This is a genomic window from Geobacillus zalihae, from assembly GCF_030414215.1.
In the GTDB taxonomy this organism is placed as follows: domain Bacteria; phylum Bacillota; class Bacilli; order Bacillales; family Anoxybacillaceae; genus Geobacillus; species Geobacillus zalihae.
In genome coordinates this window covers 520,001-577,353 of sequence record NZ_CP129217.1, presented here as the reverse complement: position 1 = coordinate 577,353, position 57,353 = coordinate 520,001, and the positions used below count along the sequence as shown (strand labels likewise).

Genomic DNA, 57,353 nt, shown 5'->3' with positions numbered 1-57,353 from the left:
GGGCGCTTTCATATGGAAACGGGGAGCGAATCAGGCGCCTCCCGCCTGCTCGGCAAGCGGTTGGCTCAATGAGACAAGCACTTTGCGAATACGGCGATTGTCGACTTGGCGGACGGTGAACGTCAGCGATCCATATTGCAACGTTTCGCCGACGGCTGGAATGCGCTCAAACATCTCAAAAATCCAGCCACCCAACGTATGCGATTCACTCTTTGGCACGTCGATGTTCATCACTTCGCAAAATTCATCCAGCGGCAGTTCGGCGCTGAACTCGAAGCTGTGCTCGTCGATTTGACGCACCGTTTTCACCGCCTCATCATGCTCATCCCATATTTCGCCGACAATTTGCTCGAGAATATCTTCGAGCGTAATCAAGCCAGCGGTGCCGCCAAACTCGTCGACGACGATCGCCATATGCACTTTGCTTTTTTGCAGCTCCGGCAGGAGATCGGACACTTTCATGGACTCGACAACGAACAACGGCTGGCGCAACAAATCGCGGATGCGCACCTCCCGCTTTTGCACAAGCTCGCTGAAAAAGTCGCTTTCCGACAAAATGCCGATCACGTTGTCAATATCCCCTTCATAAACCGGGATGCGGGAATATTTCTCTTCCAAAAACACGTCGCGAATCTCTTCAATCGGCTGGTTCACTTCCACCGCCACCATATCAGCGCGCGGCGTGAAAATTTCTCCGACCAAAATTTCATCAAAATCGAGCGAACGTTGGATCAATTCTTTTTCTTTGTTGTCAATGACCCCTTCCTCTTCACTCAGCTCAACCATCACTTTAATATCTTCCTCCGTCACAGCCGGCACAGCCACCCCATTGGCGAACCTCTTGGCGATTCGATCTTTTAAGGCTTGGAGCGACGCCGTAACCGGCGTCATCAACTTCATCAGCGCATAGGCAAGACTGGCGTATCGGATGGCGAGCTGCTCCGCATGCTCTTTCGCCATCGATTTTGGCAAAATTTCACCGAAGACGACAAATAATACGGTCATCACCGCCAGCGTGGCAAACAAGCCCATCTGTTCCCCAAGCAACGAAACGGCGATGTCCGTAAACAGCACGACCGTCACGACGTTGGTGAAGCGGTTGGCCACAGCAAGCGCCAACAACACGCGGTCAAGCTGACCGATCACCGCTTGGAGGCGCTTATTGTGCAGATGCTCTTCCGCATAATGCCGCAACCGTGCCTTGCTTGCCAGGGAAAACGCGGCTTCTGCTGAAGCGAACAGCACATTGGCAAGCAGGGAGAGGAAAAACCACCCGAATAACCTTAACGGCCACTCTTCCAACGAATCTTCACACTCCTATGGATGGTGACGATGTTATTCATATCCATTTTTCCGCCGAATCATGCTTATGGAAACAACGTTGGCTGCACGGAGCGCGCGGCCGGCGGAAGCCGGCGTTGCCCTCCTTACTTTAAATATAACAAATTTTTCGCCAACTGACTACAGCTGGCGGTTTTTCTTCCACCATAAATCCAGTTTCTTGAATGAAAACATGGCTGTCTTAAAAGACCGTGCTCTCCTAAGCAGGGAGCAATAGATCGTTTTGATCGTGTTGAATTTATACAGCAAATAACAAATAAGAAAAGGTGTCCCGATCCTTTTGGGACACCTTCACATCATGACTCAAACCAACAAGAACCAATGAAATACACAAGAACAAGCAATGAGGCAATGTTGAACGTCACCGACCACTCGTCCATTCCTTCTCCCTCCCTTTCCATCCCCGCTTTCATCATACCATATAGATGGCGAAAAAAAGGGGAGAGGAAGGACATGGATTTGACAGTTTGATGACATTGCCATATTAAGACGAAAGCGGCCGCCAATGCATGGGGTCTCGCTTTAGCCTAAATAGCGATAATAAATGGCTTTGGCTTCCTGCACATCTTTCGTGCCGTGCACAAGCGCACGGCCGTCGCGAAAGACAACCAATCGCTTGTCACCGAGCGAAACGGAGACAAGATACGGGTTCGCTTCCGCTTGAAGCCCTTGGCGGCGAAACAGCTCCGCCAATTCATTCAAGTCGTACTGGCGCAAAGCAGGCGGACGGATTTGCACGGAATCGCGCCCGCACAAGACGGCAGTCTTCGTCCGTTGTTCATAGGAAAGAAACGGATAAGATGGATAACGTCCGCACGTCGGGCAACTGTCCTTTTTCACCCCATCAATCCGAATGGCGGCATATTCGTTCGTCCAAAGGTCAAACGAAACGAGCTTGCCGCGGAGCGCCGACCAGTCCTCCACTAAAATTTTTAACACCTCAGCCATCTGATAGCTGACAACCATTTGCACCGCTGGGCTGATAATGCCGGCCGTATCGCACGTCAATCCCCCTTGCGGCACCGTTTCAAGCAAGCAATACAAACAAGGCGTGCGGTTCGGAATGAAGGCGCAGCTTAAACCGTAACTGCCGACACAAGCGCCATAAATCCACGGAATGTTGTACTTGTAGGCAACGTCATTGATGACAAGGCGCGTATCAAAATTGTCTGTCGCATCGATCCATAAGTCAGGACGTTGCTTGAGGGCGATCGTTTCCAATTCTTCCGGGCCGGCGTCGCCGACAATGGCCTCGATCTCAACCTCGCTGTTGATTTGTTCAAGGCGCCGTTTGGCGGCGATCGCCTTTGGCAGCCGCTCCTTCGCATCCGCTTCGCTGTAAAGCTGCTGGCGCTGCAAGTTGCTCCATTCGACGTAATCGCGGTCAATGATCGTCAATTTGCCGATGCCGGCGCGAACGAGCGCTTCGGCGTTGCCTGTGCCGAGCGCTCCGGCGCCGACTAACACGACATGCTTTCCCCGTATTTTCTTTTGCCCTTCCACGCCAATCGGTGCAAACAATTGCTGCCGGGAATACCGTTCGTTCAAACAACACTCATTCCTTCCGTTGGGCTGCTCGCTGACGCGTACCGTTTTTTCGGGATGCGTCCGGCTTCATAGCCGAGCCGGCCCGCTTCCACCGCCAGCTTCATCGCTTTCGCCATTTTCACTGGATCGGCCGCGCCGGAAACAGCGGTGTTCAAGAGCACCCCATCCGCGCCAAGCTCCATCGCCAGCGCCGCGTCCGCCGGTCCACCGATGCCAGCGTCCACAATGACCGGCACGTTCGCCTGCTCAATGATAAAGCTCAAATTGAGCGGATTGATGATGCCTTGTCCGGACCCGATCGGCGAGGCGCCTGGCATGATCGCATGGCAGCCAAGCTCCTCTAGCCGCTTCGCCAGCACGACATCATCGGATGTGTACGGCAACACAATAAACCCTTCCTCAAGCAGCATTTCCGCCGCTTTCAACGTCTCGATCGGGTCTGGGAGGAGCGTTTTGTCGCAGCCGATCACTTCTACTTTTATCATATCACACAATCCGGATGCCTTGGCGAGCCGGGCGATGCGCACCGCTTCTTCGGCCGTTTTCGCCCCGGCGGTGTTCGGCAAAAGCTTATATTTGCTTAAATCGAGCTGCTCTAAAAAGTTCGGCTGCTCCGGAGAAAAGATGTTCATCCGCCGGACGGCGAACGTTAAAATTTCCGCCCCTGATGCTTCCACCGCTTCTTTTTGCACGTCCAAGCTCGGATATTTGCCCGTGCCGAGCAACAGCCGCGAAGAGAATTCATATGGGCCAATTTTCAACATCTCAACCGCCTCCTACAAAATGAACGATTTCCACGCGATCGCCATCACATAGCGCCTTCGTCTCATACTCATGTTTTTGGATGATGCGGACATTGACTTCGACGATGCAAAGCTTGTTCTCAAGCCGGAAATGGGCAAGCAAATCGCCCACCGTTTTCACCTCGTCGGGCACGGCGACTGCCTCCCCGTTAATCACTAACGTCATTCCACCCCCACCTTTCCGATATGGCGTGTCAACGAAAATGGCGCAAGGTCAAACGCCGTCTCTTTCCGCTCCACTAAGTCGGCGACAAGCAGACCGGTCAACGGGCTGAGCAAAATGCCGTTCCGGTAATGGCCGGCAGCGACGAATAAGCCGCGCCGCTCCGGATGCTCGCCTAGATAAGGCAAGCCGTCTTCGGTCTGCGGCCGAATGCCGCTCCATGCCCCCACCCATTCCGCCTGTTCAATGTCCGGAACAAGACTGGCGGCGCGGTGAAGCAAGTTCATCACCCCACCGGCCGATACGCGCCGATCGAACGTGCCGGGCGTGGTCGTCGCTCCGATGAGCAGCCGGTTTCCTGATTTCGGAACGATGTAGCAGCCGTTTTTCGCAAATACAGTCGTTTTTAACAACGGAACCGGAGTGCGCACCATGACGCATTCCCCTTTGACCGGATAAACGGAAAGCGAAAGCCCGACCCGCGCGCCGAGCCGCGCCGCCCAAGCGCCGGAAGCGATGACGACCGCCTCGGCGGCAAACGTCCCGCCTGTTGTGTCTACCACATGCCCACTGCTGTCGGAACGGATGTCGAACACTTCCGTATACTCGTACAGACAAGCGCCGGCGGAGGCGGCGGCATAGGCGAGAGCGGCGGCCAAATCCGGAGCGCTCACTTGCCCATCGCCAGGGATGTACATCGCGCCGGCAAGCGCTTCCGCCGCAAGACGCGGCTCCATTTCAAGCTCCTCCCCTTTCGTGAGCCACTGCACCGGTTCGCCTATGCCCCGCCAAAATGTATAATGGCGATAGAGATCGTCTGCTTCCTCTTCCGTTGTCGCTAGTTTGATCAATCCTTTTTCGACAAGGCCGATATCGATGCCGGTCCTCTCCCTCAGCTCTTCAGCCAAGGCCGGCATGAGAGCTCGGCTTTGCAAGGCAAGCGGCACAAGCGGGCTTGACGTCGAAAACTCGGATTGCGCCCCAAGCATGCCGGCTGCCGCGCTTGACGCCCCGCTTCCCATCGTTCCTTTTTCAAAAATGGCGACGCGATGCCGCCGCTTGGCGAGCTCAAAACCGATGGCCGCCCCAATCACTCCGCCGCCGACGATGGCGACGTCATACCAATGCGTCATCCCCTATCCCCTCCCTTTCACGATGTCTGCCAGCCGTTTGGCCTCAGCAACGGGGTCAGCAGCGAAAAAAACAGCCGACAATACTGCCACCCCGGCTGCGCCCGCTTCCAGCACCCGACGGGCGTTGCCGGCGTGAATGCCGCCGATGGCGATGACTGGAATGGACACGGCGGCCACGATTTCCGCAAGCGAGTCCAGACCGCGCGGCGGCAAACCGGGCTTGCTGTCCGTCGGAAAAATATGGCCATACAAACAAAAGTGAGCGCCATCCTGTTCGGCTTGTTTCGCCTCCTCCGACCCGTGCACCGAGCAACCAACCGTCAAGTCCGGAAACGAGCGGCGGACGGCGCGGACCGGCAGGCTGTGATAAGCAAGCTGCACACCTTTGACACCGTAGACAGCGGCGACATCAACCCGGTCATTGACGATGATTTTTTGCAGCGGCACCCCGACGCGAAGCAGTGCCGCGACAAACGCCGCCACTTCACGCGCCGTCTTCCCTTTTTCGCGAATATGAATCAGGTCGGCATACGGATGGGTGTGCGCACAAATCGCGGCGAATTCGTCAACCGTCTGACGCCCGGTGGAAACGAAATGGAGAACCCCCATCGCCATCCCTTTCTTTCTACCGTACATCGCTTATAGAAATATACGGATAATGAACACCGACATAGTAGGCGGCGAACATCAAAGCGGCAAACAAGGCGACAAGCCAAATATCATATTTGCCGAACCCGATTTCATAATAAAACGTGCGCCGCCCGCTGCCGGAAAATTGTTTCGCTTCCATCGCCACGGCGATGCGCTGGGCGCGGCGGATGCTTTGCGACAACAGCGGAATGGCGTAGCGCTTCATTTTGCTGAGGACGCCCTTATTCGGCACGCCGCGCACTGTTAACGCATAGCGGATCGCCTGAAACTCTTCAAGCATAATCGGCAATAGGCGAACGGCCGCCAAAAAACTGTACGCATACTTTGGCTTCAGTCTCAACTGCTGCATGAGCGAATAAAACAACGGAACCGGCCGGGTCGTCAGCGAAAAAATCAAGCCGAGAAGCCCAAGCGCCAAAGCGCGAAACCCGATGTGCACCCCGCGCCAAAAACTTTCCGCTGTAACATGGATGAGCCCCCAGCGAAACCATGTCGTCGTTCCCTCGCCAAACATCATCATCGATGAAGCCGTCGAAACAAACACGAGGAAAAACGGCAAAAACAGCCAAAACAACACATTCGCCGGATAGCCGGTGCCAAAGCAAAACAAAACGAAGAGAGCGAGCGAAACGTTAATCAGCACGTTCGGGTTATGAATGAACAACACCGCAAAAAAGAGCATGACGAGCACAATGAGCTTCAAACTCGGGTTCGCTTCATAAAGCCATGTTTCACGGCGCTGAATGTCCCAGTTCATCGCCATGTTCCTCCTTCGGCCAATACAGGCTCCACAGCAGCAAGGCGCTCATCGCGAACAAGCGCTCCATCTTCAACGACCCACCGTCTCGTCGCAAAACGACGGACAATTTGCTCGTCGTGGGTGACCATGATGATCGCCGCCCCTTGCTCACGGTATGATTCAAGCATCGCCAGCAACGCGAACGTGTTTTTCGCATCCTGCCCAAATGTCGGCTCATCAAGCAAAAAGAGGCGTTGGCCGGCGACGATCGAAGCAGCCACGCTCAGCCGCCGTTTTTGCCCGACTGACAGCTGGTACGGGTGCTGGTCTTGCTGCTCAACAAGGTCAAATTCACGCAACAGGCGGGTGATGGTTTCCTCGATTTCCGCTTCCGGCCGCCCTTCAAGCCGAAGCGAGTAGGCGAGCTCTTCGCGGACGGAATGGGCGACAAATTGCCACTCCGGATTTTGGAAAACAAACGCAATATGGCGGTAGAGCGGGTGTTGCCGCTTGATGTCGGCGCCTAGCAGCATATACTCTCCGTCCGTGCGGATGAGTTGCATAAGCGCGTGCAGCAACGTGCTTTTACCGGCGCCGTTTTTTCCGGTGACGGCAATCCATTCGCCGGCGTGCACCGTTGCTTTAGGAACATAGATTTTCGCCTCCCGGCCGCGGAACCCGCGAAAACGGTCGAGGCGAAGAAGCTCCTCGCCTTGATGGCGAGTTCGCTGCCTTGCCGTCCGGTCATAGTCGTCCCAGACGCCTGGATACCAGATCCCTTCAGCGGCAATGACGTCTTTATAGTCGGAAAACACCGCCTTCGCCTCGCCGTCGGCGATGATGCGCCCATCGCGGCCGAACAAGACAATGCGATCCACAAAGTCGAGCACATGGTCAATTTTATGCTCGACGATGATGACCGTTTTGCCGCGGCCCACCTTCTTCACCGTTTGCCATACCGCCTTCGTCCCTTCTTCATCAAGCAGCGCCGTCGGCTCATCCAAAAACAAGACATCCGGCTCAAGCGCCAGCACCGAAGCGAGCGCCAACCGCTGTTTCATCCCGCCGGAAAGCGTATGAATATCAGTATGCGGAGCGATCTCCAAACCGACTTGGTTCAGCAGCGCACGGATGCGGACGGGCATCTCGTGGCGCGGCACGCTTCGATTTTCGAGGGCAAAAGCGATTTCCTCGTCCGCATACGGCATGCAAAATTGCGCATCAGGATCTTGGAAAACATAGCCCCACCGTTCCGGCCGCTTAAGGCGCTCCGCTTTCATCGGCACATCGATCGAGTGGGGAATGATGCCAGCCATCACTTGCAATAATGTCGACTTGCCGCATCCCGACGGACCAAGGAGGAGCACTTTCTCCCCCTCGGCAATCGAAAGCGACAAGTCGCGAAACAGCAGCCCGTCGCTCCCGGGAAATTTCAGGCGCAGCCGATCAATCGCAATTGCTTGTTTCATCGCCATTCGCCGCCTTACCGGTTCAATGCATCGTAATCGTCTTTCGAGGCCGGCCGCCACATTTGCGTCACTCCGGTTTTTTCGAGCGCTTTCGCCAATGAAACAGCAAGCACGCCGGAGATGAGGATGGCGCCGATAAAACGCGCCAGCAAAAAGAGCGCCATATTCCATGGGGCGAGCGCCTCAATATAGCCTTTGTAAAAGTCCATGATGAGCGAGCCAATCGTCGCCCCGACCGCGCCGAGCGATACAACGAACACATCAAAGCGCCGATAGCGGAAGGCGGCAAAGACGAGCTCGGCAAACAGCCCTTGAACGACCCCGTAAATGAGCACTTCAAGCCCCCATTGCGATCCCATGATCAGCTCGCCGGACGAAGCCGCAATCTCCGCGAGCAACGCCACCCCTGGCTTGCGAATGAGCAAATAAGCGAGCGAGGAGGCGATAAACCACATGCCGTAAATGAGTTGATCGAGATGAAACCCTACTGCTCCCACCGCGCTATATAGCGGGGCCCATAATTTGTAAATAATGCCAAACACAATCGCAATGACGATCGTCGTTAAAATATCCGCCAATTTTAACCCTTTTGTCTTCACTTCCATCCTGTTCTCCTCCTTGTCTTGCGTCAACGGCTCGCCGCCAATTCAGCCGACGGCCACTGCTCAAGCCGATACGCCATCTCCCAAAACTCGTACTCATATTCGCTGCTGATGAGGAAATGCCGCTTCATCCGATGGCGATCCTCTTCGGTGACCTCGTCAGCGATGTCGTCAAGCCGCGCGATTTGCTCTTCCACAAGCGAGCGGAACCAGTCCGAACTGTAGGTGCCGATCCATTTTTCATAAATCGGATCATTCGGGCGGCACATTTTCAAGCGCTCGCCAATTTCGTAATACAGCCAGTAGCACGGCAAAATGGCGGCGATAACATCACCGAGATGCCCTTCGTACGCCGCGCGGTACATGTGCGACGTATAGGCGTACGCCGTCGGCGCCGGAATGAACGCCGCCCTTTCCTCTTCCGTAATGCCCAAGAGCTCGGCGAACGTTTCATGCAGCGACAGCTCGGCTTCGCACGTGCTTTGTGCATGGTGCGCCAACCGGGCTGTCGTCGCCAAATCCGGCGATTTCGCCGCCCCGATCGCCTGCACGCGGGCAAAATGGCGCAAATAATAGGCATCTTGCATCACGTAATAGCGAAACTTCTCGCGCGCAAGCGTCCCTTGGCCAAGCTCCTGAACAAACGGATGGCGGAAACTCGCCTGCCAGATCGGATCGGCCGCTTGACGCAATTGTTTGGCAAATGACATTCGTTTTCCCCCTTTTTGGCAAAATAAAAACGCCGCTTCCTTTGCCGATTGGCGTAAAGAAAGCGGCGTGGGCATGCGACGTTGGCAAGGCAAAGCCTAGCCTTGCTGTGCTGCTCCTCCACTTCCCTACGCTGGCATTACCCAGATCAGGTGCTAAGGGTCTCAAAGGCACACTTTGATCTCAGCCTTTCTAAAGGCCCCCCTAGTGGATGATGGTGCAATTTTCAGTTTTCTTTACACTTAATCATACCATGGCACGAACGATTGTCAATCTTTTTTTCTCCGACGTTGCGCTATGCGTTGCAATCCGCTATGATGGAAACGCAGCAATTGACGACGGAATGGGAGTGGAAACGATGGCGAAGGTCATCCTGAAAAGAGAACGGAAAAAACGGCTTGAGCAAGGGCATCCATGGATTTTTCGAAGTGAAGTCGACCGCATCGAAGGCGATGCGACGCCGGGCGACTTCGTTGACGTTTACAATCATCAAGGTTATTGGCTGGCGAAAGGATATATCAACCCCGCTTCGCAAATCATCGTCCGCGTCTTGACGCAAAACCGAAACGATGAACTCGATGAGCGCTTTTTCATCGACCGCATCCGTCAGGCGTGGGCGTACCGTGAACGGATGATTCCCGGCGTTCGCTCCTGCCGCGCCGTCTATGGCGAAGCCGACTTTTTGCCCGGATTGATCGTCGACAAATATGAAGATGTGCTTGTTGTGCAAATTTTGGCGCTCGGCATGGAAAGGCGGAAAGACTGGATTTTGCGCGGCTTGCTTGACGTGTTTGCCCCAAGGGCCATTTATTTGCGCAACGATGTGTCCGTCCGCGAGCTTGAAGGCCTCAAACAAGAAAAAGGCTTTTGGTACGGAGAAGCGGAAACGGAAATCGAAATCGAGGAAAACGGCGTGAAATACATCGTCGATATTGAAAACGGACAAAAAACCGGCTTTTTCTTCGACCAACGGCAAAACCGCGCCGCTCTTCGTCCGCTCATCGGCCCGGAGACGACCGTGCTCGACTGCTTCACCCATACCGGCTCGTTTATGCTAAACGCTTGTCTGTATGGGGCAAAACATGCTACTGCCGTCGATATTTCTGAACATGCCATCGAAACGGCGAAACGGAACGCCGCGTTAAACGGATTCACGAACGTTGAATTTGTCGTCGCCAACGCTTTCGACTATTTGCGCGAGTCGGTGCGCGCCGGCAAACAGTGGGATGTTGTCATCATCGACCCGCCGGCGTTCGCGAAATCGGCCCATGCCGTCCCGAAGGCGCTGCGCGGCTATAAAGACATTAACTTAAACGGATTGAAGCTTGTCAAAGACGGCGGCTTTTTCGTCACATCAAGCTGCTCGTACCACGTCCGCCCGCACCTATTTCAAGAGATGATCGCTGATGCCGCATTTGACGCGAAAAAAGTGCTGCGCCAAGTATATTGGAACGGCGCCGGCTACGACCACCCGAAACTCCTTGCCGCGGAAGAAGGCGACTACTTAAAATTCGCCATTTACGAAGTGCATTCCCGGCGGTGACGAGCCGCTCTCAAAGGCCGTTTCGATGCGCCGCTGGGCAGAAAAAACGCCTAGGGGTTATCCCTAAGCGTTTTTTCGTTCCCTGGGGCGAAGCGATTGTTCTTTATGCAAGACCGACAGATAGACAAGCATCGAAAGGAGCACCGAACCGCTAGCAGCTAAATAAATGCTCGGATAGCCGAACCAATGGCTGATTTGGCCAAACACCATCGCCCCGACGCCGACCCCTAAATCAAAAAACGAGAAAAATGTCGCGTTCGCCATTCCCTTGCGGTGGGCAGGCGCCCGCTCGACGGACCACGCCTGCAGCCCCGGTTGCACCATGCCAAAGCCGAAACCGTACAGCACCGCCGCCAAAAGCAACGCCCATTCTCCCGGCAGCCAAGCGAGAAGAAGCATCGCCAGCAAAATAAGCCCCGCACCAGGGAGAAAGACGGCTCGATGCCCTTTTCGGTCATACAACTGGCCAGCGAACGTTCGCGTCACCATCAAGGCCAGCGCGTAAAGCAAAAAGTACAGCTGCAGGCCGCCGATCTGTTTTTGCGCCGTATATAGAGGCAAGAATGAGGCGATGCCGCCGAACGTCACCGTCAAGAAAAACAACAGCAACGACGGGGTCAAAGCGCTTTTTTCATACAAATCCCATCTGTTCGCCCCTTTGCCATGCACGGCTTCCGCTTTTTTATACGTGATCGCGGCGGCAAACAGCACCGAAGCGACTCCAAGCGCCGCACAAATGGCAAACAGATGGCTAAACGGAATCATAGCGGCAAGCACAAGTCCAAGCGACGGACCAAACGCCAAGGCGATATTCCCCGACAGCCCGTAATAGCCCATTCCTTCCCCGCGGCGGCTCGCTGGAATGATGTCCGTCGCCACCGTTCCGGAAGCGGTTGTCGAAAACCCCCAGCCAATTCCTTGGACGACCCGCATCAAAAAGAGAAGGAAAATGCTTGAGATCAAGCTGTAGGAACCGACAGAAATGACAAAAATGAGAAGCCCCAATAAAAACACAAACCGGCGCCCTTTCGTCTCAAGCGCATGGCCGGCGAACGGACGGACGATGAGCGCCGAAAACGTAAACACACCGACGACAACGCCAATCAGCTGATCGTTGCCGCCCAAATGCTCGACAAACAGCGGAAGGGTCGGCAGCGTCATTTGAAACCCAAGAAACACAAAAAAATTGGCCAAACAAATCAAAACAAAATCTTTCGTCCATATTTTTTCTTTTTGTTCTGCCATAAGCGGCTGCTGCTCCGCTCCCATACCGATCCCCCTTGCGAACGATGTATTTCGTGTCCCTTAATATTTGTTAGTATAACATAATCCTATGCCGCCGTTTAAGCAAAATGTGATTTCACCGTTCTCCCGGCAAGATGACGACAAAAAAGCCCCGCCCAGCCGGCGGTTCCCGGGTGTTGTTTGCGCAGCACCATCCTTCTATGATGCGTCAACTACCCCCACTTCGCGAACGCTTGAAGTGAGGGCTTGCAACTCCCCAGAAGTGCAAACGGACTTCGTCCTCCTTCCTTGACTTGGGGTTGCATCAGGGGCAGGTTGACAACTGCCCAACCACGCAGGTCATGCCTGCATCGTTACCGATTCTCTCGGTGTGTCTGTTGGCAGTACTTGGCTTCCACACACAACAGACGGACCTACGATCGATGTTTGACGGTTGCAACGTTTCCTGCAACCAACTCCATACATCGAGCAGCCGTTATGGGAGTGCCTTTATTGAACGGTTTTCTCCACGCCTTTATTCGATCATACACAAAAGAAAGGGGGAACGCGCATTCCTCTCCCACTTACTCCCTTTGGTCGTTGAAGTGGGAGTCTCCTGCGCGAAATAGGATGAAGAAAAAAGCCGCCGAACAATCGGCAGCCTTTACCATCCTTTTCGTTTGCGCAACGACACAATTTGTGCGGTATGATGTTTCCCATGCCATGCATACAACGCGGTCAATACATACAGCGGCATCTCCCCCGCTGCCCCTTCCGGCCGAATGGTTCGGTGAAAATCCACCTCCGTCATCGATTCAAGCAACACCGTCCAGCGCGCATGCAGCCCGTCAAGCAGTAAAAGCGACGATTCAATCGACAATGTACGGGCATCAGCTGTTTTCGCCCATTCACTTTCCGCAAACGGCTTCACCGTTGGGCCGTCTTCCGTCACTCCCCATTTCGTGCGCAAAAACGCATTCATGCTTGCATCAGCCAAATGATGGACGACTTGGGCCACCGTCCAGCCGCCGTCGCGATACGGCGTGTTCAGCTGCTCATCGTTCAAGCCGGAAACAGCGGTTCTTAAGTCGTTCGGCAGTCCGCGGATGGCAGCAATCCACTTTTGCACCTCCTCAGCCTCAAAACGCTCCGGCTCTTGAAACGTTCCGATCGGGTAGCGAATCGGATCGACCGTCGCCATGTTGATCATCTCCCTTCCGTATTCATTCATTCCACACAGAAAGGCAAATTCCTTCTTATTCTTTCCAGATGTATACGCGCGCCTCGTACGGCTTCAGCTTAAAACGCGTCGCATTTTTATGCGGACGGACCGGGTAGTTCGAGAGCGCCAAATCGCTTGACTGAAGGCGGAAGCCGTCATAGCGGTAAAGTGAAGGACGATCAGATACGTTGACCATGATAAGCGCCCGATCGCGGCCAAGCGTTCTTGTGTACGCGTAAATGGATGGGTGGTTTTCCAAAAGCAGATCGTACGTTCCGTAAACAAACAGCTCGTTCGCTTTCCGAAGCTGAATCATTTGTCGATAAAACGACCATACCGAGTTCGGGTCGCGCCGCTCGGCCTCGACATTGATCGTACGATAGTTTTCGTTCACCTTGATCCATGGCGTACCTGTCGTGAATCCAGCGTTTGGGGCACCAGACCATTGCATCGGGGTGCGCGAGTTGTCGCGCCCGGTTTGCCAAATGATCTTCATCACTTCCTCATGCGTCCGGCCGTTCGCCCGTTCGAGTTCATACAGACGCAAGGCAGCGACATCGCGGTAGTCGCGAATGTCGGAAAATTGCACGTTCGTCATCCCGATCTCTTGCCCTTGGTAAATGAACGGCGTCCCTTGCATGAAAAAGTAGAGCGCGCCAAGCGCCTTCGCGCTCTCCGCCCAATACTCGCCGTCATTTCCCCATGTCGACACTGATCGAGGCAAGTCGTGGTTTTCCAAAAAGAGCGCGTTCCACCCACGGTTTTCCAATCCTTTTTGCCATTTCGTCAACGTCCGCTTCAGCCGGCGGACATCGATCGAACCATCGGCTTTCCTTTTCCAAAGCCCTAAATGCTCAAACTGAAAAATCATATGAAACACGCCGTTTTCTTCCCCGACCCATTGTTCGGCCTCATCAACCGTTACTCCGTTCGCCTCGCCGACCGTCATAATGTCATATCGTGCAAACGTTTGCTCTTTCAACTCTCGCAAATACTCCATAATCCCTGGCTGGTTCATGTGCGCAGCAAATGACGGCACGTACTTCAGCCCCTTCGGATTTGGCAAATCGGGAAGACCCGGCTTTTTCTTAATGTGGGAAATCGCGTCGATGCGAAAGCCGTCGATGCCTTTATCCAGCCACCAGTTGATCATGTCATACAGCGCTTCGCGCACCTCTCTGTTTTCCCAGTTCAAATCGGGCTGTTTCACATCGAAAAGATGTAAATAGTACTGCCCCGTCCGCTCGTCATACTGCCATGCCGAGCCGCCGAAAATGCTTTCCCAGTTGTTCGGTTCGCGCCCGTCTTTGCCGTCGCGCCAAATGTACCAGTCGCGCTTCGGATTGTCTCGCGATGACCGCGATTCGATAAACCACGGATGCTCATCACTCGTATGATTGATGACCAAATCCAAAATGACTTTCAACCCGCGCCGATGGGCTTGGGCAAGCAATTCATCGAAGTCATCCATCGTTCCAAACTCATCCATAATGGCATAATAATCGCTGATGTCATATCCGTTATCGGCGTTCGGCGACCGGTAAATCGGACAAATCCAAATGATGTCGACTCCAAGCTCCACCAAATAATCCAGCTTTTCGATGATGCCGCGAAGATCGCCGATGCCGTCGCCGTTGGCATCCATAAAGCTGCGAGGATAAATTTGATACGCAACGCCTTCTTTCCACCATGTTTTTTTCAAGGCTGCCTCCTCCTTGTGCACACGTTTTCACTATTAACTGTACACGATATTGGTGCGATAAACAACTTTTCTTTTTCTCAAAAAAACAGCCGGTTGACGGGGCTGCACGCTCCTGCCAACCGGCTGGGGTTGATCAACTCGTTGCGCGGCTCGCTTCATAAATTTTTAAATTGTGATATACTGCCTCAAGCATCGGGGCATGGATGCCATGCCGTTTCGCCAATGCCAGCAAATACCCTTGCAAATGGTCGGCTTCGATGAGCTGTCCTTTTTCCATATCGCGCTGCATGGACGATTTCATCGTTGGGGCGATCTGTTCGAGCTGGGTGCGTTGCCGCTCGGCCATTTCATCGGTCAACGGCGCCCCATGCGCTTGGATGATCGTTTTGATTTCGCGAAACAGCCGGTCGATGATGACGCTCCCGTACTCGCCGGAGCGAATCGGCCCGATCGGGGCGCGGAACAGCGTCGTCACGCCCGACATCGTCGCGATAAACAAATATTTGTTCCACATATCAGCCGCAATTTGTTCGCTTAGGCGAAAACGGGCATTGGCGCCGGCAAACAGCGATTCGAGCGCCTTCACCCGTTCAGTCCGTCCTGCGGGCCATTCGCCGAAACGCATCTCATGCGCCGGGCTCGTTTGGATGATCTCCCCTCTCTCGTTTAACGTCGTTTCGATAAAGCAAAGCCCGCCTAAGACATTCTCGCGGCCGAACGCCTTCCATAACGCCTCCATATGGGCCATGCCATTTAACAACGGCAAAATCATCGTCGCCTCTCCAACATACGGTTTCGCGTCGGCGATGGCGCCGTCTAAATGGTACGCTTTGTTTGAGAACACGACAAGATCAAATGGCTCGGCCGATTCACCGGCAACAAGCAATCTCGGCGCCAATACCGCATCGCCATGGATGCTGTGGATGACAAGCCCGTATTTCTCCAGTTCCTGTTTTCTGCGCTCGCGGACAAGAAACGTTACGTCCACCCCTTTTTCAAGAAGACGGCCGCCGAAATACCCGCCGACCGCTCCCGCTCCGACAAACAGAATGCGCATCGTATGTACAGCTCCTTTCTCTACTTGAGGGTTGATCCTACGCTTCCAACGTCTTTCACAAAAGCCATGCCGCCAATCGAACATGTTTCTCCACGATGATAAACAAGAAGAAAAAAGGAAGAAGGGAACGCGCCCCTCCTTCCTTCTCGTCCGCTAGCAGCAACGCGACACTTTGCCGCCTTTGGCATTGTAGCGCGCCTCTTGCGCCTCGCAGAAAAACTCTTTCCGCGACTTGATCGGCTCGCCAGGGTGATGGGTTTTCATATGCTCAACATATTTTTCATAACTCGGCACGCCGACAAGCAAGTCAAGAAACTGCCGGCGATAAGCCAAAACGTTTTGCAGCCATTTAGGCATAGTGCTTCGCTCCTTCTCCATCGCGCGGCACATACGGCGCTTCTTTGAGCGGCACATGTTTGTTTTGAAGCACTTTGATCCAGATGTTCAATGCGGAAATGAGCATGGCGATCACCACGAGCATGAAAATCGCGCACAATGTCGCATCAATGTAGTCGTTCATAATAATTTGCCGCATTTGCGCCTCATTCGTTGCCGGCGCCAAAATTTTGCCTTGGCTCAAGCTGTCTTGGAACATTTTTGCATGCGACAAGAAACCAATTTTGACGTTTTCATGGAACAGCTTTTGATACCCGGCCGTCAGCGTGACGACCAAAAGCCATGTTGTCGGCACGAGCGTGACCCAAACATATGCCTTTTTGCCCATTTTAAATAGAACCGTCGTCGCAAACAACAAGGCGATGCCCGCCAACATTTGGTTGGCGATGCCAAACAGCGGCCATAGCGTGTTGATGCCGCCCAGTGGATCGACGACGCCTTGGTATAGGAAGTAACCCCATGCCAATACGCAAAGGGTCGTGGCGATCAAGTTCGAGGCAAGCGAATCCGTTTTGCCAAGCGGTTTGTAAAACGTGCCCATAATATCTTGGATCATGAAACGGCCGACGCGCGTGCCGGCGTCAATCGTCGTCAAAATGAACAGCGCTTCAAACAGGATGGCAAAGTGATACCAGAACGCCATAAGCGCCTTGCCGCCGATGACGCTCGATAAAATGTGCGCCATCCCGATCGCCAACGTCGGCGCCCCGCCCGTGCGTGACAACACCGTTTGCTCGCCGACGTCTTTCGCCAGCTGCGCAAGCATATCCGGCGTTACGGTGAAACCCCATGACGATACCACTTTTGCCGCCTGTGCCACATCTTGGCCAATCACCGCCGCCGGGCTGTTGATGGCAAAATACGCCCCTGGCGTCAAGACGCAAGCCGCCACCATCGCCATGACAGCGACGAACGACTCCATCAGCATCGCACCGTAGCCGATCGGCCGCGCATGGCTTTCAAGCTCAATCATCTTCGGCGTTGTACCGGATGAAACGAGCGCGTGGAATCCAGACACCGCGCCGCAAGCGATCGTAATGAACAAGAACGGGAACAAGTCGCCGGCGAACACCGGCCCGGTGCCGTCGATAAATTTCGTCACCGCCGGCATTTGCAAGTCCGGCATGACGACGAAAATGCCAAGCGCCAGTCCAACGATCGTACCGATTTTCAAGAACGTGCTCAAATAGTCGCGCGGCGCAAGCAACAGCCATACCGGCAGCGCCGAGGCAACGAAGCCATAAATGATCATTAAGATGGCGATCGTTTCCCCTTTGAGCGTAAACATCGCCGAGAGCGTCGGGTGCTCTGCGACGTACTGACCGGCCACAATCGACAAAATCAACAGCACAAATCCCCCAAGCGACGCCTCTGCCACACGCCCCGGGCGGATAAAGCGCATGTAAATGCCCATCAAAATCGCAATCGGAATCGTCGCGGCGATCGTAAACATCCCCCACGGGCTTCCGACAAGCGCTTTCACAACAACGAGCGCCAATACGGCCAATAAAATAATCATAATGCCCAAAATGCCAAGCGCTGCGATCAAGCCCGTCACCGGTCCCATTTCTTCCTTGATCATTTCGCCAAGCGACTTCCCGTTTCGGCGCATCGAAGCGAACAAAATGACAAAGTCTTGCACCGCTCCGCCGAGCACAACGCCGATCACAATCCAAAGCGTCCCCGGCAAGTACCCCATCTGCGCGGCCAGAATCGGTCCGACAAGCGGTCCCGCACCCGCAATAGCGGCGAAGTGATGCCCGAACAGCACCCATTTGTTCGTCGGAACATAGTCTTTTCCGTCATTGAACACCTCAGCCGGCGTTTTCCGGTTATCATCAAGACCGAACACTTTGCGGGCGATAAACCGGCTGTAAAAACGATAGGCGACCGCATACGTGCAGACAGCGGCGACGATCAGCCACATGGCGTTGACCGATTCGCCGCGGCTTAAAGCCAAAATGGCAAACGCTGCGGCCCCGAGGACGGAAATCAGGCCCCATAACAAAATCGATTTTAGCCCCTTCACACGGCTTCCTCCTTTTTTATTTGTCAAAATCCTTTACGCTACTATTATATTCATTATTCTGAAAAATTTAAAGATATTTTTTCATCTTCAACTAACGTATCGTTTGGTTCTATAGGAACGTTTTTCCCCATTCCTATTTCACAAAAGTATAAAACAAGTCTTTGGCGCAAAAAATGTAATTGCACCCATCGGCTTAACCAGCAACTGACTATGAAGCACCCATTGATTGTCTCCAGCTCCATCTGACGGCGCAATGGACAAAACAACGATCAACTACTATTTCAGTAAAGGGTTCGAGAAGGTGAAGGCGATCGAAGCATTGTTATGGAGCATTGCTTTGCCTGGATTCGGGCAACTGTTGAACAAAAAGTATATAAAAGGAATTTTGTTTATTGCGTTGGAATTTGTGATTAACACCCAATCTCATTTCAATGAAGCCATCCGCCTCAGCTTCTTGGGGCGCACGGATGAGGCCGCCCGCATCATCGATATTGGATGGCTGATGTTTTACCCATGTTTATACTTTTTCGCCATGTGGGATGCGTTTAAAGACGCTGGCGGCGGACGGACGCCGTACTCGTTTTTGCCGTTTGTCTTCTCCGCCTATTTTGTGACAGTCGGCTTGATGTACTCGGCGCACGTGACGATTGGCGGTGTATTTTTTGGACCGATTTGGCTGCCGATCTTATCGGTCATCCCAGGGCTGACCGTCGGATGGCTGCTTCAGTTTCTTTTATTAAGATGGAGGCGGCCATCCGTTCCGTAGCTGTCTAATGAACAAAGCCGCCAATTATTCATTGGCGGCTTTCGGTTGCGGCTCTTTAGCGCTTTTTCGTTTTTTCATCGTTCCCACCGCAATGACCGCAGCGACAACGAACAACTCAAATCCATACTTCACAACAGGATTGGCAAAATACGCCTTTAAAAACGGCTCATCGACGATCATTTTCGCCGCCGTCCAGGCGAGGACACCGGCGCCGATCGTAATAATGATTGGGAAGCGCTCGATCCATTTTAAAATGAGCGTGCTGCCCCACACCATGATCGGCACAGAAATGAGCAGCCCAAGGAGCACGAGGAGAAAACTTCCGTGCGCGGCTCCGGCAACCGCCAATACGTTGTCAAGCCCCATCAACGCATCGGCAATGATGATCGTGCGAATCGCCTCCCATAAACTCCCCCCGGCTTCAACATCGTCATGGCCCTTCCCCTCAACAAGCAGCTTATAGGCGATCCAGACAAGCAACACGCCGCCGACAAGCAAAAGCCCTGGGATTTTCAGCAGCCAGACGACAAAAATCGTCGCCAGCGCCCGGATGACGACAGCGCCTACCGTCCCCCAGACAACGGCCTTTTTTTGCTGGTGTTTGGGCAAGTTGCGGGCCGCCAATCCGATCACAATGGCGTTATCCCCTGCCAGCAAAAGATCAATAATGACGATCGACAGCAACGCCGTCCAAAACTCCGCTGACAACAGATCCATGGAAGAATCCTCCTTTATAAGTTATATTTTTCTTTTAATGAAACTGGAGCCATCTTAATGACTTGTTGCAAAATAAATAGGAAGACGGTCAAATCATCGATCAAACCAAACAACGCAAGCCAATCTGGAATGAGGTCAAGCGGCAGCGCTATATACAAAAGCAGCAAACCGACGGAAAACAATTTTTTTCGCATTGGCACTTCATGAGAAACGAAAAATTCGAACAAAAACGGTAGAAAACGCCGGACATGGACGATGAAGCGAAGCCGTTTCCACCATTTGCGCATGTCATCCCCTCCGCTTTTTGTTCTTTTTGAAGCCGAACCTATCTTCTTTTACGATTATCTTCCCCCCTTTTGTTTCATGACATGAAAGAAGGCCTTTACCATCCTTGGTAAAGGCCTTCATAAGTAAAAGAGACCTTTACCCACATCGGTAAAGGTCTCGCTAACAACGTCGCCGTTGCCAACAAAGCCGAGGGCGTGCGCCCTGAACTGACGACTTTGCTGTTAAAGCTACTCCCCTTTAACATAAAGAAACTATATTCGTTTTTATATTTCCATGATATTCAATATTTATACCTGTTGTCAACTCTTTTTCTTGACAAGAAATGAATCCAATTTATTGCCCCGCCGTAAACTTCAAACCAATGACTCCGACAAGAATGCAAAGCAAAAACGTCACCCGCGGCGCGTTGACCGGCTCGTTTAAAAACAACATGCCGACCAAGGCCGCCCCGAGCGCTCCGATTCCCGTCCACACCGCATAGGCGGTGCCGATCGGCAACGTTTTTATCGCCAGTGATAAAAAGTAAAAGCTCGCCGCCATCCCCGCAATCGTCACAACAGAAGGCCAAAAGCGGGCAAACCCGTTCGTATATTTCAGCGCGATCGCCCATACAACTTCGAACAAACCAGCAACTATTAAACAAACCCACGCCATGCCCCGTCCTCCTTTTTTAGCGAAAATAAAAAAGCCGCGAGAACGATCGAAACGATGCTCCTCCCGGGCTTTTGTCCCTCCGTGTACGCGAGCCGCGCCGCGCGTTTTCTCTCGGTCACAGGCCAGCCGTCTGGCAGCTGCGGAACCCTAGAAAACATTCCCTGTATTTACTTGGCTGCCAATCAGTATAACACGTCAGCCAAACGCTTGCAATCCATCCGCCTTCCGCGTATTTCCGACAGATGAAGGCCGAGGGGGCCCCCATCCGTCTTACACCGGGTCGTTATCGACGCCGCTGTACGATTCAATCGCTTGATCCAGCGCCCGATACGCCTCAGCGAAGGCGTTCGTCGCCGATTCATCTCCAGCCTCGGCCAGCTCCATTCGTGCATTGCGCGCATGGGTGACGGCGCGAATGACGTCTTCAATCATTTGTTTCTTCTCCCCAGAGCTCGCCTTCAATTGTTCAAGCTCATGGAGCGCCCCGTCAAGGCTCGTCGAACGCGGCTCTTCAAATGCCTGCTCCAATTGTTCTTTTACACGTTGCAGCACTTCTTTCATGATCGCCCACCCTTCCTTGATTCGTTGTCATCCGCTAGTGTGAGCGATTGGCGGCAAACTATGCATCCTTGTCTCCATCGCGTTCAGTCATTGATCCGTGCATCTTTCAATCCGGCCCAAAAGGCGGCAACGACGGAAAGGGCAACAATCATCAGCGGCGCATACATGATCAAAAACGTTTGCATCATCCTTTCCCTCCTTCCCATTTCCCTTTGACGTACGCTTTATTGAACAAAAAGAGGCGCATCAACAAATACAAAGACGGGATGAGCAGCAACAGCCCCGCGATAAACGCCGCAATTAACGCCACCGCCATCGTTTCATTGGTGAACCCATCGTAAATCGTCAAGTGCGGGTAAAGCAAATACGGATAATGCGAAATACCGTACGCATAAAATGCAAACGCGTATTGACACACCAGTGCGATAAACGCCCGGCCGAACCGTTGCTTTTTCCAAAGCCAATACACGGTAGCGGCAAAAAACAAAAATGAAACAGCCAACATCCATGCCATCTTCCATAAGTTGGCGTAATGCTCCGGATTATGGTAGCGCAGCTGGTAAATAATGAGCAGCGCCGACAACATCGTCGGCCCGCTCCAAAGAAGGGCATAGCGGCGCAGCAGCTCCCGCGCCCGCTCATCCCCGGCCGCGTTCGCATAATACGTCAAAAACACGGCGGAAATGTAAAGGACGCTTGTAACGCTCAGTAACACGACGCTCCACGACAGCGGGCTGGCAACCAACGCACCGTAATCAAGCGCCAATGCATGGCCGTTTTTTTCAACAAATCCGCCTTCCGAAATCGTCAAAACGATCGACAGCGAGGCAGGAATCAACAAGCCTGTCAATCCGTAAACGAGCAAATACCAGTTCCGCTCCGTCCCTCCGTAGGTGTGAAACGCATAGTACGAGCCGCGAATGGCGAGCAAAACAATCGAAATGCTGGCCGGAACAAGCAACACCGAGCCATAATAATACGCCGTTTTCGGGAAAAAGCCGACGATTCCGACAAAGAAAAAGACGAGAAAGACGTTTGTCACTTCCCATACTGGCGACAGATAGCGCTGGATGATGCGATGCAAAATATGTTGTTTGTTCGCCCAATGGCTGTAGGCGCTGAAAAACCCAGCTCCGAAGTCGATTGAAGCCACGATAATGTAGCCGAACAAAAACAGCCATAGCACCGAAATCCCGACCACTTCGAGCGTCATGGCGCCACCTCCCCGCGCTCCGCCAGCTCCCGCTCAATCGGGTTTTGGCGAAACAAACGGACAAGGACGATCACGCTTGCGATTCCTAATACGAGGTATAACGCACAAAACAACACAAGCATCACATCGACATGGGCAGACGATGTTGCGGCCTCGGCCGTTTTCATATAACCGCGCAAAATCCATGGCTGCCTGCCGACTTCCGCCAAGTACCATCCGGTTTCAATCGCGATCATCGACAACGGCCCCCCTGCGGTCAACAATCCAAAAAACCAGTTTTTCGCTGTCCATTTCCAACGAAAAATCGATCCAAGCCAATAAGCAGCCGATAAAATCATTAAAAACACGCCAATCGTCACCATGGCATCAAACAAATAGTGGATATAAAGCGGCGGGCGCTCATCTTTCGGAATGTCGTTCAGCCCCGTCACGACCGCCCCCGGGTGGTTGTGCGCCAAAATGCTTAACGCATATGGAATTTCAATGGCATACTTCACTTCCCCATCCTCCGTCAGCGTGCCAAATAACAAGAGCGGCGCGTGGGAGCTCGTTTCAAAATGCCATTCGGCCGCCGCCAGCTTTTCCGGCTGGTATTCGGTCAAAAACTTGCCTGACAAGTCGCCGACAAGAGCGCTCGCTACGGAAAAAATGAGCGCCGTTTTCATCGTCAAATGAAGCGCCTTGCGATGGTACACGTGTCGGTTGCCCTTCCATAAATGCCACGCCGCGATCGAAGCGAGCACGAACGCCGACGTCATATACGCCGTCGCCAGCACGTGGGCGACTTTTGTCGGCATGGCCGGATTGAACATTGCGGCGATCGGGTCGATGTTGATAAGCTCGCCGTTTTTCAACTCAAACCCTTGCGGCGTGTTCATAAAGGCGTTCACCATCGTAATAAACATGGCCGAAGCCGAAGAGCCGATCGCCACCGGAATGAGCAACAGCAAATGTTTTTTCTGGTTTTCAAACCGGTCCCATGTATACAGATAAATGCCGAGAAAAATGGCTTCAAAAAAGAAGGCGAACGTCTCCATAAACAGCGGCAAGCTGATCACTTGGCCAGCCAGCTGCATAAAGTTCGGCCATAAAAGCGACAGCTGCAAGCCGATCGCCGTTCCGGTCACAACCCCGACCGCCACCGTGATGACAAAGCCGCGCGTCCAACGACGGGCAAGCAAAATATAATGCATATCATGTTTCCGAATCCCAATCCACTGGGCAATGGCGATCATAAGCGGAATCCCAACGCCGATCGTGGCGTAAATGATGTGAAACGTCAGCGTCAACTCTGTCAGCACGCGGCTGAGCCACACTGAATCATACTCGCGCATATTTCATCCCCCCTGTGAAAACAGCCGTCCCATCAACGAAACGAACACGGCGGCCGCCGCCAAAAAACTAATCCATATGAGCCACGTTTCTTGCCGTTTCCACACGTTCATTCCCCTCCGTAAAGTCCTACATGACATAATTGTGATAAACATCACAAACCAGTTGTGTTTATTATCCCATAAACTTCCCGCTCTTATCCATCGCAAATTCGAATAATTTGTGACATTTTTCACATATCTGCCGTGACAAACAAAAAAAGCAGGATGCCCCTGCCGTTCGTGATCACAAATACTTCCGATGCACCGTCTTCCCGTCATACGTAAACAACATCGGCTTCTCTTCAACAACCGTCTCCATATGGACCGGACGGCCCCACAACTGATAAATGTAGGGCAATACTTTTTCCAAATACTTCAGATCGAGTTCGATCCCTTCATACCAATGTTTTAAATACAGCTCCCCATTGCGCATGTAGTCGCCGTCATTGACCGTGATATACGGAAACCCGCCGTTGACCCGCATGCTGACGAGTTGGTCGCGGATATGCTCCCAGTTTTTGTCGACGATTTTATATTCTTTTCCCTGTTTTTGGAACAAATACATATCTTCGCGCATGACGAGCTCTTTCGTCAAATAGTTGCGCAAAAACGAAATGTCGGATTCCAGTTCGCGCACTTCAAAAATTTTCGCCCTCCCCGACCCCGGCTTGACGCCGTATTTTTTCATCTCCTCAGTCGGGTTGTTCCACCGCTCTTCAATGTCTTCAAAAATTTTCAGTCCTAAATAATACGGATTGATGCCGGTGCGCGACGGTTGCACGACGTTGGCGTTCAGTTTCGCAAATTCAATCGCCTCATCGCTCGTCAAATCCATCTCGCGCAAAATGCGCTGATGCCAATACGTCGCCCAGCCTTCGTTCATGATTTTCGTCTCCAGCTGCGGCCAAAAATAAAGCATTTCCTCGCGCATCATCGTTAAAATGTCGCGTTGCCAATCCTCCAGTTCGCGGCTGTATTCTTCAATGAACAATAGCACATCTTTTTCCGGTTGCGGAGGAAACTTGCGCCGTTTTTTTCGCGGCGGCGTTTTCAGTTTGTTCCGCTCGTCAAGCGACCATAAATCGTCGTACGGCGTCGATGTTTTCGGAGGCTCCTCCTCTTCGTACACTTCCGTATCTTCCCACGTCCATGACAGCTTCGGCCGCAGGAGCGAGGGATCGATATGCTCCTGAATGGCCAAGACGGCATCCAAAAATTTTTCCACTTCCAATTTTCCGTATTGATGTTCATAATGCTTGATCCGCTCCGCTGTCGCCGCCATGCTTTCCACCATATCGCGCTTCGTGTTGCTGAAGCGGACGTTGTTTTTGAAAAAGTCGCTGTGAGCCAACACATGGGCGACGATCAGCTTATTTTGGATGAGCGTATTCGTATCGAGCAAAAACGCGTAGCAAGGGTCCGAATTGATGACGAGCTCGTAAATTTTGCTTAACCCTAAATCATAATGAAGCTTCATTTTGTAAAACTGTTTCCCAAAGCTCCAATGGGAAAATCGCGTCGGCATTCCGTAGGCGCCAAACGTATAAAGAATGTCCGCCGGACAAATTTCATAACGCATCGGATAAAAATCAAGGCCAAATCCTTCCGCAATTTCGGTAATTTCGGCAATGGCCCGTTCCAGCTCTTTCAGCTCGCCCTTCCGCATCCATCTCCCCCCTTTTTCCTCTTATCACAATGTATGAGGGAAAAGAAATTTTGATACGTTGAATCATTGCCCATGCTTTCCATTTCTGCCTGCCGTCCGTTATAATTTGTGTTGTACACGACATATTTCCATAAAGCGTGGTGATCGTTTGCATCAATATTGGCATCATTTCATTGAACATTTTGGCTACATCGGCATTATGGTTGCGCTGATGCTCGGCATCGTCGGGCTGCCGATCCCCGACGAGCTGCTGTTGACATATGCCGGTTACCGCGTTTCAACGGGGGCGTTTTCGTATCCGCTCGCTTTTCTTTCCTGCTGGCTTGGAGCCATCATTGGCATCTCGCTCAGCTATATGCTCGGGATTACGCTCGGGCTGCCGTTTTTGCATAAATTTGGTCCGAAGCTTCATCTTACGGAGAAGCGGCTCGAGCAAACGAAAGCGCTTTTTTCGAAGCTCGGCCCAGCGGTATTGTTCATTTGCTATTTCATCCCCGGCGTTCGGCATCTCGCCGCCTTTTGGGCCGGCATGAACGCCTACCGTTGGAGAAAGTTTGCTTTGTTCGCCTACAGCGGGGCGATGGTGTGGGTCGCTGTCTTTTTGACGATCGGCGCCTATTTTGAAAGCCGCTGGATGGCCGTCAAGCAGTACATCCATGCCTACCGTCCATTCTTATTTCCAGTCTTTTTGGTCGCTCTTGGTTTCGCCATCTTCTATTGGTACATCCAGCAAAAGCGAAAAACACCGGGCTAATCTCCGGTGTTTTTCATTCTCTATGCGCGCTATACGTTCTCGCGCGGGCCGCGATGGTACGTTTCCGTCAGCAGACCCATAAACAGGCCGAATCCGAACATAAACATCGAGGCCCCGATAATGCTGAGACTGATGATCGTCAAGAAATAGTCTTTGTTGTAAGCGCTTGCGATAAAACTAAGCAAAAACAGTACAACTCCGACAATCAATCCCACTGACGCCATCCATTTGCACATGTTGATGATTTCTTGCCCTTCGTGCCGTTTGTTCATTCTCATCATCCCCTTATTTTGAGGATACTATCCTTGTCACAAAATTGCAACATTTATTTTTCCTTTTTCGTTTTCATTTCGGTTATAATTTATATTTTGCCTTCTGTCGCAACATTTACAGGGCAACAAAACGCCCCGCCGTCATACACTAACAATGACTCCTTCTTGATAAAGGAGGCATGCCGCTTGAACACCGTCGACTATGATAAGGCGCTCTATTACACGCATCGCTCCGAATGGGACAATTTGCTCATTTTAATGGTGCGTACGCCTGATGATATTCTGTCGAAAAAAATTGAAAAGTTTCTCCACGCTTATAATTTTGAACATGACTACTCCGTCATCCAGGAGCGGTTGCACGCCTTGCTTCGCTATATTGACCATGCGCTTGAAGTGAGCGAACAAAAAATGGGAGTCGAGCAGTACGCGCAGTTTTACTCGTAAAACGAACGGGGAATTGGCCGATGCCAATTCCCCGCAGATTGTGCTGATCATTGCGCATAAGAAGGCGAAACGGTGCTAAGCACATCCTTTACGCGTTGCATGACGGCTTCTGTTAAGCGCGCTAGTCTTTCTTCGCTGTCCCCCAGCGACGTCCCTTTGACGCCGAAGTACGCCTTCATTTTCGGCTCCGTCCCTGATGGACGCAGACAAAACCACGAGCCATCCTCCAAGATATACTTGAGCACATTGGATGTCGGCAAATTAATGGCCGTTTTTTCGCCGGTCAACGTGTTCGTCCGCTCTTTCGTTTTGTAATCCTCAATCACCGTCACCTTTTTCCCCGCGGCCTCCACCGGCGGCTGTTGGCGGAACGACGCTAAAATCGCGGCAATCGCCTCTGCTCCTTCTTTGCCTTTCAGCGTGAGCGATCGTTGTCCCTCGCGGTAATAGCCGTACTGGTCAAACAATTGCAAGAGCGCCTCATACAACGATAGCCCTTGCTTTTTATAAAACGCACACACTTCCGCCGCGAGGACAGCCGCCTGCACGGCATCTTTGTCACGGACAAAATCGCCGATCAAATACCCATAGCTTTCCTCATATCCGAACTGGAACACATATTGCCCTGTTTGCTCGTATTCCTTTATTTTTTCACCGATGAATTTGAAACCGGTCAACGTATCCACCGTCTCAAGACCAAACGATTGGGCGATCGCCCGACCCAATTCAGACGTCACGATCGTTTTTAAGACAACACCATTTTCCGGCAGAGTGCCTTGAGCTTTTCGTTGCGACAGCAAATAGTGGAGCAACAAGCCGCCGGTTTGATTGCCGGTCAGCACGACATAGTTTCCCTTGTCATTTTTCACCGCCACGCCCAGCCGGTCGGCATCCGGGTCGGTGGCGATCAACAGATCAGCGTTCACTTGCTTGCCCAACTCCATCGCCATGGCGAAGGCCGCGTGTTCTTCCGGATTGGGCGAGGCGACCGTCGAGAAATTCGGATCCGGCAACTCCTGCTCTTTGACGACAAAGACGTTTTGGTAGCCGAGCTCAGCGAGCGCGCGGCGCACCGGTTTGTTTGACGTGCCGTGAAGCGGCGTAAACACGATATGGATCGCCGTTTCCCGAGCGAGCTCCGGATGGATGGAAATCGTTTTGACCGCATGGATATAAGCATCATCGACTTCGCTTCCGATGATGCGAATAAGGCCTTTTTCTCTTAACGTTTTCTCATCTTCCACATGAATGGCGAGCTCATTTTCGACTTCATTGACATAGCGGATCACTTGGTCGGCGACAGCAGGCGGCAGCTGTCCCCCGTCCTCTCCATACACTTTATAGCCGTTATATTCGGGCGGATTATGGCTAGCGGTGATGACAATGCCGGCAAACGCCCGCAAATAGCGAACAGCAAACGACAGTTCCGGCGTTGGACGCAATTCATCAAACACGTATGTTTGAATGCCGTTCGTCGCCAACGTTTTCGCCGCCTCCATCGCAAATTCCGGCGACTTATGCCGGGAGTCATAGGCAATGACGACCCCGCGTTGCTTCGCCTCATCGCCAAACGATTGTATGTATCGCGCCAATCCTTCCGACGCTTTTCGCACCGTATACATGTTCATTCGGTTCGTCCCCGGGCCAATCTCGCCGCGCATGCCGCCGGTGCCGAATTCGAGATTTTTGTAAAAGCAATCCTCCAGCCATCGTTCATCATGGCGGCGTTGTTCCAACAACCGCTTCAATTCCGGATCGAGCTGCGGCTCACGCAGCCATTGTTCGTATTTTTGTCTCCACTCCATCGCTGTTCCCCCTTGATTTTCATTTTCCCTGTTTATGTATTCGCTCCCATCATACAATATACCTGCCAAAAGAAAAAGGATGCCCTGGAAAAAATGTGGGCATCCTTTTCCCCCATTACCCTTGCGGCTGCGACGGTTCGGAAATGCTCGTCAACGCCTGTTCAGCCGCTTCGTTTGATGCGCTGTTCGTCGCAATATCGCCTAAAGCGACAATGCCTTGAAGCTGGTTGTTTTCCACGATCGGCAAACGGCGAACTTGATGTTGGGCCATGACATTCGCGGCTTCCTGTACGCTCATATTCGGCGTACCGGTGACGACTTGGTTCGTCATGACCTCCGCTACTTTGACGGTCGACGGGTCTTTTCCTTGGGACGAGACGCGCAACGTAATATCGCGGTCCGTAATCATCCCTTTGACTTGCCCGTTTTCCACAACCGGAAGCGCCCCAATATTTTTTTGGCTCATGATTTGCGCTGCTTCTTGCACCGTTTGGTTCGGCGAAATCGTTGCGACGTTTTTCGTCATAATGTCCTGCACTTTGTTTCCGCTGTTGTTCGTCAATGTGATCCTCCCCTTTCACCGATTAGTATGGCTCGTTTGTCGAGCGATATAGATAGAAAATGTTGTTTTCTTTCCTGCCCTTTGCCGGTTATGAATGGACGTTCCGTTTTCCATCCCTTATAATGGAGCTGAACAGTGTAAGATCGGGCAACGGTGTCTGCAACGGAAGAAGGGGAGAAGGATGGAACAAGAAAAACGCGCGGAACACTTGCTTTTGGCCGCATGGGCGACCGCGCTCATCGCCACCCTCGGAAGCCTTTATTTTTCGGAGGTGCTTGGGTACATTCCGTGCGACCTGTGCTGGTTTCAACGCATTTTTATGTATCCGCAAGTCATCATTTTAGGAATCGCCATCGTGCGCAAAGACGCTGCGGCAGCTCGCTATAGCTTCACACTGTCATTGATTGGCGGGGGTATTTCTCTGTATCATTATGGATTGCAAAAAATTCCGCTGCTTCAAGAATACGCCATCAGCTGCGGCCGCATTCCGTGCACAGGGCAATATATAAACTGGCTTGGATTTATCACCATTCCATTTTTGGCGTTCACTGCCTTTATGATCATTATTTTGTTAAGTTGGACCGTCATGCGCCAGCAAAGAAAGGAGAGCGAACGTTGAAAAAACTGCTCGCATTTGGCGGCATCATTGTCGTCCTGTTCGCTGCGATCGCGTTTATTACGATGTACGAACAAAAAGAAGCCGCAAGCAACAACCCTTACCATAAAAGCGAGCTGAACCCAGCCACTGTCGCCCAACTTGACGACCCGAACTACCGCAACATTATTTTGCCCGCGGAGTTGAAACAGCAGCTGGCTGACGGCAAGACGCTCACCGTTTACTTTTACAGCCCGACATGCCCGCACTGCCACCGGACAACGCCGATCGTCGTGCCGCTAGCAAAGGAGCTTGGCATCGATTTAAAGCTGTTCAACTTGCTCGAATTTGAAGACGGTTGGGACATATACCATATTGAAGCAACCCCGACCATTGTCCATTATGAAAACGGCAAAGAGGCAAAACGCATCGAAGGATACCATGATGAAAAAACGTTTCGCCGATGGTTTGCCTCACTGCCAATGCCAAAAAAATAAGGAGCTGCGCCTTTTACAAGACGCAGCCCCTTGCCCTACATCACCCACTGGTTCACAGCGGGAACATACATGCTGCACGGCATCGCCCGCTTATGGAGAAACTGCTTGGCCCGAAATGGAAAGGTGATGCCATGACGAGCCAAAATTTTTTGGTTGCGGGCAAACAGCCATTCATATTGGTCGCACTCTCCATGTTCCCCCATATATTCGATGACGGTAATGAGCGACTGCAGCGCCGAAATGATTTGGAAAGCCTCCTTCATTGTTCCATTATATGCCACATGTTCGTGATCTAACGAAAGAATGCCCCACTCCTCAAATTGACGGATTTGTTCGTCATCGAAGTAATACGGGAACACATCGGTATAAAAGTAGTTGAGCAAATACTGCATGTAATGCTCTTGTTCCGGAGTCGCTGCATACATCATTTTCAACGTCCATACCACCTTTTCTCGCCGCAATGCTTGCGTTCTCCATCATGAAGACGATACTATGAGTGTACCATATCTCGCGCAAGGATAGGGGTAGAAAGTGTTTCCACAGCTAACAAACAATTGGGAGTGTGACAACCTTTGTGGACAAGAAAAGGCGATTGGCTGGAATGCATCATCCCTAGCTGGTGGAGCGGTTTGACGATTGAACAGCTCCTGAAAGACGTATGGGCCGCCTCGAAAAAGCTCGCCCACCGTTGGCGGATGGAACACGGCGTCAAACTGAACGGCCAGGCTGTTCCCTGGAAGACGGTGCTCAACGAACGCGACCGGCTTCAGCTTTACGCATATGAGCCCGAGCCGTCGTTCATCGTTCCAGAATATCGGGAGCTTTCGATTTTATGGGAGGACGACCATCTGCTCGTCTTGAACAAAGAAGCCGGCATCGACATTCATCCGTCCGAACCGGGGCAAACCGGCACGCTTGCCAATGCGGTCGCGTTTTATTTGCAGTCGCAGGCAATTTTAACAAAAGTGCGCCACATTCACCGACTTGACCGCGACACGTCGGGAGCGATTTTATTTGCCAAACACCCGCTTGCCGGTGCGACGCTCGATCGGATGCTCGCCCACCGTGCCATCAAGCGGACGTACGTCGCCCTTGTTCACGGTCGTTTGTCCCCGAAATCAGGAACCATTTCCGCGCCAATCGGCCGCGACCGCCACCATCCAACGCGCCGGCGCGTCTCGAAGACGGGGGCAAAAGCGGTGACACACTATCGCGTCATCAAAACATTCCCGTCAACATCGCTTGTTGAGCTTTCTCTCGAGACTGGACGGACGCACCAAATCCGCGTCCATTTGGCCCATCTCGGCCATCCGCTCGTCGGCGATGTGCTTTATGGCGGCAAACCAGTGTTTCATCGCCATGCGCTTCATGCCGCTAAGCTAACGTTCCGCCATCCGTTTACAAACGAAGAGGTCATTTGTCTCGCGCCAACAAGCGATTTTCCCACCGACCTTTCGCGCATTTACAATTGATCTACTCCGCCGTCCTTCAATGGAGGAGGGGATTTCTCGGCCGAAACGAGAAAAGGCAGACGCCCCCGTCTGCCTTACAAACGCAACTCCTCCTCTTCGGCGCCTGCCGCCTCCTCCTCTTTGCTCGGCTCTTTTTTTGCCACTTCCAGCGATTTCACATGATGGCCATCCATTTCCTTCACCGTAAACAAGTAGCCATCGATTTCGACACTCTCGCCTGGTTTGATATCATAATGCTTCGTTAAAATCCAGCCGCCGATCGTATCGACGTCATCATCGTCAATGTCCAGCCCAAGCAAGTCATTCACTTCGCTGATCAACACTTTGCCATCCAAGATCAATCGATCGTCCATTTTTTGAATCAGCGGCATTTCATCAATATCAAACTCATCTTGGATTTCGCCAACGATTTCTTCCAAAATGTCCTCGACTGTAACCAGTCCAGACGTGCCGCCGTATTCATCGACCAAAATCGCCATATGGATGCGTTCTTTTTGCATTTTGACCAACAAATCGTGAATGGCGATCGATTCAATCACTTGAATGATCGGGCGGATATAGTCTTTCATCTGCTTTTCGTTGGACGGATTGGCAATAAAGTCCGTAAACACCTCTTTCACGTTGATGAGTCCAAGCACATGGTCTTTATCGCCGTCAATGACCGGATAGCGCGTATACTTTTCTTCGCGAATGATGTCCAAGTTTTCCTTGACGCTTTTGTTAATATCGAGCGCCACAATTTCTTTGCGCGGCACCATAATTTCTTTCGCTATGCGGTCGTCAAAACGAAAAATGTTATTGACATAGCGGTACTCTGACTGATTGATCTCCCCGCTTTTGTAGCTTTCGGATAAAATGAGGCGCAACTCCTCCTCAGAGTGGGCGATTTCATGCTCCGCCACCGGCCTGAGGCCAAACAGGCGCGTCACGAGCCGCGCAGAGTTGTTGAGCGTCCAAATGAACGGATACATGATTTTGTAAAACCAGATGAGCGGCTGAGCCGTAAACAGCGTAATCGCTTCCGCCTTATGAATGGCAAACGTCTTCGGCGCTAATTCACCGACGACGACATGCAAAAAGGTGATGAGCGAAAACGAAATGATAAACGCTAAAAAGTGGGAGACGGATTCCGATAAATGGAGGCGTTCAAACAGCGGCAGCAACATCCGCGCCACCGTCGGCTCCCCGAGCCAGCCAAGGCCAAGCGAGGTGAGCGTAATGCCGAGCTGGTTCGCCGATAAATAGCCGTCCAAATTCGAAATCACTTTTTTCGCCGCGACCGCCCGTCGATTCCCTTCATTGACAAGCTGATCGATGCGCGAGCTGCGCACCTTGACGATCGCAAATTCAGAAGCGACAAAAAAGGCGGTGCAAGCGATGAGAAACGCCACCAACAGCAAACTGGCTATATCCAATTCGTCTCCGAGCGCGGATGAAGCGCCCAGGTTACACCTCCTGCACACAAAAGTTTCCATTGCAGCTGATAGACGATGATGCCGCTGGGCCGCCTTAGGCGGCCCAATATGTTACGATTCCTCATTATTGTTCCCTTGGGTGAAAATGAGCACATATTTCAGCAGTTCAAACACGGCGATCAACGTTGCCGCGACGTATGTCAGCGCCGCCGCGCCAAGCACTTTGTTTACGCCTCGCGCTTCATTTGGGGCGATCAACCCTTCAGCCAGCATAAACCGCTTCGCCCGTGCGCTCGCGTTAAACTCCACCGGCAAGGTAATGATTTGGAAGGCCACCGCCAGCGAGAAAAACAAAATGCCGAGTCCAATCAGCGAAAATTGATGGAGCACAAATCCAACGAGCAACAACAACGGCGCAACGCCCGAAGCGAAGTTCACAATCGGAAACATCCGGTGGCGAAGGACGAGCGCCGCGTAGCCTTGCTGGTGTTGAACGGCATGGCCAACCTCGTGGGCGGCAACGGAAATGGAAGCGATTGAACGCCCATAAAAGACCGGCTCCGACAAACGGACCGTGCGGGAAATCGGATCATAATGGTCGGACAATCTCCCTGGCACGACCTCCACCGGCACATGGTGCAGCCCGTGGCGGTCTAAAATCATGCGCGCCACTTCCGCCCCCGTCAACCCCGATGAGGCTGGAACTTCAGACCAGGCATTGAAATTGCTTGATACCTTCCATTGCGCCCAAAGCGATATCAGGAAGGCGATAAAAATGAAAATATCCATCGGATGGAATAGCATCACAGCACCCTCCGTTTTTTCAATGTTCATCAAATGTGTATACTATTATTTATTGTACTTGCTCACCTTTTCATACGTCAAACGGCCCGCTCCGGTTTCAAAAAAAACAGCGCCTGCATCGAGGCGCTATTTGGCTGATGGGGACATCAAAAATTGAAATTGTCTGGGTCAGGACCGACCCGTTTGTTCAAGTTCAACGCGTCGATCTGTTTCATTTCTTCGTCGGTCAGCGAGAAATCAAAAATATCAGCGTTTTCCTTGATCCGCGCCGGCGTCACCGACTTCGGGATCGTCACAACGCCGTGTTGCAAATCCCAGCGCAACACCACCTGCGCCGGCGTTTTCCCGTACTTGCGCCCAATGTCAACGATCGTCGGTTCGCTTAAAATTTCCCCGCGCATGAGCGGCGACCATGCTTCAAGCTGGATGCCGTTTTCCCGGCAAAACGTAAGCAGCTCTTTTTGCGTCAGGCGCGGGTGATACTCGACTTGGTTGACCATCGGCTTAATTTCGCAGTCAGCCATCACATCTTGCAAATGGTGAATTTGGAAGTTGCTCACTCCAATCGCGCGCACATAACCGTCTTTATACAACTTTTCCAGCGCCTTGTACGTCTCTTTATACTTCCCTTTCACCGGCCAGTGGACCAAATACAAGTCGACATAATCGAACCCGAGTTTTTTCAAACTTTTGTCAAACGCCTTCAGCGTTGTCTCATACCCTTGGTCGGTGTTCCACACTTTCGTCGTCACAAACACTTGTTCGCGAGGAATGCCGGATTCGCGGATCGCTTGACCGACACCTTCTTCGTTTTCATAAAAAGCGGCTGTATCGACGTGGCGGTAGCCGATCTCGAGCGCGGTGCGCACCGCGCTTCTTACTTCCTTCCCTTCTTTGACTTTATAAACGCCAAGGCCGACCCAAGGCATTTTCACCCCGTTATGCAAAGTGGCGCAATCTTGCAGACCGTTCATATCCTCTCCTCCTCGAGCGTCATTATAGTTTCATTATGGGAAAAGAGGGAAAGAAAATCAAAATATATGCTTGCTCTCCTTTCTCGCTTCCCCGCGTCCCTCTTGTTCTTTCTTTAGGGGAAAATCAACGCAAAAACGAGGGGAAACGTTCCCCTCGCGCTGTCATTGCATTCCTTTTTTTATCCATTCGGCGATTTGCAGCGTGCGGCGCCTTTCCCGACGCAGTCAGAAACATGCGAACGGAAAAGCTGTCAATGGGACTTGCAGAGCGCTCCTGACTCTTATTTGGCCACGCTCATCGAGGCGCGCTCCACTTCAGCTTCGTTCGGATGAAACTCGTTTTCCATTTTCGAAACAACCACTGTCGCTACAGCATTGCCGATAATATTCGTAATCGCCCGCGCTTCCGACATGAAGCGGTCAACCCCAAGCAACAAGGCGATGCCTTCGACCGGAATCATCGGAAATGCTGCCAACGTTGCAGCCAGCGTAATAAAGCCGGAACCGGTAACCCCTGCTGCCCCTTTCGAAGTGAGCATTAAGACGCCAAGCAACGTCAGCTCTTGCCAAATGGTTAAATCAATGCCGTACGCTTGGGCGATGAAAATAGCTGCCATCGACAAGTAAATCGATGTGCCGTCTAGGTTAAACGAATACCCTGTCGGAACGACAAGACCAACAACCGATTTCGAGCACCCGTATTTTTCCAAACGCTCCATCAGCCGCGGCAGCGCTGATTCAGACGAAGACGTGCCCAAAACAAGCAACAGTTCCTCTTTGATATAAGCGAGAAACTGAAAGATGTTAAACCCATAAAACTTGGCAATCCCGCCAAGCACGACGAAAATGAAGAGCGCCATCGTAATGTAAACAGAACCCATCAATTTACCGAGCGACACGAGCGATCCGAGGCCGAACGTGCCGATCGTGTACGCCATCGCGCCGAACGCGGCGATCGGCGACACCTTCATTACCACGTTGACGACGCCGAAGAAAATTTCCGCCAGCCGTTCAAACAAGGAAATCACTGGTTTTGCTTTTTCCCCAAGCGCGGCAGCCGCTAAACCGAACAACACGGCGAAGAAGAGCACCGGAAGCAGTTGGCCGCTCGCCATCGCGGCAACAACGTTGTCAGGAATGATGCTTAAAATGAAATCAACAAAACCATGGCTCGTTTCTTCCGCCTGCTTCGTATATTGCGAAATGTCGCCGCCTTTTACTGCATCGGTATGAAACCCAACCCCTGGTTTGACAAGGTTGACGACGACAATCCCGATGGCCAACGCAAACGTCGTGACAATTTCAAAATAAATGAGCGCCTTGCCGCCGATGCGGCCGACTTTTTTCAAGTCGCCCATATTGCCGATCCCGATGACGACCGTGAAGAAAATGATCGGCGCAATCACCATTTTAATCAGCTTAATAAACCCATCGGCCAATACTTTCAGCTTCGTGCCGAATTCCGGGAATAAAAATCCGACGATAATCCCTAAAATAATACCGATAATGACTTGCACAGTTAAATTTTTAAATTTGCTCCGCATTTCTCCCACTCCTTTCTTTGTCTTGACAACGCTTTCAACATCATCATAAAGGAAAAAGCATAAAATCAAAATATTATGGTGATAATGGTCGTTTTGGTCTTTTTGGTCATGGCCTATTTCGGCAAGGACCAACAAAAAAAGGGGCTGGCTCAAAAGCCCCTTTTTGATGAAATGCAACCGAAGCACGGGAAAGAGACCACCTCTGAAACCATTGGTTTTACCAGGTTTTTCGCGGTGGTCTATTTTTCCATGTTGCCCCGGCAGAAGCATTACCGCTCTTTTGGGACAGCTCCCCTACTTCTCGGATTCCCGAATTTCCTCCAATAATCTCGCCCCAAACCGTTTGGCAAACTCCTCATACAGCGGGGCGAACTTTCGCTCCCATTCCCACTTCTCCCTCTCGGATAATTCATAGAGATGGACGTCCTCGCGCTGGCGCAATTCGTTCAATTCCCGTTCGTTTTGCGCCTTTGACTCCTGCAAATTCCATTGTGTTGCTTCAGCCATCGCTTCGGTTATTTTTTGCTGGATGTCTTTCGGCAAATGGTCCCAAAATGACTGATTCATCATGACGGCGTACCCGAGATATCCGTGATTGCTGATCGTAATATACGGTTGAAATTTGTAAAACCCTTTCGAATAAATATTGGAAATCGTATTTTCCTGCCCATCAAACTTATGCTGTTCAAGCTCCTGATAAACGCGGTCAAATGAAACGGCAATCGGTTCACCGCCAAGCAAGCGAAACTGCTTTTCAATCACTTCGCTCGGCATAATGCGAAAACGCAAGCCGCGAAAATCGTCAGGGGCGATGAGCGGACGGGTTGTGCTCATCATTTGCTTAAATCCATTGCTCCAAAACGCCAGTCCTTTCATTCCTTTTGCCTCCAGCATCCGAAGCAGCTCGGCGCCCACTTTTCCAGTAAACACGCGGCGCACGTCGTCCTCATCGCGGAACAAAAACGGCAAATCGAGCACTTGCCATTCGGGGACGAGCTCTGTCACCTTTGAAAATGATGGCGCGATCATTTGCACGTCGCCGCGCAACAGCGCATCAAGCTCTTCCCCATCCGAATAAAGCGAGCCGTTCGGGAACACTTCGACTTTGACGCGGCCGTTTGTTTTTTGCTCGACGAGCTCAGCAAACTTTTGCGCCGCCAGCCCTTTTGGCGTGTTCTCTGCTACGACATGGCTGAAATAAATAATGATTTGCTTTTCCAATCCTTTTTGCTCGTCGTCATAAACAAGTGGTTCACGTCCCAGTTGACGGCTCGCTGCCCAGCCGACTAGACCGAGGCCGACAAACAAAAGGATTGTCCATGCTTTCCACTTTTTCCCCATTGTTCACACCATTCTTCCATCCTATTGCTAAAATGGCACTCCAACGGAATGCTCCCCGCCGACTCGAATCATTGAAGCAAAAAAGCGGCTGGAGCCCACCGATTCGGTTTGAAAGCAGCAATCGCCACGCCTTACGTATGCACCATCTTCTATGCTGGCGGGCAGAATATTTGTTCCCCACCGCCATTTTACACCTTTCGTTTCTTTCCATTCAAGAAGATTTGGTATAATGAAAAAAACGTTGATTTATTCCTTTCCCGATTCATATGGCATGTCCAACAGCCATCACGACTGCCAAAAAGGAGTTCCGCCATGAACCGGCTGCCGATTCGCTGGAAAATTACGATTTTGATTTTCGCCATCGTCAGCTTTTCCATGTTGCTGAGCGGTGCATTCATCATCAGCGACTTTTTCCATACAAAGGAGGAGGAACTCAGCCAGCGCGCCTTATTGACCGCGCGCACCGTCTCCGAGCTGCCCGAAGTCAGGCGCCATATTGTCGGAAACAAACAAAGCCGGGCGCTGATCAATCCGGTCGTCGAGCGGGTGCGCGTCATTCACAGCGCCGACTATATCGTCGTTCTCGATATGAACAAAGTGCGCCTCTCCCATCCGCTTCCGGCAATGATCGGCACGATCTCCCGCGGTGCTGATGAGGGGCCGGCATTTGCCGAACATACGTACACTTCCAAAGCCCGCGGGGAAATCGGGACAGTGGTTCGCGCCTTCGTTCCCATTATGAACAGCGATCACGAACAAATTGGCGTCGTCATCGCCGCCTACCGGTTGCCGACGTTTTTTGAAGCCATTGATTCTTTGAAAGAAGAAGCTGCCGTAGCGGTCGTTTTGTCGCTCGTTGTCGGTGGAATTGGTGCATGGCTGCTCGCCTCCCATATCAAGCGGCAAATGTTTGAGCTGGAACCGCATGAGATCGCCAAGCTGCTGATCGAACGGACGGAAGCGTTTAACGCCATGCACGAAGGCGTCATCGCCATTGACAGCGATGAAAACATTACCATCTTCAACGACCGGGCAAAACAAATGCTCGGCGTCAAAGGGGATGTCATCGGCCGGTCGATCCGTTCCGTCATTCCAGACACACACCTTCCGGAAATCTTGGAAGTAAACAAGCCGATTTACAATAAGGAGTTGCAGATCGGCAATTTAACGATTTGGAGCAACCGCATCCCGATCAAAGTCAACGGGAAAACGGTCGGCGCCATCGCCATTTTCCAAGACCGGACGGAAGTGAAGAGACTCGCCGAAGAACTGACGGGCGTCAAGGCGTTTGTCCACGCCTTGCGCGTGCAAAATCATGAATACATGAATAAGCTTCATACGATCGCCGGCCTCATCCAGCTCGGCCATATCGAAAAGGCGCTCGAGTACGTCTTCCAAGTCACGGAGGAACAAGCAGAACTGACACAGTTTTTAAGCCGCAACATTAAGGACGAAAGCATTTCTGGATTGCTCTTAAGCAAAATCCGCCGCGGCAAGGAGCTCGGCATCCGCGTGACCATCGATCGGCACAGCCGGCTGCACCGCTTTCCGCCGCATCTCGATCACCATGATTTTGTTGTTCTCCTTGGCAATTTAATTGAAAACGCCTTCGACGCGTTCCGTGATGTAACCGACCGGGAAAAAGAAATTTACATCAGCATCGAACAAAATGAAGACATTTGTTCCCTCTCGGTCGAAGACAACGGCCAAGGCATTGCCCGTGAGCATATCAACCGCATTTTTGATGAAGGCTTTTCAACCAAAGGGGAGAGCGGTCGAGGCATCGGCTTGTATTTGGTGAAGCAAATTGTGGAAAAGGGAAACGGGCGCATCGATGTGCAGTCGGAAAAGGGGAAAGGAACGGTGTTTACGGTGACCTTTGACATGTGAGGTCCATTTAGGCAACGGCGGCCGCGAAAGACACCCCCGTCGAGACGAAGGAGGAAAAGGCTATGTATCGCGTGTTGTTGATCGAGGATGACCCGATGGTGCAAGAAGTGAATCGGCAAATGATTGAACAAGTCGACGGCTTCACCGTCATCGGCCTCGCTGGAAACGGTGAAGAAGGACTCCGCCTCATCGACGAGCTGCACCCGGATTTAGCAATGATCGATATTTACATGCCGCAGCTGGACGGCCTTGAAACATTAAAACAAATCCGCGCCCGCGGCCATGAAGTCGATATCATCGCCATTACCGCGGCGAGCGACATTGAAACGGTGCGCCGCGTCCTGCAAAACGGCGCCTTCGATTACATTGTGAAACCGTTCAAATTTGAACGGCTCAAACAGGCGTTGGAAAATTATCGGACGTTCCGCCGGTCGCTTGCGGAAAAGGAATCGCTCACCCAGGTGGAACTCGATGCCCTAAGGCGGGCGGCTGAACAACCGGCCGGACCGTCCTCCGAGCTTCCGAAAGGACTGAATGAGGTCACATTGGAAAAAGTGATCGCCTATTTGCGCGGGCACCGCTTCCCTGTTTCCGCCGAGGAAGTGGCCGAAGGAGTCGGCATCGCCCGCGTCACCGCCCGCCGCTATTTGGAGTACCTTGAGAAAACAGGAAAAGTCGTGCTCGATGTTCAATACGGCGGCGTCGGACGACCAGTGAATCGGTACCATCTGAAAGCAACATAACACGGCGCCGTTTCACTTGGCTTTAAGCTGGTTGTCAGAGACGGAAAGCCAGGCCTTATTATGCCGTATCCCGCACCAGCAACCGGGCAGGCAGCTCTTCCTGTTTTCGCGCCACACGGCCTGTCTCCAGCCAATGGTGAAGAAGGCGGAACGCTCTTTCCCCGAGCGTAAAATGGGGGAGTGCCACGGTTGTAATGCCCAGCATTTCGGCCAATGGATCATTATCAAAACCAATAACGGCAAGCTCATCTGGAATGCGCACCCCGATTCGGCGCGCATGGAGCACGATTCCGGCCGCCACTTGGTCACTCGTCACAAGCAACGCGCTCGGCCTCTCCTCCATCGCGATCCATTGCTCCATAACCCGCTTTCCATCTTCAAGAAATAGACAACCATCGAAAACCCACTGCCGACGAGGAAGGACGCCGACTTCACGCAACACATCCTGGTACGCCCCTGCCCTCGCTTGGCTGTTCGGCCCGGTCATTCTTCCGATGCAATAACCGATGCGCCGGTGCCCCTTTTTGATCAAGTAGCGAAGCGCTTGGACAAACGCTTGGTAGTGATCGATATAGACAGTGAAAAAATCATACCTTTCCACCTGCTCACATAAAACAATGGGACCGTCTTCCTGATAAGCCGCAAACGCTTCCCAGTCCACTTCATGGGAACATACGATCAACCCATCCATTTGCTTCATCCGCAGCCGTTCCAACGCCTCAAGCTCCCTTTCCACCTCATAGTTTGTCTGAAACAAAAGCAACTGGTAACCATAACGAAGCGCCTCTTTGGAAATCCCTTCGATTACAGCGGAAAAATAAGGATGGTGAATGTACGGAAGCATGACCCCGACAATCGCTGTTCTTCCCTTCGCCAAGTGAACGGCTTGAATATTTTTCACATATTGAAGCTTCTGGGCTGCTTCCCAAACTGCCTTCCGCTTTTCCTCGCTCACATACGGATATCCGTTCAATACCCTCGATACAGTGGCCACCGACACACCCGCTTCTTTCGCCAAATCACGGATGTTCGCCACGTTCCCACTTCCCTCCATAAAAGCTCTTGACTTGAAACGCGTTTCATACATTACATTCATCCTGCCATCTAGTTCTAGTATACACGAGGAGGTGACCGCATGCTTTGCGGATTGGCTTCACTCATTCTGCTCGTCGCCGCTGTTTGGGGCGGGGCGCATATCGCCTTGCACGCGAAACAAACAAAAAAATAGGGAAACGAGTCTGTTTGTTTCCACCGTTTCAATTGGTATAATGGGGGGTATATGGAACGTAGGGAGGAATGAACATGATTCGATACTGGAAACTGTTGTTCTCTCTCGCTGTCGCCTCCGTCTTGCTGGTTGGCTGTGGAACGAAAGAGCACGAGACGACACAGGCGGCAAAGGAAGAGCAGACAGCCGACGATCCAAAACCATCGTCTGATGCGCCGTCATCCACAGAACATTCTTCCTCGAAAGAAGCAAAAGAGCAAACATCACCAACCGGGAAAGAGGAAGAGCAATCAACGACAAAAGAAGAGCAATCTGCTGCTTCACAACCGACCGTTTCCTTGTCCTATCAAGAAGGGAAACAAACCATCACGAAAACGGCAACGCTGCAAACGAGCGACAATCAACATTTTTCCCTCTATGTTTTGGAAGGATGGACCCTTGACGCCGAAGAACCGGGCGCCGATGTCTTGCTTCATGGCGACGCATTCGCCCGCATCCGCTTGCTTTCGGAGGGGGAAACAAACTACGAGCAACTAGCGCAAGAACATGCCCAAGCGGTTGACGCCAACGCCGCCCGCCAACAAACGAACGGATTGCCTAAGCCGTTCGCTGATGCCGTTTGGTACACTGCCCAAGCGGACGGTGTCACCGTTCATGTCATCGCCAGCGCCCAACCAACGCCGATGCTATTGACCGTGCACGCTCCAAGCAACGAAGACGTGCTTGGCGCCGTACTCGCCATGGCGGCGACGCTGCAAAAGCAATAACTTATTTTAGGGAGGGCCTCGCCCTCCCGCCTTTCCAAAAAGAAAAACCCTCTTTTCGCCATATGAAGAGGGTCAAACGAGCTGCTTGCTTTCTTCTTTGCGGAAAAATGTTCTCATCGCATGGAACACATCCGATTTTTGCTTCAAAATATAATAGCGGAATTTTTCGTCTTTAATATTGCGATACGCCGACATGAGCGTGGAATGGCGGTTGTACTGGTTGACTTCCCCGTACCCAAACATGTTCGACACTTTCATCAGCTCTTGAACAAGCTTCACGCAACGGGCATTGTCCGATGTCAAGTTGTCGCCGTCGGAGAAGTGGAACGGATAAATGTTGTAGCGCGACGGAGAATACTTCGTTTCGATCAGTTCAAGCGCCTTGCGGTAGGCGGATGAGCAAATCGTCCCGCCGCTTTCCCCTTTCGTGAAAAATTCGTCCTCGCTGACAACTTTCGCTTCCGTATGGTGGGCGATAAAGGCGATCTCAACGGTTTCATATTTCGTGCGCAAAAAGCGCGTCATCCAGAAGAAAAAGCTGCGTGCCATATATTTTTCCCACATGCCCATCGATCCGCTTGTGTCCATCATCGCCAAGACGACCGCCTTCGATTCTGGCTTGACGACTTCGTTCCACGTTTTAAACTTCAAATCTTCGCGGTAAATCGGATAAAAACCTGGTTTGCCATTCATGGCATTGCGCTTGAAGGCAGCGAGCATCGTCCGCTTCTTATCGATGTTCCCCATCAGTCCGGTGCGGCGGATGTCATTAAATTCGATATGTTGAGTTACATTTTGATCCAGCTCTTTTCGTTGCAAGTTGGGCAGCTCCAGTTGGCTAAAGAACGCTTCCTCAATCTCCATCAGTGACACTTCAGCTTCGTAATAATCTTGGCCCGGCAAATCGCCAGCCCCTTGGCCTTTTCCTGGCCCTTGCCCCTCCCCGCTTCCGTCTCGGGCCACGACATCGCCGACTTGGCTGTCTCCGTTTCCTTGGCCGACGTGTTTGTTTTTCTCATAATTGTAGCGGATTTTGTATTCATCGAGCGAGCGGATCGGAATTTTAATCACATCGCGCCCGTTGGACATGATAATGCTTTCTTCCGTAATTAAGTCGGGCAAATTGTTTTTGATCGCTTCCTTCACTTTTTCTTGATGGCGCTTTTGATCATCATATCCTTTGCGGTGGAGGGACCAGTCTTCTTTCGATACAACAAAATTCCCCTTCATGTTTTCCCCTCCTTTGAAAAAATCATTTTCACACTTTTCGCTTTCCCGCATATACTTATGTTGGCGTCATCAAAACGGGCCATCACGATGCCAAGTTGGTTTATTTTATCGTATGCAAAAATTCAAAATAATTGACCAATGAATGAGGAAAATAGAAAAGTAGACAAGCCCGATTATCAGCTTCGCGCCCTCTTGTTCGCTTCCTTTTAGCGAAGCTCGCTGCGTCGTCTTCGCTCGACCCTCCCTGTGCAACTCGGTCAGACAGGGGAGGAGGATAAAAAAAGCATGCCTCAGCGCTTGAGGCATGCCTAGCGGTTCAACAAGCTGCCGACATAACGGAGCAATTCATTGGCTGACGTGGAGTTGTACCCGTATTCATCAATGAGGCGGGCGACGACTTCGTTAATTTTTTTCAACTGCTGCTCATCCGGTGTTTTCGTCGACGTTGTAATTTTGACAATGTCCTTTAAATCCGCAAACAATTTCTTCTGGATCGCTTCCCGCAACCGTTCATGTGAATTATAATCAAACCGCTGTCCTTTTCGTGCATATGCCGAAATGCGAATTAAAATTTCTTCGCGAAACGCTTTTTTCGCATTTTCGGAAATGCCGATTTGTTCCTCGATCGAGCGCATCAGCTTTTCATCCGGATTCATTTCCTCACCCGTAAGCGGATCGCGCAGTTTCGTCTTGTTGCAGTACGCCTCGACGTTGTCCAAATAGTTATCCATCAACGTTTTCGCTGACTCTTCATACGAATAGACGAACGCCTTTTGCACTTCTTGTTTTGCGATTTCATCATACTCCTTGCGCACGAGCGAAATGAAATTCAAATACCGCTCGCGGTCTTCCTTCGTGATCGACGGATGCTGATCCAATCCTTCTTTCAACGAACGAAGCACGTCAAGCGCATTGATCGACGGCACTCCTTTGCGGATGATGCAGGCAGAAATGCGGTTGATGACATAGCGTGGGTCGATGCCGCTCATCCCCTCATCCGGATGCTCCTTTTTCAGCTCCTCCACATCGACCTCGCTGAATCCTTCAATCATTTCGCCATCATACAAGCGCATTTTCTTCAATAAATCCACATCCGGCCGCTTCGATTCTTTCAGCCGCGTCAAAATCGTAAACATAGCCGCAATCCGCAGCGTGTGCGGGGCGATATGCACGTCGGCGACGTCGCTTTCGCGGATCATTTTTTCATAAATGCGCTCTTCTTCCGAGACGCGCAAGTTGTACGGAATCGGCATGACGATGATACGCGAATGGAGCGCCTCGTTCTTTTTGTTGGCAATGAACGACCGATATTCCGTTTCGTTCGTATGCGCGATGATCAATTCATCGGCGCTGATTAAAGCAAACCGCCCAGCCTTGAAATTGCCTTCTTGCGTCAGCGACAGCAAATGCCAAAGAAATTTTTCATCGCACTTTAACATCTCTTGAAATTCCATAATCCCGCGGTTGGCTTTGTTCAGCTCGCCGTCAAACCGATACGCGCGCGGGTCAGACTCGGAACCGTATTCCGCGATCGTTGAAAAATCAATGCTTCCCGTTAAATCGGCGATGTCTTGCGATTTTGGGTCAGACGGACTGAACGTCCCGATGCCGACGCGGCGGTTTTCCGAGAAGAAAATACGCTCCACCAGCACGTCTTCAATGCGTCCGCCGTACTCTTTCTCAAGCCGCATCATATTGAGCGGCGACAGCTCACCTTCAATGCGAATGCCGTACTCACGGTAAAAATCGTCGCGCAAATGGTGAGGAATGAGGTGAAGCGGGTCTTCATGCATCGGGCACCCTTTAATCGCATAAACGGCTCCGCGCTCCGTTTTGGAGTACTCCTCAAGCCCGCGCTTCAGGAGCGTTACCAACGTCGACTTCCCGCCGCCGACCGGCCCCATCAGCAGCAAAATCCGTTTCCGCACATCAAGCCGCTTCGCCGCCGGGTGGAAATATTCCTCAACGAGCCGCTCAAGCGCCTCCTCAAGCCCGAACAGGTGCTGGCTGAAAAACTTATATCGTTTCCGCCCATTCACCTCTTCGACCCCAGCATCTTTGATCATATTATAAACACGCGAATGAGCCGACTGGGCCACCCACGGCTTTTCTTTTAAAATCTTTAAATACTCGGCAAACGTTCCTTCCCATTTCAACTTTTCTTCTTCTTCCCGATACCGGGCGATTTTTTGCAAAATATCCATAAAGGACCTCCTCACCCTTGGATGTCTAACAGCAAGATTATTACAATTTATGCGAGGATGTCCCGTATCATTCGCCGCAAAAAAAATTTTGTCTCCTAACAACCAGCTGCGGTCATTCACATGCTTGGCCATATTCGCTATAATAAAGAGGGAAACGCCTGCCACTTTCATTATGAAGGAGGAACAAACGATGCGCACGTTGCTTGTGCTAGGGGTTATCATTGCGTTTTTGACGGCCATTTTCACCGCTGGCTATGAAGACAAACCAGGCGTCAGACAATAAGACCAAAAAAACGACCTCCAGAGCGAAGGTCGTTTTTTTGTTTATGACAACCCATAAAACCGTTGTTGGCGCAACGCTTCGTACACTAAAATGGCCGCCGTGTTCGACAAGTTTAACGAGCGCACTTTGTCATTCATCGGGATGCGAAGGCAACGATCCATATTGGCCTCAAGCAGCTCCTTCGGCAATCCGGTCGTTTCACGGCCGAACACAAAGAAAATATGTTTTTCTGTATCGCTGAAATCAAACGAATCATAATACCGGCGCCCGAATTTCGTAATGAAATAAAACTCCCCTTCCGGAAAGCGGGCGAATAGTTCGTCAAGCGAGTCATAATACGAAATATTGACATACGGCCAATAATCAAGCCCGGCGCGCTTTAACATTTTATCATCCGTTGAAAACCCAAGCGGACGAATCAAGTGAAGCGCCGTATCCGTAGCCGCGCATGTGCGGGCGATATTCCCGGTATTAGCCGGAATTTCTGGTTGGTACAGTACTACATGGAGCGGCATTTCGTTCACCTCAGCAACATCGTTTATTTGCGGTCAATGATGTGAAAAAATTTATACCGAATGTTTGGCGTATAGGCGCTTGAATCTTCATACGACCAGTAACGCATGCGGCTGTTTGTCGTATGGGCGTTCACAAGCGGCATCCCGTTCTGATCTTTCGCCACCACAATCGTTGAGTGGTCGAAGCGTCCGTCCCCTTGAAAATCATAACAGATGACATCGCCTGCCATCAATTGCTCCGGCTCCGCCACTTCCACCGCCTGCAAGCCGATGCGCGACCCGCTCAAATACCAACGAAAAGCATGGGCCACAGCCCAGCTGTAACTCCAACTTCCGTTTTGACACCACCATCCCCTCGCACGGTTCGGATAGCCCGTCATCGGCGCCCCGCCTGCATACAAGCATTGAGAGACAAAATTCGTGCAATCCACCGGAAACGACGGAAACACCGGGTTATGCCGATTCCACCACGTTTCCGCATACCGCACCGCCCGGGCGCGGTCATACTGGTAAGAAAGACGCTCCCCCGTCCATTGCTCTCGTTCGACGCGCGGCGCCTCCATATACCCCCCCAACCGGTTGATCGGTTCATCAGCTACAAGCTCACCGCGAACAAAACAGGCGCATCGCTCCTCAACCTGTTCTTCTATATATAGTGAACCCCTTTGCTTAATTAAAAATTGATGGTGGGCAATATACATCACTTTCGCTTCCCGCTCGATGGTCTGCCTGCCGATAATTTGTCCCCGGATCGTGCAACGGACGATCTCCGCACCGCGCTTTTGGCAAAGCCGTTGCTTTCTTGCCGCCTCTTCGCTTCGGATATTGCTTTCCGACACAAACGAGCGGGCTCGCTCATCCAACCACGCGCGCAACTGTTTTTTCATGCTGCTTTCCACCACTTTCGTTTTTGTTACTACCTTATGTGGGGAAGCTGCGTTTTTTTCCCTATTCCTTTGCCTCAGCCAACAGTTTCAGTCCTTTTTCAATCTCAGCGATCACATCGGCATCCGCCTCCGTTTGCCGCGCGGCCTCCAAATAAGGCTTAGCGCTTGGATCCCCGATTTTCCCGAGCGCCCACGCCGCCGTCCCGCGGATGACTGGACGGCTATCCTCTTTCAACAAACGCAGTAAGTGCGGCACCGCGGTTTGGTCTTTGTAATGGGCGAGCGCCAGAATGGCATTGCGCTGAATCGGCTTTTTCCCACGCCATGAACCCGCCATGGCCCCAAATGTTTCTTTAAATTCACGGTTGCTCATCTGAAGCAGCGGGATGAGTTTCGGCTTTACCGCTTCCGGATCCGGCTCGAATTCTGGATGCAAATGAAAGTCTTTCCCCTTATTTTCCGGGCAGACTTGCTGGCATGTATCGCAGCCGTACAGCCGGTTCCCGATTTTCTCCCGAAACTCGTCGGCCAAAAAGCCTTTCGTTTGCGTTAAAAAGGAAAGGCACCGCTGTGCGTTCAGTTGTCCCCCTTGTACAAGCGCCCCGGTCGGGCAGGCATCAATGCATTTCGTGCACGTGCCGCATCGGTTTTCAACCGGTTCATCAGGGGGAAATGGAATATTCGTAATCATTTCTCCCAAATACACATACGATCCAAACTCCGGTGTAATAATAGAGCAGTTCTTGCCGCTCCAACCGATCCCTGCCCGTTCCGCCACCGCCCGATCGGCGAGCTCTCCGGTATCCACCATCGAGCGAACGCGGGCATGGGGCACTTTGGCCAGCAAAAACTCCTCGAGCTGCTGCAAACGTTCCCGCAACACATCGTGGTAGTCCTTTCCCCATGAAGCGCGGCAAAAAACGCCGCGCCGTTCCGTCTTTGTCCCCCGCGGCGCATTTTTCATTTTGGACGGATAGGCAAGAGCAATGGCAATGATCGATTTTGCTTCCGGAAGAAGCAATGAAGGATTCGTCCGTTTCTCAATATCTGGTTCCTCAAAACCGGACTGATAGCCGAGCTCCTGCTGGCGGCGCAGCCGTTCCTTTAATTCAACAAACGGATCAGCGCTCGCAAATCCGATTTTATCAATGCCGATTGACCGACTATACTCAATGACTTCCCGCTTTAATGCCATAACATCCATCGTTTTCCCTCCTTTCGTCATATATGATAAAATGAAATCCGAGGTGATCAAGATGAAATTCGTGATATCAGAACAACTAAAGCAACGCCTTCCTTCTGGTAAATTCGGCGTCATCCGCTATCATCATATCGAGGTCAGCGATTCACCGCAAATGTTAAGGGGGCGGCTTGAGCTGTTTCAAGAATCTCTTTACATCGAGCTGCAGGAAAAGTCGATTGCCGACATTCCTGAGATGGTCGAATGGCGCCGTACTTTCAAACAAATCGGAACGGACCCAAGCCGCTATCGACCGTCAAGTGAAAGCCTGTACCGACGCATCCAGAAAAAAAGCTTCATTTCGCCTATCCATTCAGCGGCAGACATAAACAACTTTTTTTCACTCTATTATAAAATTCCACTCGGCATCTATGATCTAGACCGCATCAACGGGACAGTGACGCTCACGATCGGCACGGAACAAGATGAATACATCGCGTTAAACGGCCGCACAGTCAACTTTGCCAACAAACTCGTCAGCAAAGATGAACGAGGGCCGTTTGGCAGTCCGATCGTCGATTCGGAGCGGACCGCCGTGACGAGAGAAACGAAAAACGCTTTGCAAATCGTTTACTTTCTCCCATCAACGCCAGAAGAAACCGCCAAGCGCCAGCTTCAAGCCATCCAAACGATGTTTGTGCAAATTCATGGCGGCGAAGCCGACGCCCAATTGTTCGTTTGATCTTCTCCCCCCACTTTCCTGCCGTTGGAAACGGGGGACTCCCTCCCTACTTGAACGCTCTCCCACCTACGCTCACGCGTGGAAGTGGGGGGCTTCTCGGTTTAGGGTGATAAATAAAAAAACGCAATGCCTCGTTCTTTAACGAAACGAAACACTGCGTTGTCCCCAAGCATCATAACATAATTTTAAAGCTAACGAGAGACATTATAACAGACTTCCACACGCATCGCAAGAAAAAAACGCAAAAATCGACAAAAGAAATTGTACAAAAGGGCACCAGAATCTCTGGTGCCAGCAACCAGTGACCCGTACGGGATTCGAACCCGTGTTACCGCCGTGAAAGGGCGGTGTCTTAACCACTTGACCAACGGGCCATTATGGCGGAGAAGGCGGGATTTGAACCCGCGCGCCGCAAAACTGCGACCTAACGGTTTAGCAAACCGTCCCCTTCAGCCACTTGGGTACTTCTCCGTAACATGGCTCCGCAAGTAGGATTCGAACCTACGACCTACCGGTTAACAGCCGGTTGCTCTACCGCTGAGCTATTGCGGAATGATGAATAACTATATGTTATGCACATCTTCCAAATGTGCTCGTTGCCTCTTCCTCTGCCAGCTAATTCAAGGAAGCGAGATGCGTCGAGGCAACTCGCAGCGAATTCGAAGATGTGAAGCTCGTCGCTCCGCTTTTGCTGTGGAACGATGGGGCATTGTTCGCCCATTATTATAGCGAATAGCCAAAAAACATTCAATGGAAAATAATGGGCCTAAGTGGACTTGAACCACCGACCTCACGCTTATCAGGCGTGCGCTCTGACCAGCTGAGCTATAGGCCCGTCAAAAGCGGGTGATGGGAATCGAACCCACGACATCAGCTTGGAAGGCTGAGGTTTTACCACTAAACTACACCCGCATATCATTTAGTTGAACATCCGCCACGCTGCTTCCATGCCCCTTCCTCTACCAGCTGATTCATAGAAGCCAGATGCGTCGGGGCAACTCGAAGCAGATTCGATGATGCAGATGCTCGTGGCTGAGGTTTTACCACTAAACTACACACGCATATCATTTGGAGTCAACATCTGCCACGCTCTTCCATGCCTCTTCCTCTGCAAGCTAATTCGAGGAAGCTGGATGCGTCGAGGCAACTCGAAGCTAATTCAATGATGCGAATGCTCGTGGCTGAGGTTTTACCACTAAACTACACACGCAAATATAGAATATAATGAAAAGGGCGACTAGTGGGAATCGAACCCACGCATGCCAGAGCCACAATCTGGTGCGTTAACCACTTCGCCATAGTCGCCTCGATCTGGTGCCGGCTGCAGGACTTGAACCCGCAACCTACTGATTACAAGTCAGTTGCTCTACCAATTGAGCTAAGCCGGCACATTTAAAATTAGCTAGTGATTCATGTTGTCTGCCTGGTTGTGCCTCTTCCTCTTCAAGCTCATTCAAGGAAGCCTTGTGCGTCGAGGCAACTCGCAGCCAATTCGATGATGCCGATGCTCGTCTCTACCAATTGAGCTAAGCCGGCATGATTTTAAAGTGCATGGCGGAGGAGGAGGGATTCGAACCCCCGCGCGCCTTGCGGCGCCTCTCGGTTTTCAAGACCGACCCCTTCAACCACTTGGGTACTCCTCCAAAAAAGCAACAATAATAATGGTGGACCTTGTAGGACTCGAACCTACGACCGGACGGTTATGAGCCGTCTGCTCTAACCAGCTGAGCTAAAGGTCCGATAATGGTGGCGGTGGAGGGGATCGAACCCCCGACCTCACGGGTATGAACCGTACGCTCTAGCCAGCTGAGCTACACCGCCAAATTTAAGTCAAAAGGTGGAGCCTATCGGGATCGAACCGATGACCTCCTGCTTGCAAAGCAGGCGCTCTCCCAGCTGAGCTAAGGCCCCATGATAAATCGGGAAGACAGGATTTGAACCTGCGACCTCACGGACCCGAACCGTGTGCTCTACCAAGCTGAGCTACTTCCCGACAAAACGCGCTCGAGAGGATTCGAACCCCTAACCTTCTGATCCGTAGTCAGATGCTCTATCCAATTGAGCTACGAGCGCACAAGTGCCGAGGGCCGGACTCGAACCGGCACGGTAGTTACCTACCCCAGGATTTTAAGTCCTGTGCGTCTGCCAATTCCGCCACCCCGGCGGAAGTGGAGCGGAAGACGGGGCTCGAACCCGCGACCCCCACCTTGGCAAGGTGGTGTTCTACCGCTGAACTACTTCCGCAAGACGATGAGCCATGGAGGACTCGAACCTCCGACCCTCTGATTAAAAGTCAGATGCTCTACCTACTGAGCTAATGGCTCACGAGTTGGATAACACTCTAGGATAGTGATGTCCCTTCCTCTACAAGCATATTCAAGGAAGCAAGATGCGTCGGGACAACTCGAAGCGAACTCGATGATGCAAAGCTCGTTGCTCTACCTACTGAGCTAATGGCTCATGGTTAGGACAACACTCTAGGTACTACCTAGCTCTACCTGCCTCTTCCTCTGCCAGCTAATTCAAGGAAGCCTTGTGCGTCGAGGCAACTCGCAGCCAATTCGATGATGCCGATGCTCGTCTCTACCAATTGAGCTAAGCCGGCACATTTAAAATTAGCTAGTGATTCATGTTGTCTGCCTGGTTGTGCCTCTTCCTCTTCAAGCTCATTCAAGGAAGCCTTGTGCGTCGAGGCAACTCGCAGCCAATTCGATGATGCCGATGCTCGTCTCTACCAATTGAGCTAAGCCGGCACATTTAAAATTAGCTAGTGATTCATGTTGTCTGCCTGGTTGTGCCTCTTCCTCTTCAAGCTCATTCAAGGAAGCCTCGTGCGTCGAGGCAACTCGCAACAGATTCGACGATGCGAGTGCTCGTGGCTACCCATTGAACTAAGCCGGGGTGGTTTGAACATCTGACATGTCTGTGAACTACTCCCACTTAGCTTTGCATGAAGCAGGAATCTTCTTTCGGAACTATGATAAAAATGGTGGCTCGGGACGGAATCGAACCGCCGACACAAGGATTTTCAGTCCTTTGCTCTACCGACTGAGCTACCGAGCCGTATTATATTTTTCACACTGCCTATTGATACCGCTTTGTGCCTCTTCCTCTGCCAGCGGATTCGACGATGCTGGATGCGTCGAGGCAACTCGAAGCGAATTCGATGAAGCAGATGCTCGTCTCTACCGACTGAGCTACCGAGCCTTATCTTATTTTTCCCTTGTTCGTTGATGATTTTTGTGTCCCTTCCTCTACTAGCCCATTCGAAGAAGCCAGATGCGTCGGGACAACTCGCAGCAGATTCGACGATGCGGATGCTCGTCTCTACCGACTGAGCTACCGAGCCATATTTTTTCATCTTTCACAATTTTGAAAGAATGGCGGTCCCGACGGGACTCGAACCCGCGATCTCCTGCGTGACAGGCAGGCATGTTAACCACTACACTACGGGACCAATTTTGGTTGCGGGGGCAGGATTTGAACCTGCGACCTTCGGGTTATGAGCCCGACGAGCTACCGGACTGCTCCACCCCGCGGCGATAAGAAAGTAAATTAATTTGCACAATGCTCTTATCGTTGTTGTTCGTCGCCTCTTCCTCTACAAGCTGATTCAAAGATGCCAGATGCGTCGAGGCAACTGGAAGCGGATTCGTTGAAGCAAAGGCTCTTTGCTCCACCCCACGATGATGAGAAAGCAAGTCAGCTTTTATATTAAGATGGTGGAGGATGACGGGATCGAACCGCCGACCCCTTGCTTGTAAGGCAAGTGCTCTCCCAGCTGAGCTAATCCTCCACGAAATTGCCTAGCAGCGACCTACTCTTGCAGGGGCGCTGGCCCCAACTACCATCGGCGCTGGAGGGCTTAACTTCCGTGTTCGGGATGGGAACGGGTGTTTCCCCTCCGCCATAGCCACTAGGCAACAATGGACAAGTCTTATTATAAGGAAAGTTGACCTGTTGTCAAGACTTTTTCATTCCCTCAAAACTAGATAACCGTGCTCAGGAAGAAGCCGCTCGCCTGCGCTTTTCGCATTGTCCAGCTCCGGCTCGCCGCCGCTCGGGGTCAAATAACCTTCGCCTTCGGGATGTGAACATCCCTGCAGGCGAAGAACATTTGCCCGTCGCGGCGACCCGCTCGCCTGCGCTTTTCACTGTCTAGTTCCGGCCGCCATCGGCTCGCGACGCTTCGGTCCTGCTGCGGCGGCGACAGCCTCCTCGCAGGCCCTCCAGCGCACCTCGCCGATAAGCGGGCGGCCTCCACTTTTCTTGCTGTCCAGTTCCAGCGCCTAGCTCTCTTCTGCCAAATAACCTTCCCCCTCGGGGTGCAAGCACCCCTGCGGGTGAAGAACATTTGGCTTCGAGAGCTAATCGCGGCGCTTCCACTTTTCTAGGTTAAGCCCTCGATCGATTAGTATCCGTCAGCTCCACGTGTCGCCACGCTTCCACCTCGGACCTATCGACCTCGTCATCTTCGAGGGATCTTACCCGCTTTGCGCGGTGGGAAATCTCATCTTGAGGGGGGCTTCACGCTTAGATGCTTTCAGCGCTTATCCCGTCCGCACATAGCTACCCAGCGGTGCCCCTGGCGGGACAACTGGTACACCAGCGGTGCGTCCATCCCGGTCCTCTCGTACTAAGGACAGCTCCTCTCAAATTTCCTCCGCCCGCGACGGATAGGGACCGAACTGTCTCACGACGTTCTGAACCCAGCTCGCGTACCGCTTTAATGGGCGAACAGCCCAACCCTTGGGACCGACTACAGCCCCAGGATGCGATGAGCCGACATCGAGGTGCCAAACCTCCCCGTCGATGTGGACTCTTGGGGGAGATCAGCCTGTTATCCCCGGGGTAGCTTTTATCCGTTGAGCGATGGCCCTTCCATGCGGAACCACCGGATCACTAAGCCCGACTTTCGTCCCTGCTCGACCTGTCCGTCTCGCAGTCAAGCTCCCTTGTGCCTTTGCACTCTCCGAATGATTTCCAACCATTCTGAGGGAACCTTTGGGCGCCTCCGTTACCTTTTGGGAGGCGACCGCCCCAGTCAAACTGCCCACCTGACACTGTCTCCCACCCCGCTAAGGGGTGCGGGTTAGAATTTCAATACCGCCAGGGTGGTATCCCACCGCCGCCTCCACCGAAGCTGGCGCTCCGGCTTCCCAGGCTCCCACCTATCCTGTACAAGCGATACCAAAATTCCATATCAGGCTGCAGTAAAGCTCCACGGGGTCTTTCCGTCCTGTCGCGGGTAACCTGCATCTTCACAGGTAGTATAATTTCACCGGGTCTCTCGTTGAGACAGCGCCCAAGTCGTTACACCTTTCGTGCGGGTCGGAACTTACCCGACAAGGAATTTCGCTACCTTAGGACCGTTATAGTTACGGCCGCCGTTTACTGGGGCTTCGGTTCGCACCTTCGCTTCCGCTAAGCGCTCCCCTTAACCTTCCAGCACCGGGCAGGTGTCAGCCCCTATACGTCGCCTTTCGGCTTCGCAGAGACCTGTGTTTTTGATAAACAGTCGCTTGGGCCTTTTCACTGCGGCTCTTCAGGGCTCTTCACCCCAAAGAGCACCCCTTCTCCCGAAGTTACGGGGTCATTTTGCCGAGTTCCTTAACGAGAGTTCTCCCGCGCGCCTTAGGATTCTCTCCTCGCCTACCTGTGTCGGTTTGCGGTACGGGCACCTCTTCCCTCGCTAGAGGCTTTTCTTGGCAGTGTGAAATCGGGGACTTCCGGATCACTCCGTCGCCGTCACCGCTTGGCCTTACAATCCGCGGATTTGCCTGCGGATCAGCCTCACGGCTTGGACAGGCTCTTCCAGCCGCCTGCTCGCCCTATCCTCCTGCGTCCCCCCATCGCTCAAACGGGAAGAAGGTGGTACAGGAATCTCAACCTGTTGTCCATCACCTACGCCTTTCGGCCTCGGCTTAGGTCCCGACTAACCCTGAGCGGACGAACCTTCCTCAGGAACCCTTAGGCTTTCGGCGCAGAGGATTCTCACCTCTGTTTTCGCTACTCATACCGGCATTCTCACTTCTAAGCGCTCCACCAGTCCTTCCGGTCTGGCTTCTCTGCCCTTAGAACGCTCCCCTACCGATGACCAACGGTCATCCCGCAGCTTCGGCGGCACGTTTAGCCCCGGTACATTTTCGGCGCAGAGTCACTCGACCAGTGAGCTATTACGCACTCTTTAAATGGTGGCTGCTTCTAAGCCAACATCCTGGTTGTCTTTGCAACTCCACATCCTTTTCCACTGAACGTGCACTTCGGGGCCTTAGCTGGCGATCTGGGCTGTTTCCCTCTCGACCACGGATCTTATCACTCGCAGTCTGACTCCCGGGCATAAGTCGTTGGCATTCGGAGTTTGACTGGGTTCGGTAACCCGGTTTGGGCCCCTAGCCCAATCAGTGCTCTACCTCCAAGACTCCTAAACCCGAGGCTAGCCCTAAAGCTATTTCGGGGAGAACCAGCTATCTCCAAGTTCGATTGGCATTTCACCCCTACCCACACCTCATCCCCGCACTTTTCAACGTGCGTGGGTTCGGGCCTCCAGCCGGTGTTACCCGGCCTTCACCCTGGACATGGGTAGATCACCTGGTTTCGGGTCGACGACGACGTACTTGACGCCCTGTTCAGACTCGCTTTCGCTGCGGCTCCGCCTCTTCGGCTTAACCTCGCACGCCATCGTCACTCGCCGGTTCATTCTACAAAAGGCACGCCATCACGCATGAACGCGCTCTGACTACTTGTAGGCACACGGTTTCAGGTTCTCTTTCACTCCCCTCCCGGGGTGCTTTTCACCTTTCCCTCACGGTACTGGTGCACTATCGGTCACTAGGGAGTATTTAGCCTTGGGAGATGGTCCTCCCTGCTTCCGACGGGATTCCTCGTGTCCCGCCGTACTCAGGATCCGCTCGGGAGGGAACGAAGTTTCGACTACAGGGCTCTCACCTTCTCTGGCCGGCCGTTCCAGACCGGTTCGTCTACCCCGTCCCTTTCTCACTCCCATCGTGAGCGGTCCTACAACCCCAAGAGGACATGCCTCTTGGTTTGGGCTGTTCCCGTTTCGCTCGCCGCTACTCAGGGAATCGCGGTTGCTTTCTTCTCCTCCGGGTACTAAGATGTTTCAGTTCCCCGGGTGTGCCCTCCATGCCCTATGGATTCAGGCATGGATACTGCCCCATTACGGACAGTGGGTTCCCCCATTCGGACATCTCCGGATCAACGCTTGCTTACAGCTCCCCGAAGCGTTTCGGCGTTTGCCCCGTCCTTCATCGGCTCCTAGTGCCAAGGCATCCACCGTGCGCCCTTTCTAGCTTAACCTATTGCGCTCTCGGCTTCTTCCTTTGCTTTTCCGGTTATCTAGTTTTCAAGGAACGAAGTTGCTGCCTTGAACCTGCTTCTTCGCTGGTTTGCGTCGAGGAATTCGGCTTCTCCGAATCCGCTTGTAGACGCAGACGCAAACGAGACTACTTCATTGAATTCACTTCTCTGCAGTCTTGTGCCGAGGAATCTTGCTTCCCTGAACCTGCTAGCAGACGCAGGCACAGGCGCTTTTGAAGGAATTTCTCATTCCCTCAAAACCGAACGAAACAGAAGCGCGATGGATTGGTAGGTTGGCCATTGCGGCCTCCGCTTTT

Annotated in this window: 51 protein-coding genes, 20 tRNA genes, 2 rRNA genes and 2 riboswitches; of the genes, 11 read left to right on the top strand and 62 right to left on the bottom strand. The window is 52.2% G+C overall.

All coding sequences use genetic code 11. From position 1 onward, the window contains the following. Positions 1-30 precede the first annotated feature (30 nt). The 10 genes from QWV57_RS02975 to tenA form a co-directional block, all read right to left on the bottom strand. Positions 31-1,302: a hemolysin family protein gene (locus QWV57_RS02975; RefSeq protein ID WP_015374018.1), complete on the bottom strand. Its 1,272-nt coding sequence runs from the start codon at positions 1,300-1,302 to the stop codon at positions 31-33. Positions 1,303-1,863: 561 nt separating this feature from the next. Continuing rightward, on the bottom strand, positions 1,864-2,889 hold the full coding sequence (locus QWV57_RS02970; protein ID WP_015374017.1) for a thiazole biosynthesis adenylyltransferase ThiF: 1,026 nt from the start codon (positions 2,887-2,889) through the stop codon (positions 1,864-1,866). Further along, positions 2,886-3,653: a thiazole synthase gene (locus QWV57_RS02965; RefSeq protein WP_013146257.1), complete on the bottom strand. Its 768-nt coding sequence runs from the start codon at positions 3,651-3,653 to the stop codon at positions 2,886-2,888. Before QWV57_RS02965 ends, QWV57_RS02970 begins: the two co-directional genes overlap by 4 nt. A 1-nt stretch (position 3,654) precedes the next feature. Further along, complete coding sequence (gene thiS, locus QWV57_RS02960; RefSeq protein WP_020755221.1) at positions 3,655-3,858, bottom strand: sulfur carrier protein ThiS; 204 nt, start codon at positions 3,856-3,858, stop codon at positions 3,655-3,657. Continuing rightward, positions 3,855-4,988 (bottom strand): glycine oxidase ThiO, encoded by a 1,134-nt coding sequence (gene thiO / locus QWV57_RS02955; RefSeq protein WP_129446775.1) that lies wholly within the window; start codon positions 4,986-4,988, stop codon positions 3,855-3,857. Before thiO ends, thiS begins: the two co-directional genes overlap by 4 nt. 3 nt (positions 4,989-4,991) lie before the next feature. Further along, positions 4,992-5,597: a thiazole tautomerase TenI gene (gene tenI / locus QWV57_RS02950; protein ID WP_013146260.1), complete on the bottom strand. Its 606-nt coding sequence runs from the start codon at positions 5,595-5,597 to the stop codon at positions 4,992-4,994. A 16-nt stretch (positions 5,598-5,613) separates the two neighbouring features. Further along, the gene (locus QWV57_RS02945) at positions 5,614-6,396 is read right to left on the bottom strand and encodes an energy-coupling factor transporter transmembrane component T family protein (RefSeq protein WP_015374014.1); all 783 of its coding nucleotides are present in this window, start codon (positions 6,394-6,396) and stop codon (positions 5,614-5,616) included. Beyond that, positions 6,393-7,847, bottom strand: coding sequence for an ABC transporter ATP-binding protein (locus tag QWV57_RS02940; protein ID WP_081132728.1), 1,455 nt, complete (start codon positions 7,845-7,847; stop codon positions 6,393-6,395). Before QWV57_RS02940 ends, QWV57_RS02945 begins: the two co-directional genes overlap by 4 nt. Positions 7,848-7,861: 14 nt before the next feature. Further along, the gene (locus QWV57_RS02935) at positions 7,862-8,452 is read right to left on the bottom strand and encodes an ECF transporter S component (protein ID WP_033005720.1); all 591 of its coding nucleotides are present in this window, start codon (positions 8,450-8,452) and stop codon (positions 7,862-7,864) included. 23 nt (positions 8,453-8,475) lie between these two features. Beyond that, positions 8,476-9,159 (bottom strand): thiaminase II, encoded by a 684-nt coding sequence (tenA, locus tag QWV57_RS02930; protein WP_033005719.1) that lies wholly within the window; start codon positions 9,157-9,159, stop codon positions 8,476-8,478. A gap of 106 nt (positions 9,160-9,265) precedes the next feature. Further along, a riboswitch (TPP riboswitch) is annotated at positions 9,266-9,373 on the bottom strand. Between the two features lie 142 nt (positions 9,374-9,515). On the opposite strand from tenA, the gene QWV57_RS02925 reads away from it, so the two are divergent. Beyond that, a complete protein-coding gene (locus QWV57_RS02925; RefSeq protein ID WP_033005731.1) occupies positions 9,516-10,700 on the top strand; it encodes a class I SAM-dependent rRNA methyltransferase in 1,185 nt (394 codons plus the stop codon). Between the two features lie 63 nt (positions 10,701-10,763). On the opposite strand, the gene QWV57_RS02920 is transcribed toward QWV57_RS02925, so the two are convergent. The 6 genes from QWV57_RS02920 to QWV57_RS02895 form a co-directional block, all read right to left on the bottom strand. Further along, positions 10,764-11,969 carry an MFS transporter gene (locus QWV57_RS02920; protein WP_015374009.1) on the bottom strand — a complete coding sequence of 402 codons (1,206 nt, stop codon included), beginning with the start codon at positions 11,967-11,969 and terminating at the stop codon, positions 10,764-10,766. A gap of 619 nt (positions 11,970-12,588) precedes the next feature. Further along, positions 12,589-13,125: a YfiT family bacillithiol transferase gene (locus QWV57_RS02915; protein WP_015374008.1), complete on the bottom strand. Its 537-nt coding sequence runs from the start codon at positions 13,123-13,125 to the stop codon at positions 12,589-12,591. Between the two features lie 55 nt (positions 13,126-13,180). Beyond that, positions 13,181-14,848 (bottom strand): glycoside hydrolase family 13 protein, encoded by a 1,668-nt coding sequence (locus tag QWV57_RS02910; protein ID WP_015374007.1) that lies wholly within the window; start codon positions 14,846-14,848, stop codon positions 13,181-13,183. Between the two features lie 133 nt (positions 14,849-14,981). Beyond that, positions 14,982-15,905: a ketopantoate reductase family protein gene (locus tag QWV57_RS02905; protein WP_015374006.1), complete on the bottom strand. Its 924-nt coding sequence runs from the start codon at positions 15,903-15,905 to the stop codon at positions 14,982-14,984. A gap of 153 nt (positions 15,906-16,058) precedes the next feature. Further along, a complete protein-coding gene (locus QWV57_RS02900; protein WP_011230117.1) occupies positions 16,059-16,262 on the bottom strand; it encodes a YbdD/YjiX family protein in 204 nt (67 codons plus the stop codon). Continuing rightward, entirely contained in the window at positions 16,255-18,330 is a 2,076-nt protein-coding gene (locus tag QWV57_RS02895) for a carbon starvation CstA family protein (RefSeq protein WP_081133094.1), read from the bottom strand. Before QWV57_RS02895 ends, QWV57_RS02900 begins: the two co-directional genes overlap by 8 nt. 301 nt (positions 18,331-18,631) lie before the next feature. Between QWV57_RS02895 and QWV57_RS02890 the strand changes: the two genes are divergently transcribed. Beyond that, positions 18,632-19,096 (top strand): hypothetical protein, encoded by a 465-nt coding sequence (locus QWV57_RS02890; protein WP_033005688.1) that lies wholly within the window; start codon positions 18,632-18,634, stop codon positions 19,094-19,096. Positions 19,097-19,120: 24 nt separating this feature from the next. Here QWV57_RS02890 and QWV57_RS02885 read toward each other — a convergent pair whose 3' ends face one another. The 8 genes from QWV57_RS02885 to QWV57_RS02855 form a co-directional block, all read right to left on the bottom strand. Next, positions 19,121-19,813, bottom strand: coding sequence for a TerC family protein (locus QWV57_RS02885; RefSeq protein WP_020755169.1), 693 nt, complete (start codon positions 19,811-19,813; stop codon positions 19,121-19,123). A 14-nt stretch (positions 19,814-19,827) separates the two neighbouring features. After that, entirely contained in the window at positions 19,828-20,100 is a 273-nt protein-coding gene (locus QWV57_RS02880) for a YkvA family protein (protein WP_013146272.1), read from the bottom strand. 334 nt (positions 20,101-20,434) lie between these two features. Next, entirely contained in the window at positions 20,435-20,755 is a 321-nt protein-coding gene (locus tag QWV57_RS02875; protein WP_013523018.1) for a DMT family transporter, read from the bottom strand. 58 nt (positions 20,756-20,813) lie between these two features. Then, positions 20,814-20,917: riboswitch (guanidine-I (ykkC/yxkD leader) on the bottom strand. 108 nt (positions 20,918-21,025) lie between these two features. Then, positions 21,026-21,316: a hypothetical protein gene (locus QWV57_RS02870; protein WP_081133095.1), complete on the bottom strand. Its 291-nt coding sequence runs from the start codon at positions 21,314-21,316 to the stop codon at positions 21,026-21,028. A gap of 83 nt (positions 21,317-21,399) precedes the next feature. Beyond that, on the bottom strand, positions 21,400-21,501 hold the full coding sequence (gene cydS / locus QWV57_RS17985; protein WP_396231578.1) for a cytochrome bd oxidase small subunit CydS family protein: 102 nt from the start codon (positions 21,499-21,501) through the stop codon (positions 21,400-21,402). After that, complete coding sequence (locus QWV57_RS02865; RefSeq protein ID WP_081133096.1) at positions 21,501-22,529, bottom strand: cytochrome d ubiquinol oxidase subunit II; 1,029 nt, start codon at positions 22,527-22,529, stop codon at positions 21,501-21,503. The genes cydS and QWV57_RS02865 overlap by 1 nt, the downstream gene beginning before the upstream one ends. Further along, a complete protein-coding gene (locus QWV57_RS02860; RefSeq protein WP_301100433.1) occupies positions 22,526-23,863 on the bottom strand; it encodes a cytochrome ubiquinol oxidase subunit I in 1,338 nt (445 codons plus the stop codon). Before QWV57_RS02860 ends, QWV57_RS02865 begins: the two co-directional genes overlap by 4 nt. Before the next feature lie 283 nt (positions 23,864-24,146). Continuing rightward, a complete protein-coding gene (locus QWV57_RS02855; RefSeq protein WP_013146276.1) occupies positions 24,147-25,568 on the bottom strand; it encodes a SpoVR family protein in 1,422 nt (473 codons plus the stop codon). Between the two features lie 148 nt (positions 25,569-25,716). On the opposite strand from QWV57_RS02855, the gene QWV57_RS02850 reads away from it, so the two are divergent. Further along, positions 25,717-26,322 carry a DedA family protein gene (locus QWV57_RS02850; RefSeq protein ID WP_013523015.1) on the top strand — a complete coding sequence of 202 codons (606 nt, stop codon included), beginning with the start codon at positions 25,717-25,719 and terminating at the stop codon, positions 26,320-26,322. Between the two features lie 29 nt (positions 26,323-26,351). Here the strand turns inward: QWV57_RS02850 and QWV57_RS02845 are convergent, their stop codons facing one another. After that, positions 26,352-26,600: a hypothetical protein gene (locus QWV57_RS02845; RefSeq protein ID WP_060788772.1), complete on the bottom strand. Its 249-nt coding sequence runs from the start codon at positions 26,598-26,600 to the stop codon at positions 26,352-26,354. Positions 26,601-26,780: 180 nt separating this feature from the next. Between QWV57_RS02845 and QWV57_RS02840 the strand changes: the two genes are divergently transcribed. After that, positions 26,781-27,038 (top strand): YhdB family protein, encoded by a 258-nt coding sequence (locus QWV57_RS02840; RefSeq protein ID WP_013146280.1) that lies wholly within the window; start codon positions 26,781-26,783, stop codon positions 27,036-27,038. A gap of 47 nt (positions 27,039-27,085) precedes the next feature. Here QWV57_RS02840 and QWV57_RS02835 read toward each other — a convergent pair whose 3' ends face one another. After that, positions 27,086-28,843, bottom strand: coding sequence for a phospho-sugar mutase (locus QWV57_RS02835; RefSeq protein WP_015373995.1), 1,758 nt, complete (start codon positions 28,841-28,843; stop codon positions 27,086-27,088). A 115-nt stretch (positions 28,844-28,958) separates the two neighbouring features. Further along, positions 28,959-29,405 (bottom strand): CBS domain-containing protein, encoded by a 447-nt coding sequence (locus tag QWV57_RS02830; RefSeq protein WP_013146282.1) that lies wholly within the window; start codon positions 29,403-29,405, stop codon positions 28,959-28,961. 181 nt (positions 29,406-29,586) lie between these two features. Here QWV57_RS02830 and QWV57_RS02825 point away from each other — a divergent pair, with 181 nt between their 5' ends. Continuing rightward, positions 29,587-30,024: a disulfide formation protein C gene (locus QWV57_RS02825; protein WP_013523012.1), complete on the top strand. Its 438-nt coding sequence runs from the start codon at positions 29,587-29,589 to the stop codon at positions 30,022-30,024. Next, the gene (locus tag QWV57_RS02820) at positions 30,021-30,497 is read left to right on the top strand and encodes a thioredoxin family protein (protein WP_033005137.1); all 477 of its coding nucleotides are present in this window, start codon (positions 30,021-30,023) and stop codon (positions 30,495-30,497) included. Before QWV57_RS02825 ends, QWV57_RS02820 begins: the two co-directional genes overlap by 4 nt. Positions 30,498-30,532: 35 nt before the next feature. On the opposite strand, the gene QWV57_RS02815 is transcribed toward QWV57_RS02820, so the two are convergent. Next, on the bottom strand, positions 30,533-30,931 hold the full coding sequence (locus tag QWV57_RS02815) for a YhcU family protein (RefSeq protein WP_033005141.1): 399 nt from the start codon (positions 30,929-30,931) through the stop codon (positions 30,533-30,535). 138 nt (positions 30,932-31,069) lie between these two features. On the opposite strand from QWV57_RS02815, the gene QWV57_RS02810 reads away from it, so the two are divergent. Continuing rightward, positions 31,070-31,969 carry an RluA family pseudouridine synthase gene (locus QWV57_RS02810; protein ID WP_013146286.1) on the top strand — a complete coding sequence of 300 codons (900 nt, stop codon included), beginning with the start codon at positions 31,070-31,072 and terminating at the stop codon, positions 31,967-31,969. A gap of 74 nt (positions 31,970-32,043) precedes the next feature. Here the strand turns inward: QWV57_RS02810 and QWV57_RS02805 are convergent, their stop codons facing one another. From QWV57_RS02805 to QWV57_RS02785, 5 genes are all read right to left on the bottom strand, one after another. Beyond that, the gene (locus tag QWV57_RS02805; protein WP_129447438.1) at positions 32,044-33,384 is read right to left on the bottom strand and encodes a hemolysin family protein; all 1,341 of its coding nucleotides are present in this window, start codon (positions 33,382-33,384) and stop codon (positions 32,044-32,046) included. Positions 33,385-33,495: 111 nt separating this feature from the next. Further along, entirely contained in the window at positions 33,496-34,188 is a 693-nt protein-coding gene (locus QWV57_RS02800) for a zinc metallopeptidase (protein ID WP_011230067.1), read from the bottom strand. 146 nt (positions 34,189-34,334) lie between these two features. Beyond that, positions 34,335-35,162: an aldo/keto reductase gene (locus tag QWV57_RS02795; RefSeq protein ID WP_013523009.1), complete on the bottom strand. Its 828-nt coding sequence runs from the start codon at positions 35,160-35,162 to the stop codon at positions 34,335-34,337. Between the two features lie 281 nt (positions 35,163-35,443). Then, positions 35,444-36,706 carry a dicarboxylate/amino acid:cation symporter gene (locus QWV57_RS02790; protein WP_033005861.1) on the bottom strand — a complete coding sequence of 421 codons (1,263 nt, stop codon included), beginning with the start codon at positions 36,704-36,706 and terminating at the stop codon, positions 35,444-35,446. A 294-nt stretch (positions 36,707-37,000) separates the two neighbouring features. Further along, on the bottom strand, positions 37,001-38,047 hold the full coding sequence (locus tag QWV57_RS02785; protein ID WP_301100417.1) for a TRAP transporter substrate-binding protein: 1,047 nt from the start codon (positions 38,045-38,047) through the stop codon (positions 37,001-37,003). A gap of 312 nt (positions 38,048-38,359) precedes the next feature. On the opposite strand from QWV57_RS02785, the gene QWV57_RS02780 reads away from it, so the two are divergent. Further along, positions 38,360-39,937 carry an ATP-binding protein gene (locus QWV57_RS02780; RefSeq protein ID WP_013523006.1) on the top strand — a complete coding sequence of 526 codons (1,578 nt, stop codon included), beginning with the start codon at positions 38,360-38,362 and terminating at the stop codon, positions 39,935-39,937. A 62-nt stretch (positions 39,938-39,999) separates the two neighbouring features. Further along, on the top strand, positions 40,000-40,680 hold the full coding sequence (locus QWV57_RS02775) for a response regulator (protein WP_013523005.1): 681 nt from the start codon (positions 40,000-40,002) through the stop codon (positions 40,678-40,680). 58 nt (positions 40,681-40,738) lie between these two features. On the opposite strand, the gene QWV57_RS02770 is transcribed toward QWV57_RS02775, so the two are convergent. Then, positions 40,739-41,716, bottom strand: coding sequence for a LacI family DNA-binding transcriptional regulator (locus QWV57_RS02770; RefSeq protein WP_033005858.1), 978 nt, complete (start codon positions 41,714-41,716; stop codon positions 40,739-40,741). A 266-nt stretch (positions 41,717-41,982) separates the two neighbouring features. Here QWV57_RS02770 and QWV57_RS02765 point away from each other — a divergent pair, with 266 nt between their 5' ends. Further along, entirely contained in the window at positions 41,983-42,675 is a 693-nt protein-coding gene (locus tag QWV57_RS02765) for a DUF8580 domain-containing lipoprotein (RefSeq protein ID WP_015373986.1), read from the top strand. 72 nt (positions 42,676-42,747) lie between these two features. On the opposite strand, the gene yhbH is transcribed toward QWV57_RS02765, so the two are convergent. The 5 genes from yhbH to queG all read right to left on the bottom strand — a co-directional run bounded on the left by yhbH (position 42,748) and on the right by queG (position 48,998). After that, a complete protein-coding gene (gene yhbH / locus QWV57_RS02760) occupies positions 42,748-43,905 on the bottom strand; it encodes a sporulation protein YhbH (RefSeq protein ID WP_033005854.1) in 1,158 nt (385 codons plus the stop codon). Positions 43,906-44,213: 308 nt separating this feature from the next. Beyond that, entirely contained in the window at positions 44,214-46,109 is a 1,896-nt protein-coding gene (locus QWV57_RS02755; RefSeq protein ID WP_011229990.1) for a PrkA family serine protein kinase, read from the bottom strand. A gap of 324 nt (positions 46,110-46,433) precedes the next feature. Beyond that, a complete protein-coding gene (gene trmL, locus QWV57_RS02750) occupies positions 46,434-46,907 on the bottom strand; it encodes a tRNA (uridine(34)/cytosine(34)/5-carboxymethylaminomethyluridine(34)-2'-O)-methyltransferase TrmL (protein ID WP_015373984.1) in 474 nt (157 codons plus the stop codon). A 23-nt stretch (positions 46,908-46,930) separates the two neighbouring features. After that, positions 46,931-47,794, bottom strand: a complete 864-nt coding sequence (locus QWV57_RS02745) for an amidase domain-containing protein (RefSeq protein ID WP_015373983.1) — start codon at positions 47,792-47,794, stop codon at positions 46,931-46,933. A 61-nt stretch (positions 47,795-47,855) separates the two neighbouring features. Next, positions 47,856-48,998, bottom strand: coding sequence for a tRNA epoxyqueuosine(34) reductase QueG (queG, locus tag QWV57_RS02740; protein ID WP_013146296.1), 1,143 nt, complete (start codon positions 48,996-48,998; stop codon positions 47,856-47,858). 52 nt (positions 48,999-49,050) lie between these two features. Here queG and QWV57_RS02735 point away from each other — a divergent pair, with 52 nt between their 5' ends. Next, the gene (locus QWV57_RS02735; protein WP_033005850.1) at positions 49,051-49,716 is read left to right on the top strand and encodes a B3/B4 domain-containing protein; all 666 of its coding nucleotides are present in this window, start codon (positions 49,051-49,053) and stop codon (positions 49,714-49,716) included. Between the two features lie 302 nt (positions 49,717-50,018). On the opposite strand, the gene QWV57_RS02730 is transcribed toward QWV57_RS02735, so the two are convergent. The 23 genes from QWV57_RS02730 to QWV57_RS02620 all read right to left on the bottom strand — a co-directional run bounded on the left by QWV57_RS02730 (position 50,019) and on the right by QWV57_RS02620 (position 57,036). Next, positions 50,019-50,090, bottom strand: a tRNA-Glu gene (locus QWV57_RS02730). Positions 50,091-50,094: 4 nt separating this feature from the next. Next, a tRNA-Ser gene (locus QWV57_RS02725) sits at positions 50,095-50,187 on the bottom strand. Positions 50,188-50,193: 6 nt separating this feature from the next. Next, positions 50,194-50,268: transfer RNA gene (locus QWV57_RS02720), tRNA-Asn, on the bottom strand. Between the two features lie 209 nt (positions 50,269-50,477). After that, positions 50,478-50,551, bottom strand: a tRNA-Ile gene (locus QWV57_RS02715). Between the two features lie 6 nt (positions 50,552-50,557). Further along, a tRNA-Gly gene (locus QWV57_RS02710) sits at positions 50,558-50,628 on the bottom strand. A gap of 320 nt (positions 50,629-50,948) precedes the next feature. Then, a tRNA-His gene (locus tag QWV57_RS02705) sits at positions 50,949-51,021 on the bottom strand. Between the two features lie 7 nt (positions 51,022-51,028). Beyond that, positions 51,029-51,104, bottom strand: a tRNA-Thr gene (locus QWV57_RS02700). Positions 51,105-51,268: 164 nt separating this feature from the next. Then, positions 51,269-51,359, bottom strand: a tRNA-Ser gene (locus tag QWV57_RS02695). A gap of 19 nt (positions 51,360-51,378) precedes the next feature. Then, positions 51,379-51,455, bottom strand: a tRNA-Ile gene (locus QWV57_RS02690). Positions 51,456-51,460: 5 nt separating this feature from the next. Further along, positions 51,461-51,537, bottom strand: a tRNA-Met gene (locus QWV57_RS02685). A gap of 17 nt (positions 51,538-51,554) precedes the next feature. Continuing rightward, positions 51,555-51,627: transfer RNA gene (locus QWV57_RS02680), tRNA-Ala, on the bottom strand. Between the two features lie 8 nt (positions 51,628-51,635). Next, positions 51,636-51,709, bottom strand: a tRNA-Pro gene (locus tag QWV57_RS02675). A gap of 6 nt (positions 51,710-51,715) precedes the next feature. Further along, positions 51,716-51,789: transfer RNA gene (locus QWV57_RS02670), tRNA-Arg, on the bottom strand. Between the two features lie 5 nt (positions 51,790-51,794). Next, positions 51,795-51,880: transfer RNA gene (locus QWV57_RS02665), tRNA-Leu, on the bottom strand. A 5-nt stretch (positions 51,881-51,885) separates the two neighbouring features. Continuing rightward, positions 51,886-51,960: transfer RNA gene (locus tag QWV57_RS02660), tRNA-Gly, on the bottom strand. A gap of 7 nt (positions 51,961-51,967) precedes the next feature. Further along, a tRNA-Lys gene (locus QWV57_RS02655) sits at positions 51,968-52,040 on the bottom strand. A 342-nt stretch (positions 52,041-52,382) separates the two neighbouring features. After that, positions 52,383-52,538 carry a hypothetical protein gene (locus QWV57_RS02650; RefSeq protein ID WP_301100382.1) on the bottom strand — a complete coding sequence of 52 codons (156 nt, stop codon included), beginning with the start codon at positions 52,536-52,538 and terminating at the stop codon, positions 52,383-52,385. A gap of 165 nt (positions 52,539-52,703) precedes the next feature. Further along, positions 52,704-52,779 (bottom strand) — tRNA-Phe (locus QWV57_RS02645). Between the two features lie 318 nt (positions 52,780-53,097). Beyond that, a tRNA-Asp gene (locus QWV57_RS02640) sits at positions 53,098-53,173 on the bottom strand. A 5-nt stretch (positions 53,174-53,178) separates the two neighbouring features. Further along, positions 53,179-53,255 (bottom strand) — tRNA-Met (locus QWV57_RS02635). A gap of 181 nt (positions 53,256-53,436) precedes the next feature. After that, a tRNA-Val gene (locus QWV57_RS02630) sits at positions 53,437-53,512 on the bottom strand. An 8-nt stretch (positions 53,513-53,520) separates the two neighbouring features. After that, positions 53,521-53,637: ribosomal RNA gene (gene rrf, locus QWV57_RS02625) — 5S ribosomal RNA — on the bottom strand. 470 nt (positions 53,638-54,107) lie between these two features. Further along, positions 54,108-57,036, bottom strand: a 23S ribosomal RNA gene (locus QWV57_RS02620). Between the last annotated feature and the right edge of the window lie 317 nt (positions 57,037-57,353).

What these genes read in the sequence shown, in the direction of transcription:
- QWV57_RS02965 (WP_013146257.1), bottom strand. Translation starts at nt 3,653, where the DNA reads ATGTTGAAAATTGGCCCATATGAATTCTCTTCGCGGCTGTTGCTCGGC.
- thiS (WP_020755221.1), bottom strand. Translation starts at nt 3,858, where the DNA reads ATGACGTTAGTGATTAACGGGGAGGCAGTCGCCGTGCCCGACGAGGTG.
- thiO (WP_129446775.1), bottom strand. Translation starts at nt 4,988, where the DNA reads ATGACGCATTGGTATGACGTCGCCATCGTCGGCGGCGGAGTGATTGGG.
- tenI (WP_013146260.1), bottom strand. Translation starts at nt 5,597, where the DNA reads ATGGGGGTTCTCCATTTCGTTTCCACCGGGCGTCAGACGGTTGACGAA.
- QWV57_RS02945 (WP_015374014.1), bottom strand. Translation starts at nt 6,396, where the DNA reads ATGAACTGGGACATTCAGCGCCGTGAAACATGGCTTTATGAAGCGAAC.
- QWV57_RS02940 (WP_081132728.1), bottom strand. Translation starts at nt 7,847, where the DNA reads ATGAAACAAGCAATTGCGATTGATCGGCTGCGCCTGAAATTTCCCGGG.
- QWV57_RS02935 (WP_033005720.1), bottom strand. Translation starts at nt 8,452, where the DNA reads ATGGAAGTGAAGACAAAAGGGTTAAAATTGGCGGATATTTTAACGACG.
- tenA (WP_033005719.1), bottom strand. Translation starts at nt 9,159, where the DNA reads ATGTCATTTGCCAAACAATTGCGTCAAGCGGCCGATCCGATCTGGCAG.
- QWV57_RS02925 (WP_033005731.1), top strand. Translation starts at nt 9,516, where the DNA reads ATGGCGAAGGTCATCCTGAAAAGAGAACGGAAAAAACGGCTTGAGCAA.
- QWV57_RS02920 (WP_015374009.1), bottom strand. Translation starts at nt 11,969, where the DNA reads ATGGGAGCGGAGCAGCAGCCGCTTATGGCAGAACAAAAAGAAAAAATA.
- QWV57_RS02915 (WP_015374008.1), bottom strand. Translation starts at nt 13,125, where the DNA reads ATGGCGACGGTCGATCCGATTCGCTACCCGATCGGAACGTTTCAAGAG.
- QWV57_RS02905 (WP_015374006.1), bottom strand. Translation starts at nt 15,905, where the DNA reads ATGCGCATTCTGTTTGTCGGAGCGGGAGCGGTCGGCGGGTATTTCGGC.
- QWV57_RS02900 (WP_011230117.1), bottom strand. Translation starts at nt 16,262, where the DNA reads ATGCCTAAATGGCTGCAAAACGTTTTGGCTTATCGCCGGCAGTTTCTT.
- QWV57_RS02885 (WP_020755169.1), bottom strand. Translation starts at nt 19,813, where the DNA reads ATGGATCTGTTGTCAGCGGAGTTTTGGACGGCGTTGCTGTCGATCGTC.
- QWV57_RS02880 (WP_013146272.1), bottom strand. Translation starts at nt 20,100, where the DNA reads ATGCGCAAATGGTGGAAACGGCTTCGCTTCATCGTCCATGTCCGGCGT.
- QWV57_RS02875 (WP_013523018.1), bottom strand. Translation starts at nt 20,755, where the DNA reads ATGGCGTGGGTTTGTTTAATAGTTGCTGGTTTGTTCGAAGTTGTATGG.
- QWV57_RS02870 (WP_081133095.1), bottom strand. Translation starts at nt 21,316, where the DNA reads ATGAAAGAAGTGCTGCAACGTGTAAAAGAACAATTGGAGCAGGCATTT.
- cydS (WP_396231578.1), bottom strand. Translation starts at nt 21,501, where the DNA reads ATGCAAACGTTTTTGATCATGTATGCGCCGCTGATGATTGTTGCCCTT.
- QWV57_RS02865 (WP_081133096.1), bottom strand. Translation starts at nt 22,529, where the DNA reads ATGACGCTCGAAGTGGTCGGGATTTCGGTGCTATGGCTGTTTTTGTTC.
- QWV57_RS02860 (WP_301100433.1), bottom strand. Translation starts at nt 23,863, where the DNA reads ATGCGCGAGTATGATTCAGTGTGGCTCAGCCGCGTGCTGACAGAGTTG.
- QWV57_RS02855 (WP_013146276.1), bottom strand. Translation starts at nt 25,568, where the DNA reads ATGCGGAAGGGCGAGCTGAAAGAGCTGGAACGGGCCATTGCCGAAATT.
- QWV57_RS02845 (WP_060788772.1), bottom strand. Translation starts at nt 26,600, where the DNA reads ATGAGAATGAACAAACGGCACGAAGGGCAAGAAATCATCAACATGTGC.
- QWV57_RS02835 (WP_015373995.1), bottom strand. Translation starts at nt 28,843, where the DNA reads ATGGAGTGGAGACAAAAATACGAACAATGGCTGCGTGAGCCGCAGCTC.
- QWV57_RS02825 (WP_013523012.1), top strand. Translation starts at nt 29,587, where the DNA reads ATGGAACAAGAAAAACGCGCGGAACACTTGCTTTTGGCCGCATGGGCG.
- QWV57_RS02800 (WP_011230067.1), bottom strand. Translation starts at nt 34,188, where the DNA reads ATGCTATTCCATCCGATGGATATTTTCATTTTTATCGCCTTCCTGATA.
- QWV57_RS02795 (WP_013523009.1), bottom strand. Translation starts at nt 35,162, where the DNA reads ATGAACGGTCTGCAAGATTGCGCCACTTTGCATAACGGGGTGAAAATG.
- QWV57_RS02790 (WP_033005861.1), bottom strand. Translation starts at nt 36,706, where the DNA reads ATGCGGAGCAAATTTAAAAATTTAACTGTGCAAGTCATTATCGGTATT.
- QWV57_RS02785 (WP_301100417.1), bottom strand. Translation starts at nt 38,047, where the DNA reads ATGGGGAAAAAGTGGAAAGCATGGACAATCCTTTTGTTTGTCGGCCTC.
- QWV57_RS02780 (WP_013523006.1), top strand. Translation starts at nt 38,360, where the DNA reads ATGAACCGGCTGCCGATTCGCTGGAAAATTACGATTTTGATTTTCGCC.
- QWV57_RS02775 (WP_013523005.1), top strand. Translation starts at nt 40,000, where the DNA reads ATGTATCGCGTGTTGTTGATCGAGGATGACCCGATGGTGCAAGAAGTG.
- QWV57_RS02765 (WP_015373986.1), top strand. Translation starts at nt 41,983, where the DNA reads ATGATTCGATACTGGAAACTGTTGTTCTCTCTCGCTGTCGCCTCCGTC.
- yhbH (WP_033005854.1), bottom strand. Translation starts at nt 43,905, where the DNA reads ATGAAGGGGAATTTTGTTGTATCGAAAGAAGACTGGTCCCTCCACCGC.
- QWV57_RS02755 (WP_011229990.1), bottom strand. Translation starts at nt 46,109, where the DNA reads ATGGATATTTTGCAAAAAATCGCCCGGTATCGGGAAGAAGAAGAAAAG.
- trmL (WP_015373984.1), bottom strand. Translation starts at nt 46,907, where the DNA reads ATGCCGCTCCATGTAGTACTGTACCAACCAGAAATTCCGGCTAATACC.
- QWV57_RS02745 (WP_015373983.1), bottom strand. Translation starts at nt 47,794, where the DNA reads ATGAAAAAACAGTTGCGCGCGTGGTTGGATGAGCGAGCCCGCTCGTTT.
- queG (WP_013146296.1), bottom strand. Translation starts at nt 48,998, where the DNA reads ATGGATGTTATGGCATTAAAGCGGGAAGTCATTGAGTATAGTCGGTCA.
- QWV57_RS02735 (WP_033005850.1), top strand. Translation starts at nt 49,051, where the DNA reads ATGAAATTCGTGATATCAGAACAACTAAAGCAACGCCTTCCTTCTGGT.